A 57671-nucleotide genomic window follows, 5' to 3' on the forward strand; every position below is an offset into this window, starting at 1 on the left:
CTGCTAATTTTATTTTAAACAATAGTTGGTGTAAACCAAGGGATATTGTTAGATTGATTTTGTCTGCAAAAGCTTGTTTATGCAGTACAAATTCCTCATTTAATCAAACAACATTCGACATGTTACAAAAAAGATACTCAATAGAAAGTTTGAATGAAATTCGAGAAGAAATGAGAGCACTATATTCACCTGACCAAATCAATACTATAATTACATGCTTAACCGGATTTCGTGTTGCATTTTCAATGACCGATATTGCTGCAAGAGTATCGCAATACTTTAGAGGAAGTATATTAGAGGAAAACCTTAGTAATGTATTGATGGATCTATATCGTCTTGGACTTATTGGAAACTTTTCAAGAGCTTCAAAATCATACAGATGGCAACACAAAGGGGATGATGGATTAATTATATCTGACGAGTGGAGTATGATGGTACATTATGCTTTACAGAGTGCTTTATCTGTAAGTAATCGACATGATCGGGGAATTAACAAAGCTGTATATTATAATCTAAAAGCTGGGGATATTGTACAGATAATAGTAGAACGTATTGTCCCCGGTTATGTGCTTACTAATTTTGAAAAAGATGGTCATAAGTATTATGGTAGCATTCATATTAGCCAATTGTCTAATGAATATGTTGATGATATTTTTAATTTCATTAAAGAAGGAGAAACTTTATCCGCACAAGTTTTAAATTACGATGATTTACATAAAAAATGGAGGCTTACTCTCAAATATTAAATTGACTTTTATAATCAGAGGTGGATGTTAATGTCAGAATCGAAATCTAAAGATATCTTATCATTTGATGGGGCCCGTAAGAACGAGGAAAATTATATACCTCCAAAGCAAAGTGCTAATACTCTTTTCCGCTTTTTTAAAGAACCAGAATATCTCTTTGATTCACTTGAGAAAGAATCAATGATACCAAGATATTATCCAGAAACTGTTAATTACCTTGATATAGATATGCTACATGTTGCCTATCCTATGATTTGTTTCTGCGATATTAATTTACATAAAATCGATGATCACATGTTTTTTTATGGAGGATATGGACTTGCATTTTCAAAAAAATGGGGCATTCAAAAAGGAATTCAACCAATTCAATATATTAATCCACATTCTATATTACACAGTGATTTTTCCAATGCATTTAAGTCAGCAATAAAATGTGAGACAGAAGATTTTGCTCAAAATTATCTACTTACTCAAATGTTTTATTTCAAACCGATAGAGGGAACCATGGAGAGGGATGGTACTGAAAAGCCAAAGAATTTTACTGATGAATGTGAGTGGAGATTTATACCTAATGTGACAGTTGAAGAACTTCCGCAAGCTGTTTTAGAAACTGAGATATTTAGCTTACCTACCCTCAATAAAGCAATTAGTGTAAAAAAAAGTTGTTGGTTGGAGTTTGATTTAGAAGATATCAAATATATAATTATTCAAACAAATGAAGATTTTGTAAAATTAATTGAATTAATTGAAACTAAGCTTATGAACTCTGAAAAAAAAAGTAGATTGATTTCTAAGATTCTTGTATGGGAAAATGCAAAGGGGGATTTTTAATGTTTTCAAATTTCAAAGAAGCATTTATTAAAAAACCACAATATACTGTTCGCCCTCCACAAGCAGTGCTAGATGCAATTAGTGATGAATTACCTGAAGGATTTTCTTATATATATGTTGATGACGGTTTTTGCCGCCTCAATTGTGAAAATGGTTTTAATTTAAACTCAGGTAAAGTTATATTGCCATCTGAAGCACAGGTTTTATTTCAAAGTGATTTACTTTCAGAACCATCCAATCTACTGCGCTATTCTTATAACGCACAAATTAGTCTGCAGATTTCACCAGGTGATGATGGTTATTATATTGTCAATGGAAAAAAAATTAAAGCCACTGAATTTATCAAGGCTCCTATGAGAAATATTACGACTGGTGAGATTCGGTTTTTCCTTGAACCGCCTAAATTCCCAGGTCCTTTCCAACTGACTGTAAGTGGTGATGGGCATTTGATTACCCTTTTGGTTCAACGAAAACCAAATAACAGCATATATATACAAAAGTACGAATCAATTGATAATTCAGCATTGAAATTAAGTTGTCTACTGGATCTAGAGAAGGAAAAAGCTAGTTTTACAATAAATATTTCTATTGGAGATGAAAAATATGTTGAAAATGTAGTTGCCGCGAATTATATTTACAATGCATTTCTTAAGGGAAAAGGGTTTATTGGGGCTAGTAATATTGTATATTCTGATGAAAATAAACATAATTTAATATCTGAAGATACTATAAATTTTTGGGATCAACTTCTGAGTTTGGAAAAATTTCTTAATATAAAATTTGATGCTACATCTGAAATAACTATGAACGACGCTAATAAAATTACGGAATTATACCAATCCTTAATTATCAAAAAGCCCTTTAAAGTATTTCAAACTTTTAATACGGTTAGTGGTTCTGGAAGAATTGATCAATTAATAGAAGATGACCTTGTTGGAAAGCAATTGTTTTTTGAATTTACAGAAGAAGAGGAAACAGACTTACTTGGCGTACATTTAAAATACTGGGGGGTAATTGCTGTTTACGGAGCTACTGTCAAAGCCATTATATTTCCTTCAGAGACAGGAATTTATGAAGTTGAACTTTGCACAACAGAAGGTAAGAAAATGTACTCTTCGATAATGTACTTTATGGAAGAAAGCCAACTTATTAATTGTAGAAGTGAGAAAAACCATAAGGAGACTTTTGAAAAAGCTGAGGAACTGCAATATATTAAGCAATAAATAAGCAGAAGAAAAACCCCCAGAATGCTCCGAAATTTGAAATCGGCATAAGTGTAATATGAGTTGGAAAAGATTTGTAAAAGATAAGGTCGAAGGAAAGGTAAGGGAATTTTGGGAGGAATATTTATGAATATTTCACATGTATTAAATAAATATGGCGATTTTGAGATTGCCAATAAAGGTGTAATAAGTTTTACTGGAAAATTAGTTGAGCGTGATAGAAATATTGTTTTAGATTGTTACATTGAATGGGATTTGCTAGGGGAGCTTGATAAAATTTCTCCAATAACAATTAATGGTACTATAGATGGAGAAAAAATTACGTTAATTTCTGCATATTGCATAACAGGTAATAGCACTATGCTTGAAAAGAAGTGTACAGCTTATTTTTTACCTAACGAAATAATCGTTGGAGAATGCTATCAGAATGAAAATTTTAAAGTTAAACAAATGAAAGCCCAGTATACTGATTTGGAAAATTGGTTTATGAACTGTTGTTTTAAGCCAACATGTGGGCAAAATGCAGCTCTTGTAGAAACAGTTGAGTTAAACCACATTTCTGTGAGAGATAATTTATGCACTATAAATTTCAAGTTTGAGGTTATTCGAAAATATGAGACTGTAAAAAAGTTGGAATTAATTAATAAAATTACTGTTGAATTTATCTTTAGCGAATCAATGTCTTTATTAGCTGCTCGGGATAAAGTGTGTTCTTTGAAGAACCTTTTTCTATATTTTGCTGCAGAAAATATAGACTGCTACAATATCATGTTTAGTGATGAGAACGATACTGAATGTTTTTACCATTTGAATTTTAAGGATAAGGTGCAACGAAGTCAGGATCTACCTTTCCCAGTTACTTATTCAGATATAGAAGATCGTTTCCAAAATATTTGGACCAGTTGGATACGGTTTTCAGAGGAGCAAGAGCCACTAAATAATCTGTTTTTTGAAGTTATCAGTAATCATTCTCGCTGGGCCAATCAATTTCTAAATCTAATGCAAGCTTTAGAAACATATTCTTGCAGAGAACGAGAAAAAAACGCAAAGAAAATATATTCAGAATATAAAAAGATAGATCCTGAAGGAGAAAGAGCATTTGCACTAAAACACCGTATTATTGATTTGTTAAGGGAGGTACACGTAGTATTTTCTTTGGACAATGATGAAATAGATACTATTGCATTTTTGGTATCTAATACTCGGAATTATTACACACACTATAACAGAAATAAAAAAGATAAATCTTTATCAATTCAAGACCTTGGTCCCGTAAATCGTTTTTTACAAGCTGTTTTAATGGCAATAGTTCTTAAAAGAATAAATATATCAGAGACTTGTATTATTAAAGCGCGGGAAAGATGGTTTTGTGGAACAGTATTATCTGGTATAAAGGCATATTTAAAATAATGTATTGTGTTGAAGGATATTATAATGGCTTTAAAGGGCATACTCAATTCCGGGTGGTATAGCAGCCTTAACGAATTGGGGCTAATGGGATATTATCAAAAACTAGAATTAACTGTTTCCTTCGACCGGAATGGAGATTTCCAAACAACGGACAGATGAAGGACATTATATTTAATAAAAAAAACTTGATAATTTAATTGGCATGTGATATATTTGTAACATGATACAAATATATCACATAGGAGGCCATATATGATAAGAAAACCAATAACAGTAATACAAAAAGAATTGTTAACAGATGGTTTATCCAATGGAGCCCTACTATTTATGGGTTTTGTAAGCACTTTTTATAAGAAAACAATGTTGGGAACTGCCATAGCTGGAGGCTTGTTAATAATTATGATTATGAGTCTACTACTAAAGAAGGTTAAAAGTGATCCTTGGGATGAAATGACTATGGCATTTTATAATGAGGCCAGAAGAATTACATTAAATACGATATGCATAATTATAGCGATAGCTGGGTTACTTTTATTAATAATGAAAAAGGAAATTATTATATCTTCAAATTTAATCTTTGTTATATTGGGTTTTGTGGGATTATTCCAAACCATCACTTACATTTGGATTGAACATAAAAATTCTGTGATTTTGGAGGCATAATTTTATGTCTATATTAATAACCCATATTAAAAAAAATAGAGAGCTACTTAACTTAAGTCAAGCTGAACTTGCTTCAATTGTTGGTGTACGAAGAGAAACTATTATCCGATTAGAAAAAGGACTATATAATCCATCTTTGAAACTTGCTATGGATATTTCAAAAGTTTTTAATGTTCCAATTGAAACTTTATTTTTCTATGAAGAAGAAAACCTTATCTGATATAATAAAATTAAACCAATCTGGTATAATTTATAAAACAAAATCTTATAAAGAAAGCATCTTTCAGGGGTCACCTCAATATCCATTTATCTCAAAAGATGCTCTCTTTTTTGTTTTTTATAAATCCATCTTCTGATCACGAAAATAAAGAAATATTTTTAAAACAGTTTCTGAGCAATAACTTCCATTTGCTTTTTTTGCAATATAAAATCACTTAGCATTGAAAAAAAATCCTGTTGCTCTTGTGTTTCTGCATTTAACACTAAGTCTAGTGTCTCTTCAATGTCCATATCTTTACATAGTTCATATAATTTTATTGCTGCTTCTGTTTTAGACATAAGATACTCCCTCAATTCACTTGAATATATAAAAGTCATTAAATGCACACAGCTACATTTAGATTTATATTAAAAATCTTGAAATGTTCAGATAATACTGATATGATATTAAAAAACTAATAGAACATTTATACGATAAAATAAGCATTAACTCTCCCGACCAAAGAAGTTATTAATGCTTACTGATGGTGACTTATATATTTATCACTGATTTGCATCTTACCATAAAATGCGCAAAAAATCAAGTGACATACTCTGCAGATCTTACTGCTTACCGGCTATAAGTCTATATATTTCTATCATCATTTTTTGAAAATTCTCACTAAAGCTGAGGTAAAGAAATTATGAGTCGTATTACTCCTATTAATCCTATGGAAGGGTATCATTTTGCTATTTATAGGCACCGCCTAATTATACACGATGACCAGCTGATTACCAGACAATTTATTGTACTTAAAGATCCAGATAATATTATAATTGTTTTTACTACATTCCATAATCATATTAAATCAACCAGATGGATCAAATCAATATCCGATGACAGTAATAACCGGTTCTCATTTGTTATTGCCTTTTTGAATCATGTTTTAATTAAAAAATATACTGTAAATCGAATTGATTGTCTGACGCAGTTGACGGTACCAATGATTCAGGATTTTTTTACAAACTATAGCTTAAATAGTAGTCATAGTAAAAGTACTGTTGAACGTTGTGCAACGTCTATTATGGATTTTTTAACTAGTTATGTGAAAAGCTGCGAGAGTGAATGCAAATTGAAAGTATCTGATTTTACTAAGGAAGAACGTTATCAAACTCGTCATGGAGAAATGAAATACAGGCTTGTACCTGCTTTTGAGGTCTTATATAACCATAATTTTAAATCTATTTTTCGAGATATACCAGATGTTGTGTTACATATTTTTCTGGCTTATGCTGCACAACATTATAAAGACATATTTTTCTTAATGGTGCTGAGTGCTTTTGCTGGTTTACGGCCATCAGAAGCTTGTAATGTTCGCCAGGAATGCAGTCCACTTGGGAGTGGTCTTACAATAAGAAAAACCAATGGAAAAGTTACTCGTATTGTTATAGATCTGACAATAGAAAAGAATTTACGTTCAGATCTATTGCCGGTAGGACGAATTAAAAAGGAAAGAAAACAGCAAATTTATCCGAGATTTCTATCAGCATTTATGGATGCATATGAATTACACAAGCAATATTTATCTACATGTAAGTTTGAAACTGACTTTTGTCCAATGAGCGTTAATTACCAAGGAAAAGCAATGACATATGATAATTACAGAATAAAGTTCAGACAACTTTCACGCGATATCATACCTTTGCTTTTGCAATCGAATAATCAGGAAGTTATTGAATATGCCCATGATTTACAAGAACACAATATTGCTCCACATATCTTGAGACACTGGTTTACGGTAAAATTATGTACTTATGGAGAAGACGTAGCTGGCCTTCAGTTCTGGAGAGGTGATAAAAGCCCGGAGAGTGCACTGACATACTTACAAAACAAAGGGGAGTTACAGAAACAATTAAGGTATATTAATGATGAGCTTTTTGACTTCCTAAAATACAGTTCTGATAAAATGATACCAAAAGGGGATTTTAATTATGAATAGGAATATCAGCTTAAAATCCTATTTGTTAGAGCAAATGAATAGACGGAATATAGCAGAAGGTGATCAGCAAAATTTCTTACGAGATATCGTTGCGATTTTGATTGATAACGAGTGGTATGGAATAGAAATTAGCGTTTCTAATGTAGGAGATGAGACAGAACTTTTATTTTCTGATAATGATGTTTCCAAAATGGAGTCTAATATTCAATTTTTCTTGGAACATTGCAGAAAAACAATGCCAGAGAAAGTGGAAATAATATTACAGCTTTTAAAAGAAGAATACCCACTTACAGCAAATGTATTAACTTCATTTTACATAGAGTATGACCTTGATGAAAATGAACAGTACATGATTAATGATTTTTTACTATATATTTTGGAGAAAGATATCCATTTATATAATAACCAAGAAATAGAAAAACTTGTTCAAACAGTATGTGAAAAACTGCCACTTTATATTGGAAAGCAGCTGATCTATTTTTTGTCTTGGATACGTAAAATGCATAATACTAATTTTACTCTTGATTTCGAATTAGCGCGTAGAAGATTAAACGCAAATAAAACAAATGCATATGACAGCGATACAATTCTACAAATGGTCTATTATATATTTAATCCATCATATATTCAGGAAAATAATCTCTTTATCCATGCAGCTAGAACACCTGGAGTTGCTAACTGTTGGATATATTTAGCATTACATTGTATTAGTGCGTTACGAGATACCGATATAATCAGAATTCCTCACCCCAGGCTCCGGCAAACGCCAGATGAAATATTACAGTCTATCATTGATGATACATTCGATACAAAATCTGCAATGCTTGCAGTAAACAGCGTGTTATGGCAATTGAAAAGTCGCCCAATAACGCCTTCAAAAACTGCTTCCCATTCAAATATTTCTGATATCAAATTGATGATTCCAGAAAGCAGCATGGAGTTATTCGGAATGATGTTTATTATTTCTGAGTCTCATCACCAAAGGAAACAAAGTGAATCTGTATTTATTACACCGGTGAAGGATTATGAAGCAATTACCAGGTATTTAGGAGAGGATGTTGGAAACCTATTCTTGGAAAATGATTTCCGAGCTAGAAGTGCAAATAAAGCCTATATGCAGGCAATCGAATTATTAGGTGATACTATTTTAGAAGGAGAGACATCATATACTCAGCAACCACATGCAAAAGGCTATATGCTAGCAGCATTGGCACGCTCCCATAAAGGCTCTTATGGAGAATTCTGTAAGACTACGGAGATTTATTTAAAGGATGCAGCATTTTCCGGATATTCTGCGGAACAGATAGCTCAAGAACTCTTAGAAAGAGGAGTCTGTTCTTTTGTAGTATCCATGCTTCTTAACATTGTGACGGAAGGCAAATATAAAAAGCTGAATGTCTCTAAACAAACCCAGTTAATTAAAGAAGTTGGCTTATCAGTATGGGAATCGGATACCTTTGTTACGGCGTTGGACAGTTCTTTCGAATCTGCAAAAAGCATTGTCAGCAGAATACTTCCAATAGAATCACAAGAGAGAAGAGTTAACGAAATTCTAAATATTCTCCACAATATTGGTTCAGGAAGAGCAGCTTCAAAGTCTACCGACTTTTTGTGCTTAATGACTGCAATGAATAGGCAATGTCCATTCAAAGACTCAAAACAGTGTATTGGATGTCCATATGAAATCACAACCAAAGCATCTGTATTTACTTTAGTAAAAGAATTTCAACGACTACTGGCCTTACGGGATCAAGCAGTTAGTGAACATCTTAAACAAAAATATACCTTGCTAATAAAAGAAACGGTTGCTCCATCATTAAGTGAGATTTTTTCAATTATATCTGCTGAGTATAGCGACCAGGCATTAACAGAATATATTCAAATGATTAAGGAGATTTTAGATGAATTCCCTGGCTAATAAACAAAATGAAGCGCTATACGAACCTATACTTATTGAACAAGAGTTGGATTCTTCCAGTATACAGTCCGCTATGGATTTATTTGAAATTTATAAACAGAAAGGCGTTATATCTAATTGCCAATTTCAAGATGTAAGATGGCAGTTACATGATGAATATTCAAACGTAGGAATTCGTTTTAATTTCTCACAATTGTTTTATAAACGAAAATGGGAATCAATCTTTGGAATTACATTTGCTCAATTTATCCAATACCAAAAAACTTATATTATACTAACACTTGGAAAAAGAGTACTGATTACATTGCAAAACATAGTTAATGATATGAAAATGTTTTTAAAATATGTTTTTCGTGATGACCTTGATTCTTTTCCAAACTATAAATTGCCTTATCATATGACTGAATTTCTAAGCATGTTGCCATGTGTGGACCCGGATCGACGAGATGAAGTAATTGGTTATATTGAAGAACTTGTGGATATTAATTTCAAGGAATACTCAATAAACCGAAGAAGCTTATCTCAGTTCCAGAGCTACTTTAGATTTGATAAGTTATTAAATGAATATTGGGGTAAAAATATTAGTACAGAGGACCGTCTGTTTTTTTATCCTGTTTATCTGTGGTGGAAAATAACCGGAGTTATTCCCCTCAGACCCAGAGAATTTCTTTTAACACCACGAGCTTGTCTGATGACTGATGAAAATGGAAAGACTCAGATAAAGTTAAGACGAAATAAGTTAAAAGGTACCGGAGGAAAAGTTCATTATAACATCAACCAAGATTATGCGGAGGTGTTGTATACAATCCCTGATTCACTTAAGGAAGAAATTGTACGATATATTGACTTAACAGAAATATATGAAGCAAATGATCTCGATACATTATTTCGCACGGATCCACATTTTGCAAAATTCAGGCAACCTAAACATAAAAATAACCGCTTTTACACTTATACAAACTTAAGCTGTTGCTTACGTCTGTTTTATCTTGAAATATTATCAAAAATGCTGCACTTTCAGGTGATAAAAGGGAGTGATACAACTGAATACACTCTTGGAGATAATGACATTGAGTACATTTATCTTGGAGATACCCGGCATATTGCAATGATCAATATCATAGCGGAAGGTGGAACTCCTACTATGGCAATGCTTCTTGCTGGACATGCAAGTATTGATATCAGCTCACATTATTATGCCAATTTAAGTAATATGATTGAATGTCGTACTTATATGAAATATAAAACAATGCTGGAAGAAACCAGTGAGTACATCTTAGGTACTAATTATTATCCATCAGCAAAAATCGAACAAAGAAATACTTATGTTGAACTTGAAAATTCTGGACGATGTTATTCTATCGCCTTTGCTAATTCTTATATCTCTGATTGTAAAAAAGTAGTGGGGGACAATGGAGAAATTGGTTACTGTTTTAATTGCCCATATTATCGCAAAAATCAAATGTCATACTTTTTAGATAACGATGATATTTACAAATCTAAAATAGATAAAGAACTCCAATTTTTTATCAACAGCCTTGAAAAGTACCGGAAAAACATGGGTTATGAAGAAGATGTAAAATCGGCTTATATGCGATTAGAAGCAAGTTCTAATCAGTACGAATCTTATTATATGCAAAAATTGGTAAAAGGCTGGGAAGAGGAGAGGAGGAGTAACCATGGCGCGTCCAAAGAAAATCAATGAAAATATATTACCTATAATTGATGAATACTGGATTGAACGATGTGATAGAAATCCACAAAAGTTAAAATATGCAATGATAGCCTCTTATCTTGAAGAAAAAGGATTTTCAATAAAAGAATACGATCTTAGGCGTAACAAGGAAGTAGCCAACTATATCAAAGAATTAAAAGGGAGTAATCAAATCTCCCAATCTTTAGACAATAATACGATTGTATTTCAAAGTCTTGATATTAATGACTTCCTTAAAAGAAACAATGATATTTATAGTTTACGAAGTGCTTTAGCAGAAAGAGATGTTTATTACTCTGATATTTGTGATTATGCAGTTGATAATATAAAAAAGGCTCAATCTGCCACTAAAGAATTAAAGAAATCAAGAGAAGTAAACAGTAAAAACGAGAAGAAGATTGAACAACTACATAATACTCAAAATGAATTACTTGAAGAAAATCAGAAGCTTAAAAAGAAACTGGAAACAATGCTCAATGTATTGAAAGTACATGTATATCCGGAAATTGCGAATGAACTATTACGTAAAAACAAATTATTAGATGGAGGGGATCAGATTATATCTCCGGAAGGATTCAAAAATGTTATTCAAGATCAAGATTCTATACTTCTGGCCATAAAGAAGAAAGAAGAAAATAAAACCAATTTTTCTGTATTAAACGACTTGTTTGACAAAATTTAGGAGTAGTACAAAATGAAACTAAAGGAAATAAGCAAAATTGCATATAATCAATGGCATTTTGAGAGAAACAAAAGACTAGATCCAGAAACAATATCATCTACCTCACGTGAGATAGTTTATTGGCAATGCAAAAAAGAAAACAAGCATGTCTGGGCATCATATGTATACGCAAAGGTAGATAATGATATCGAATGTCCACTCTGTATTAACACTGAGGTTCATACTAGTGGTCCTGAATTATTAAGCGTAGAAAGACAGTTCAATGGTTCTCGCAAGAATATTTATTATATTTTAAACACCTGGCATTGCAAAAATTGCAAAAATGTTTGGCAAACCGAAAGTGGAGATACTATTCCTACAAATACATACTGCACTAATTGTTTTGGTGAAGAAACGCTCGAGAACAGTTTTGCTGAAGAATATCCAGAATTAGCTGAAGAATGGGCAATAGATAATATCCTTCCAGCAACAGAAGTATTATCTTATCTTCCTCTAGCGGTTAAATGGAAATGTAAAATTTGCAATAATATCTGGAATTCAAAGGTAGAAGAGCGAAGATTCGGCTTGAAATCATGTCCTTATTGCGCTAAGAAACTTCCATTACCAGGAATAGATTCATTTATGGCGCTATATCCAGATATTGCAGAAGAATGGGCATATGAAGCAAATGAAATGAGGCATCCAGATGCCATATTTCCGGACAATCGCTTAACGCCTATAGTATGGAGATGTAAGAAATGTCTCACTTTACATGTTGCTTCTGTATATAATAAGATTCACGGAACAAGTGGTTGTAAAAATTGTACCAGTGAGCAACCAATATCTGCAGAACGTTATATGTTTTTAAAAAGCGAATTTCATAGTAGCAGTGGAGATATCAAAGATTTTGATCTTATGATACCGGATTATACGGCTCCATTAAAATGGCTATGTAAAGAATGTAATGAAATATTTATATTATCAATGAAAGAACGTTATTATGAAGCAAGAGATTGTGCCTGTGTTGAAGGAAGAAAGGCGATTCCTGGAAAAACTTCATTTAAAGCTTTATATCCTGAAATGGCTGTAGAATCTTCGGAAGTAAATGAAGTAGATCTCGATAATATTCTTCCAACATATAGTCTACCTATTACATGGGATTGTACAAAGTGCGCTTTGACTTGGAAAAGTTCTGTAAAAGATAGAGTAGAAGGGAATGCTATTTGCCCCTATTGTAGTGGCAAGAAAGCCATTCCGGGCAAAACCTCATTTAAAGCACTGTATCCTGAAATGGCTACAGAATATTCTTTAAATAATGAAGTGAGTTCAGATAATATTCTTCCAACATATAGTCTACCTATTACATGGGATTGTACAAAATGCACTTTGACTTGGAAAAGTTCTGTAAAAGATAGAGTAGAAGGGAATGCTATTTGCCCCTATTGTAGTGGTAAGAAAGCCATTCCGGGTAAAACTTCATTTAAAGCACTGTATCCTGATATAGCTACAGAATATTCTTCAATTAATGAAGTGAGTTCAGATAATATTTTTCCAACATATAGTCTACCTATTACATGGGATTGTACAAAATGCACTTTGACTTGGAAAAGTTCTGTAAAAGATAGAGTAGAAGGGAATGCTATTTGCCCCTATTGTAGTGGTAAGAAAGCCATTCCGGGTAAAACTTCATTTAAAGCACTGTATCCTGATATAGCTACAGAATATTCTTCAATTAATGAAGTGAGTTCAGATAATATTTTTCCAACATATAGTCTACCTATTACATGGGATTGTACAAAATGCACTTTGACTTGGAAAAGTTCTGTAAAAGATAGAGTAGAAGGGAATGCTATTTGCCCCTATTGTAGTGGTAAGAAAGCCATTCCGGGTAAAACTTCATTTAAAGCACTGTATCCTGATATAGCTACAGAATATTCTTCAATTAATGAAGTGAGTTCAGATAATATTTTTCCAACATATACACCACTAGTTAAATGGGATTGCCCAGTATGTAGTATGATTTGGAAGGGATCCGTGAAAGATAGAGTTAACGAAGAGGTAGACTGTCCTTATTGTAATGGAAGAGAAGCCATACCGGGGAAAACGTCTTTCAAAGCATTACATTCTGATATGATGAAGGAATGGAATTTAGGTAATTGGCTCTTTATTGATCCAGATGAAATTATAGAGAATTATTCGGGAAGTGTTTGGTGGACTTGTTCCGAGTGTAGAAATTCTTATGCTATAAGTCCAAAGAAAAAGTTATTTTATCAAAAGAGGAAAAAGAAGACTTGTCCTTATTGTAAAGGATTGCGCAGAAAAATGCATCATTTTTTATAAATATCATTGGACTAGAATAATACCAATATGATATACTTATGAATAGTATCTAATGGAAAAACGACAAAACCCCTATGATTTTAGTTTTTCGGTTTTCCAGGAAAAATGTTGAAAAACGACAAAACAGTAGTAAAATTTTTTTTCGGTTATTTTCATGACAAAGCAGCAGTAAATTTTTTGGTTATCAGCTTTGTGCTGGTGAAAGGCATACTTCCAACTATTCGCGAAAGTCTAGTTTAACGCATAGTTATGGGTGTTTAATACATCTTTATGATTCATTCGTAATTTTATTATTTTTTGTTTGTTCTTTTAATGTCTGCTATTGATAATATTTTTACTACTCAACTATTCAATGCACTTCTATATAATACCTCACTTAATTAATCCCATATATATTTTCATATTATACATCCTATAATACACTATATAAATACTTATCTTATACATTATTTAAATTATATGATATAATATTAATTAACCACTTATTTACAAGAATAAATCTCTTAATTTCACGGAGTATTCTTTCTAACAAACTTAAATTTAAATACATAATGAAATGAGGTAAAAATGTGAGCGCCCCACTATCCTATCATCAGCAAAAAGACATCGAAAATGTGAAGCATCTTCGTGAGCTAATCAAAGAGCTTCCCCGCTTCTGTGGAGACTTTTTTCGTGGTATAGAGCCGCGTACGTCCTCCCGGACGAGAATCGCATACGCCTACGATTTAAAGGTATTTTTTGATTTCCTTAAAAAAGAAAATCCGTCACTTTTCAAGTCTGACATTCAAAATATTACTTTGGACCATCTTGATAATCTTAAAGTGGTAGATATTGAAGAATATATGGAATATCTTAAATATCGTTTTAACGATAAAAACCAGGAAATAACCAATAAAGAAAGAGGAATAATGAGAAAAGTCTCATCATTAAAAAGCTTCTATAATTATTATTACCGAAATGAACGTATTCAAAACAATCCGGCTGCTTTAGTACAACTACCTAAACTACACGAAAAAGATATTATCCGGCTAGATGTTGATGAGGTTGCTCTTCTACTTGATGAAGTGGAAAATGGAGAAGCCCTGACAGAGAAGCAGAAATCCTATCATGCCAAAACAAAAATCAGAGATCTTGCTTTGTTAACGCTGCTACTGGGTACCGGAATTCGTGTATCCGAATGCGTTGGTCTTGATATAGACGATATTGATTTTAAAAATGGGGGCATACGAATTGTTAGAAAAGGCGGAAAAGAAGTCATGGTCTATTTCGGTACTGAGGTAGAGGATGCTCTTTATGAATATCTCATAGAACGTAACAAGATTATTGCTGAGGAAGGCCATGAAAAAGCACTCTTCCTTTCCCTCCAAAAAAAGCGCATCGCCGTTCGAAGTGTCGAGAATCTGGTGAAAAAATATTCTAAATCGGTGACTCCTCTAAAAAAAATTACACCTCATAAACTTCGAAGCACCTATGGAACCAGTCTTTATAAAGAAACTGGTGATATTTATCTTGTGGCGGATGTTCTTGGCCATTCAGACGTTAATACAACAAAAAAGCATTATGCCGCATTGGAGGATGAGCGTCGAAGAAGTGCAAGAAATAAAGTGAAATTAAGGGAGTCAATAGATAAATAACAAATGAAAATATCATAAAAAATTGCATATAGTACTGAAACATCCTATTATTGCAATTTTAAATATCTCATCAGTCCATTAAAGTCTTTATTTATTATAACAAACATAAATAGAGATGTATAGAACTATAGGTGATATAAATGTAAGCAAAGCATTTTAAGAGGAGTGATCTGCATTAGACCACTCCTCTTCCATTCTATCAGAAACAAATTTATATCAGCAACTCTCTTCGATGACCTACAGCTGGCATACTTTATGAGGATTTAAAATATTCTTTGGATCAAATGCCAGTTTAATCCCCCTCATAATTTCAACCGTAGCCGGATCCAGCGCTTTCATAAGATAAGACTTTTTCGCATAACCAATGCCGTGTTCCCCGGATACCTGACCACTTAGTTCTCTGGCTTTCCCATAAATCTTATCCATGGCTGCCTTCACTTTCTCTTCCCATTCTTCTTCACTTAGTTCATCCTTTAAGATATAAGCATGGAGATTGCCATCTCCTGCGTGGCCAAAGCTTTTAATTCGGATATTGACTTCTTTGTATAATCCGTGGATATATTCCACCATTTCATTCACGGAACTTCTGGGGACTACGACATCGACTTCATCCATAAAGGAGGTCGAACCTTTGATGGCTTCCAGAAAAGCACCTCTGGCTTTCCATATGGAATCTTCTCTTTCTGTGGTGTCAGACACTAAAATATCAATGGCTCCCTGCTCTATACAGATTTGGGCTACGTTTTCATAGTCTTTTTCTATTTCTTCCGTTGAATTGCCATCAAATTTAAGCAGCAGATAGGCATCTGCACTGTTATCAGGAAACTTTTTGCCCAGGTATTTTTCAGCATCCATAATAACTTCTCTCTGCATAAATTCAATCGCAGTTGGGATGGCTTTGGATTTGATAATTAAAGGCACGGTACCAATTGCCTGTTCCAGAGATGGAAATGGAATCAACAAACTGATTGCTTTCTTTGGCAGAGGAAGAATCTTTAAGGTTGCCTTGGTAATAATACCAAGAGTTCCTTCTGAACCTACCATCAGATCCTTCATGGCATATCCGGTACTGTTCTTTACTACCTTACCTCCAAATTCCACGATTTTGCCATTGGGCAGCACAACTTCCAGCCCTCTTACATAATCTCTGGTCACACCGTATTTAACCGCTCTCATACCACCGGCATTGGTACTGATATTTCCTCCGATGGTGGCAGATTTTTCACCTGGGTCAGGAGGATAAAATAAACCTCTCTCCTCTACATAAGCGGCCAGCTCCATAAGCAAAACTCCCGGTTCAACTGTGATGGTAAGATTATCCTCATCGAGTTCCAGAAAGTGGTTCATTAAGCTGGTATCCAGCATGATACCATGTTCAATTGCTACAGAGGCTCCTACCAGACCTGTGCCAGAACCTCTGGGAGTAACAGGTATTGTGTTCTCATAGGCATATTTCAAAATAGATGATACTTCTTCCGGAGATTTAACCTTTACCACTAAATCCGGATAACTGATCGTATCGCTTAGCTCATCATGGCTGTATTCTTCGTTAATATTTTCACCCATAAGAATTCTCTCATTATCCTTGATGATACTTTGTATGTAATTAATATCTTCTAATTCCAACTTTTTATAATTCATTATAATAACCCTACCTTTCTCATAGCTTTAAAATCTTAAGCCACAGGTACAATTTTGTATATCGCCTTTCATGTTTCACGCTAATGTTATTCTGGATTGAACAATTCTTAAGCGCTAATGAACTTACCAGCCTTGATCTGGCTGATGATTTCAGGAAGGATTTCGTATAAATCTCCAACCAGGCAATAATGAGCTGTTTTAAAAATGGGAGCATTCTCATCTTTGTTAATGGCAATGATATGATCGGCATTATTCATACCTGCCGTAAACTGGACGGAACCGGATACCCCACAGGTAATAATCAGCTTCGGTCTTACGGTACGGCCGCTTAAGCCTACCTGACATTTGGCTTCCAGCCACCCTGCTTCCATGACCGGACGTGTACAGGCAAGCTGACCCCCCAGTATATCCGCAAGCTCTCTTAGCATTTCAAGGTCCTCTTCTTTTTTAACACCCCTGCCGGCGACTACCAGCACATCGGCGGCTTCGATAAACTGTTCTTTTTCCTTTGCAATGATATCTAATACAGTTACCTTACTGCCCAGTTCCTTTGAATCAATCACGCAGTTAATAATCTCACCGTATGCCTCCTCTTTTCTTTCAGGTGCATCCATAACCTTATAGCGTACAGTAGCCATCTGAGGTCTGTGATTAGGCGTTAATATCTGAGCCATAATGTTTCCGCCGAAAGCAGGTCTTATTTGAACAAGATCTGTGTTTTCATTTATGTCCAGAATCGTACAGTCAGCAGTTAATCCCGTTTTTAATCTGGCTGCCAGCCTTGGCGCCAACTGTCTGCCTACCGGAGTTGCTCCTATTAAGATAGCAGTAGGCTTTATATGTTCAACAAAATCCTCAAATGCTCTGGTATATGGCTCCATCTTGAAGCGGTCCAACTCTTCCTTATCATAAACGAATACTTTATCCACTTCATAATGCAGCAGTTCCTCACACTGTTTCTGTATATGATGTCCCATCATTATGGCATATACCGGGTGATTGATTTTAGCTGCCAGTTCCTTTGCTTTTCCAATCAGCTCATAGGTTACGGGGTGTATTGCTCCATCAATATGATCTACATAAACAGCAATTCCCTTCCATTGATCCTTGTCGATGGATTCAACAGCTTCCTCTACATATTCAACGGCACCTGCCGGGCCTTTTTTTACACAGAGCTTACACATTTTACAAGCTGCGTTGATTTGAATCATGTTGTCTTTCTCTTCAATAGCACCAAAGGGGCAGATACTGATCAGCTCCTGTTTGTTTCCTACCTTTTCCTGGTTTACGATTAACTTAGCCATATCTATCCTCCTTAGGCAAATTTTAATTCCTTTAATTTATGTAATAACTGTTCAGCCAGCTCTTTACCATCTCCATTCCACACTTCTCTGTGGTTATTTACCTGGGGCGGAAATATTTTCTGCACTTGTGTGGGAGAACCATTTAAGCCATAGTTTTTCTCTTCCTTATCCTCCATGTCGGCAAGGGTAATAACTTTTATTTCCCTGTCCTTTGTCTCCTGCTTTCTGATATAAGAAGGAAGCCTTGGGATAAATATATCCTTATCCACCGCCAGCAGGCAGGGATATTGTATTTCTGCTACTTCTATGTCATCCGTCATATCCATTTCCACCACTAATGAGCTTTCTTTTTGTTCAACGATCCGGGAAACATTGGACAGACTGGGAATGCCCAGCCATTCTGCCACTTCTGGTCCTACCTGAGCGGTATCTCCATCCGTAGTCTGTTTTCCGCAGAGAATCAGGTCAAATTCTCCACTTTGTTTAATTCCCTGGGAAAGAGTATAGCTGGTTGCCAGTACATCGGCTCCACCAAACTTACGGTCGGATATCAATACTCCGTTATCTGCTCCCATGGCAAAGGCTTCTTTGATGATTCCAACTGCCTGCCCTGGTCCCATGGTAATTACCGTTATACTGCCAGCGGTTTTCTCACGGATTCGAAGCGCAGCTTCTAATGCATACAGATCATAAGGATTCATCTTGGATTCTACTCCATTTCGTTTTAACACGCCGGTAACCGGATCCACTTCCACCTTATTGCTGTCTGGTACCTGCTTAATACATACTAAAATATTCATTTAGAACTCCTTTCTTTCCCCTTTAAGGATTGCTGTGAAGCAATGGTAATATTATATTGGCAGGACATTATGCCAACATTCTTGAACCTGCATATGTAATAACCCCGACTATAATTATAAAAATAACAAAACACTTGATGGTTCCCTTTAATAACATATTTTCCTCGCCCTCAAGACTTACAGCCGCCACTGCAATCGCGATACTCTGAGGTGAAATCATCTTGGCAATTACCGCACCGGCTGTATTAGACGCTGTAATCCAGGCCTGGTTAAGCCCCAATGCTGCAGACGTTTCTGCCTGTAATCCCCCAAATAATACACTGGCAGAGGTTCCGCTCCCGGTCACAAAGGTTCCGATGGCACCTAGGAAAGGTGCAAAAAAGGGATAGAAGGAACCCGTATAAGTTACAAATACCAGTGAGATGGAGGCAATCATACCGCTGTATCCCATCAATTTTGCTGTTGCCATAATGGCAATAATGGTGATGACCGTCTTCATCATCTGAAGAATCGTCTTTTTAAGGATTACAATCAATTCTTTCATGTTCAGACCTTGAATGTTACCTCCGATAAAGGCGGATAATAGAATCCAAAAACCAGGAGTAGCAAGCCAGGAAAAGGTAAATGGGGACCCTCCTCTCCCCTGATAAATACTCACTGAAGTTTTTACAGATTCCAGCGTTCTATTGAAGGGACCTGCCAATTTAGATGTTACTAGGAGAAATACAAAAATCAGGATGAAGGGACTCCAGGCAATCAGAGCTTGATTCACTGTTATTTTGACTTCCTCTCTGCCATCCAGACGGTATTTTTCTTCCACCTCGCCTTTGCCAATGATACGAGCGGCTAAAACCGTGGCAGCCATGGAACAAACCGATCCAATTACGACTGGAAGCTCCGCTCCTAAATATCTTGCCACCAAATATTCAGGAATCAAAAAGGAAATTCCTGAAATGAATGTGATTAAAGTGATTCCTTTTAAAGAGTTCTTTGATTTTCCTGTAAGAAACACTAATACAAACGGTGTTAAGATGATCAGCAGGGCTAACAAAATTACGGTATTGGTGGAAAGATCAATAACATGAATACCTGTTATTTTAGCCAGTGTTGTGGTTGGAATACCAATGGAGCCAAAGGCGGTGGGTGTTGCATTCGCAATCAGGCAGACGATTGCTGCAAATGCTGGAGGAAAGCCAAGACCCACTAACATACTGGCCGGAATAGCAACCGCTGTTCCAAAGCCCGCCATTCCTTCCATAAAACCGCCAAAGCCCCATGCTATAATAAGTACTAGCACCCTTTTGTCTTGCGTTACATTTGCCAGCATTTTTTTAATTACTTCCATTTTTCCGGTAGAAACACAGATGTTGTAAGTAAATACCGCGGCAATTATAACAATGATAATTGGCCATAAAGCAAGTGCGGCCCCTTCCGCAACTGCACCCAGGCTGTCAATCAAAGGCATCTTCCATACAAACACGGAAAGTACGTATGCAATTGCCAAAGCAATGACACATGCTTTAAATCCTGGGATTTTAATAGCTGTCAGAGCAATGATCAGCCAGATAATAGGTAACAATGCCAAAACAAATTCGAAAATTTTCTCCATAGCTTCTCCATTCTGTGGTCTTTTGGGAGCAGCAAAGAATTCTGCCGATTCTCAATGCTCCTGAAATAAAATTTTCAATTGGTAGTACCAATTATCGTAAAAAAATAGATGCTGCAAAACAGATTTGTCTTACTACACCTATTAGCTACCACCCCATAAAATTGGTAGTACCACTTTGCAATTTAATTATAATGACGTATGTTATATAAGTCAACATACGTCATTTTTTTAACAAGTATTTTGTTGATTTTCACTAATTATCGTGCTTTTTGAGCATTGTCAACTCTTTTTCCTTGATTTTTTGGTCAATAATACTAAAATGTTTGTTAATTGATTCATAAGCAAGATTTTTGTCCCTTTTAATTAAACTTTCTAACATTCCATTATGGGCTTGTATCAGAATTTTTCTGCTGTCTTCCTGGCTTAAGATCTCTCTTCGCAGATCTACAATAAATTTATCCAGTATTTCTGATAGAGCCTGAAGGATATTGATAATCAGAGTGTTCTTAGAGGCCAGGGCTATATTATAGTGCATCTTCTTGTCCAATACCACATTATTCGCCTCACTCTCCCTCTCCAACTGAGATACGATCTTTACCAGGGTTTGGATTTCCTCATCGGTGATATGATCGATTGCCAGCATCAGCGCCTCCATTTCAAGCGCTCTCCTAAGTTCACTGACCTGTCTGTAATCGATCTGATTCAGCAGAAACAACATGGACAGTGATTCTACCAGATTATTCTCAAAGTTACCTGTAAGAAAATTGCCTGCACCCTGTTGACTAGAGATTACCCCCATAATATCAAGCGTACGAATCGCTTCTCTCACAGAATTGCGGCTGATCCCCAGTATCTCTGACAATTCTCTTTCCGCAGGCAGCTTTCCTCCTATATTTAACTCACCATTGCGTATTTGTTTTTTAATATAATCTATCACTTTCATGTATGACTTATTCTCTGTTCTATCCTCTTCCATAAATACCTCCTTGTGTTTCTAACATCCAATTTTAATCAAAGCAATTTGCCTTTTTACTATTTATAATTAAAACATATCCGGTTAGTTATTGTTCTTTGTAGACGATATAACCTCTGGCTGTCTATAATTCTATCATAATTTATTTTATTTTCAACTATATGCGGTTCTTTTGAATGGTCTTCTACCAGATATGGATATATTAGAAACACAGAGAAAGGTTTCATTATATTGGAGTTTATGACAGAATGCACTATCAAATATTTATAGTAAGCGTTTGTAAAAGAATTATCCTGATTACGTAGACAAACCGGCAATAGGAGGCGAATCCTATTGCCGGTTCATTATACTGATTTTTCAGTTTGTAACTTAATTTGTTAACCATGTTTCCTTAACAAGAGATATCAAGTAATGAAACATATTGCTGTCCGCCATGCATATCCCTCTCATCGCGGCTTCCCTCAATTGGTACCCGGGGGAGGCTGATCTTTGCCACCTGAATATGTTCCAGACAGAAGATCTGTAGTTCCTCCGACTTCACCTGAAATGATTTGGCAATAAACTCCCGCTCTCTTTCAAATGCAGCAGTAACGCTTTTTGTATCTTCAACATTATTGCAAAAAGCATCAATGGTAAGCCAAAAAGGACCTGCATTTTTGCTGCGAATGTATTTAACAGTCTTTTCAATCGTACTCATCATGCACCTCCCAAATTAGATATTCTCATAAGAAAAGCGAACCAACTCCAACGGATCCTTAACGGATACTGTATGGTACAATTTGAACTCATAAATTGCACCTCGTTCCATCTCCGCAGGTGAAAAAATAAAAGCATAAGAAGGCATTTGTTTTCCTTCAAACATATTGTAATGAAGCAGTAACGGATTAAATGCTTTGGTAATTTGAGTTGCCATCTCCTGGGTATCAGCGGTCACTGTCAGCATCATAAGTACCTCATTCGGAACATAACCTTCGGGTACCTCCATTCCCGAAACGCCGTTATATCCATAAGGACGCAGCCAGAAATGATAGCTGTCACTTGAAATACCTGCCTTTTCCAGCTTTTCTATACCGGCTCTGGATACTGCATCCACCCATTTCATAGGGTCCTGCATTACCTTTCTGTCACGAATGCCTGCCATGCTGACCGTCTGATATCCTACAGGACCAGAACCTTCTAACTTCAAGGTATAGGGAAAATACTCGATGGTTGTACCCTCTACCCGTACTTCTGTTTCAGACAATTCTGTATAGGTGGAATTTGAAGTATCAATTTGAATTCCCGGCTCTGTTAATTGAATCGGATTGGAATTTTCATAAATCAGATGTGCAGATACAGAATAGGCAGAAACCGTACTGCCTGGCTGCACTGCTTTAATTGTAAAGCCTTTTTCATCTACTTCCATAAATACTCCGCCCTGCAGACCAGCACTGGTACAAACGCCTCCGCACTCAACGGTTTTTGCTGCGTGCCAGCAAGATGCAGGATCACAGCCTTTCATCAGAGGGTATGCTGCGATTACGGCGGTATCGGTTGACCGGCCTCCAATGATGATTTCTGCACCATTCTTAAAAGCCTCCTCATACGCCTCCGCACCAAGCAGCGCTACAATGGTGCTGCACTCATCAAACGTCTTCTCTGAGATTTCAGGCGCTCCATGTAATGCATTTATCATTCCATCACAGTATTTCTGTTTTATTACGTTAGAATCCTGCTGGGAATAAATTTTGGCAATTTTTTTGTGGATTCCAGCTTCCTCACATATTTCCCTGATTAATTCGCAGGCAGTATCAACCCCCTCATCTGAACCGCAGGTTCCTGCAGAACCAATGGTCATGGGAATTCCCAGCTTGTGAGCACCTAATACCATGCGCTTTAAGTCTCGTTTTACGTCACCGATAGAATATTTACCGTGACCAGATCCTAAATAATAAGGCCCTGAATCCGTGGAACCTGCATCACTGGAAATGATGTCCGGCTTCATGGCCAGACCTGCTTCAAATGCTTCTTCCGTACAATTTAAACCAACTGCACCGTATGGAACAAATACTTTTACATTTGCCATTGCTATACCCTCCTGTAAATCCGAAAATATCACTGGACTTTTTCGTAATTCCTATGATTCATACAGTGATTACGATTCATCTTGACTTCATTATAAACACAGATTAAAATAATGTAAAATACCAATACTAACATTCATACATAACATTGATGTTATACTTTTACTTGCAAACTGCGTGGAGATACAACCATGATAAACGAAAAACAGATTTATTATCTACTGACCGTAGCCGAGGAACGTAATATAACCGCGGCTGCTCAAAAGCTATACATTTCTCAACCTGCACTGAGCCGCCTTATTCTTGATCTGGAGCATACTCTTGGCACCTCATTGTTTATCCGTAATCGGGGTAATCTAAAGCCTACAAAAGCTGGAGAGGTCTATTTACGTGGCTGTAAGGAGGTGCTGGCAATTTCCAGATCTGTTACAAAAGAAATTTCTGATTTAAACAACAGCCTAAGCGGGCGGATTACGTTAGGCCTTACTTCTCTGACCGGGGAATTTATATTTCCAGCTATTTTAGATACCTTCGAGCAGAAATTTCCCAAGGTTGAGTTATTGCTGATTGAGGAACGTATGAGCGCTCTTTTAGAAACAGTTAAAAGCGGAAAAACTGATATGGCTTTTGTCTATCAGACGGATGATCCAGAACTGGAATATCGTCTATTTCTGGAGAATCCTATTTACCTACAAGTTCCGCCGTACTTTTTGGAAACAAAAACCTTATGGATACCAGGGAGTCAAAATCCTTCCATATTGCCAGAATCACTTTCCGGTCAACCTATGATTCTCCTAAAAAAAGGCCGGAGCATGCGTGAAGTGGCAGATCGTTTTTTGATGCAATATCAAATTACTCCTGGTAAGGTTATAGAGACTGAGAATATTCATCTTGCCAGCAGTTTAGTAAGATTGAATAAGGGATTCACCTTTGTTCCCAGCATTGCCATGCATCATTTTTCCAGAAGTAATAACACCAATTACTACTGCCAGATTAAAGATTATCCTATGAAACGCAGCTTATATTGCTGTTATAGAAAACACGGATATTTAACTGCTGGAGAACAATTTTTAATCAATATGATACCAGAAATACTTGGTCATTCGTGATCAAGTTTTCCCCTTTAGAATTTCTTCCATAATTCTTAAGCTATCATTTTGGTGAAAAAGGATTGAAATATATATTTTTATCCAATATAATAGCTATAATAAAAATAAGCATTAGCGTCCTAACTCAAAAGGTTTCGCGCTGATGCTTATTAAATATCTGCCTTTCTGCAGATAATAGTAACAAGCAGAATATTTACATCAGGAAAGGAATTTGAAATGCAGGAATGGATAATTAATACGATGGATCAATACGGATACTTGGGGATAGCATTGCTGATAGCAATAGAAAACGTTTTTCCTCCCATCCCATCTGAATTGATCCTGACATTTGGCGGTTTTATGACAACTTATACATCCATGAATCGATGGATCGTTGTGCTGTTTGCTACCTTGGGTTCTGTCATTGGCGCATGTATCCTTTACGGGGTAGGTCTTTTACTTCCCGTAGAAAAGCTGGAGCTACTGGTAGACAGGTGGGGACATATCCTTGGACTAAAAAGATCTGATATTAAGCGAGCAGAAGGCTGGTTTGAGAAAAAGGGAACCTCAACGATCTTCTTTTGCCGTTTCATCCCTCTTATCCGCAGCCTGATTTCCATACCAGCAGGTATGGCCAAAATGCATATGGGGAAATTTCTCCTCTATACCACCATTGGTACCTTCATATGGAACATTGTGCTCGTGTTCCTGGGAGCATTCGCAGGGTCGAAATGGAACACCATTGTACATTACATGGATCTGTATTCCAATATTTCCGTCGCTATTATGGCGGTCATCGCAGTCGGTGTCCTTATCTGGTTTGTAAAGAAACGAAAAAAGTCCATATAAAACGAAGGCAGAGACTTTATTTATGTCTCTGCCTTCGTTTTATATATCCGTATCTTTTTTATTTAAAAATATGAATGCTACCCTCTTTATCCAGCTTAACCAGAATGGTGGCTATGATCGGCAACATAAACAGTCCCAAAATTCCCATCAGCTGTGCTCCTACGAACATTAATATAAGAGTTACAATGGGGTGAAGTCCTATCTGCTGTCCTATGATTTTGGGTTCCAGTATCTGTCGAACTACTGTAATAAAGATGTATAAAACAATCATTCCAATTCCTACCTTGGTATCCCCCATGGAAAAGGCAATGATTGACCAGGGAATCAAAACAGCTCCAGTCCCCAAAATAGGAAGAACATCTATGATTGCAACAAGCAGTCCAATCAGAAATGGAGTAGGAATGCCTATAATAGAAAAGCCAAGAGATAATTCTATAAAAGTGATGGAAATAATCAAGGCATAGGCACGAATGAATTTACCTAATGATCCAATGACATTATCTTTTAAATTCAGCATAATATTTCTGCGCTTGTCTCCAAATTGACGTAACACAAAATTTCCAATCTTGTAATAATCAATGGTGAAAAAGAAGGACGATACAATTGTAAAAATAACCTTTATTAACAAGGTTGGAACCTGACCAGCCAAACCAGTGACCGTTGTCACTACCTTTGAGGATATATTGGAAAGATAGGTGAATATTGATTGTCCAATGTTATTAATAAACTCATCCAAATACACCTTAATGACAGGAAACCTGTTAGACATCTGATCCGTAAAAGCAGAAAGAGCTGGTTGAAGAGTTTCCTTGTAAAGCGAAGGCAGGTTATTAAATAATGAACTGATGAACTGGAAGAACCTGGCACCAATGAGGCTAATGACCAAGAATAAGCAGGCATAAAATAAAATCAGAATTATGATTGAGGAAAAGGTCCGCTTGATACCTAACTTCTTTGTCAGTAAATCAATGGGCTTTCGAAACGTCATGGAGATAATTAATCCAATAACAAAGGGCATTAAAAGTGGAAAAACATATTTAACGCCTGCATATACCATGATTAATAAAATAAATGCAAATACACAGTGAATAATAAAAGCTTTCTGTTTTTCTAAACTCATGAATTACAATACCTTTCTGATGGTCGCATGTAAATATGGTACCTATAATTACCAAATTCCTTGGTTGTATTATAACGTTTATACGGGCGGTGTCAAGCACTACGGCTAATCTTTGTCCGAAATTGTTGAAAAACAGGGGCTACCGAAGGGTATGCATATAATCTTCTGCCTTATTCCAATTCACTACAAAGGAAGTCCCTTTATGGCAGAAAACAGAACAGGATGGGTTCTTAACATCTGCATCCGCGTTGTAATGATAAGAGGCCACCACTTCGTCCTGATTATGACATATGTCATAATGAGAAAAATTCATAGAGATTCCTGCCCGTCCTCCTGTCATCATAAGCAGCTCTTCTCCATAATTCATAAAGGAAGAAACAGGGCCGGTTCCTGTAACAACACATCTACCGCTTCCATCCATGACCGGAGCCTCATACACTCCGTAGCGTCTTGTAATGTCATTTAAGAGCTTTCCAGCCAGGGTGTCGGGAATGGACAGGCTAAACCTGTAATAAGGCTCTAAAAGGAGGTTATCCGCCTTCATCAGCCCCTGCCGGATTGCCCGATATACTGCCTCGCGGAAATCACCGCCTTCTGTATGCTTTATATGAGAAATACCATCAATCAAAACAATCTTAACATCTGTCAGGGAAGAACCGGTTAAGATTCCTTTATGAACAGTCTCAAATACATGGGTACGTATCAGATTCTGATAATTAATCCCAAGCCTGTCAACATGACATTCGCTCTCAAACGTAATGCCCTCCCCTCTGGGCGCCGGCTCTATTCTAAGGGCTACTTCAGCATAATGTCTAAGAGGTTCAAAATGACCATAGCCATATACTGGTTCTTTCACCGTTTCCATGTATACAACCTCCGGATTCCCAAAGGTTACTGGAACCTGATATTTTCTTAAAACCGTTTCTTCTAAGACTTCCAGTTGGATTCTCCCCATAACATTAACCTTAAGCTGCTGTAAGGATTCTTCCCACTCCGCTTTCAGAGATGGATCCTCTTCTTCTAACATATGGAAGATACGTAAAACCGTCTGATCAGGAATGTCCGGTGGATACTGTACTCTGGCCTGAAGGGCTGGATAAAGGTAAGGGTTTTCTCTCGTCTGGCAGGCGCCAAGTCCCTGACCAGCAACGGTACTTATTAATCCGGTTACAGCAACTACATCGCCAGCAGTTGCTTCCGTAGCTGTAGTGAATTTCTCCCCCCGAAACAATCTGATCTGATGTATCTTCTCAGTCTCAGAAACAATATCACGTACCTTTACACTTCCACTTAATACTTTAAGATAAGTCATACGCTCCTGTTGTTCATCATAACGAATCTTAAACACTCTTCCTCTGAAAACGTCAGAGGTCTCGTAACTAGTCTGAGCAAGCTCATAAAATGCGGTAAGGAACTCATAAAGCCCAGCCCCTTTTAATGCACTTCCCCCAAAGCAGGGAAATAAGCGGCGTTTCTTAATCTGTGTTAACAATGAGGGCTTCATATCTTCATAAGACATGGTTCCTTCCAGCCACTCATCGACAAGACCTTCATCCAGTTCAGAAACATTATCTATGAGATCGTCCGTAAAGGTACCTTCCATTCCATTCTTAAAGTTCATGTCCTGGAAATCCAAAATGCGGTCTGATAGCTGGTTTTTAAGTTCTTTTACAATAAGCTCGTAAGAGGCTGTGGGGATATCCAGTTTATTGATAAACAGAAATACAGGAATCTGATATCGTTCCAGCAGCTTCCAAATTGTCTCTGTATGACCCTGTACCCCATCGGAACCATTCACTACAAGGATAGCATAGTCCATAATTTCTAATGTTCTCTCCATCTCAGCTGAAAAATCAACGTGCCCGGGAGTATCTACCAGATAATAAGTATTATCGTTGTGTGTATAGCACGCCATATCAGAAAAAATCGTAATCCCTCTTGTTTTCTCTATCTCATCATGGTCCAGACAGGCCGTCTGAGAATCTACCCGCCCCAAAGTCCTGATCACCTTTTCCTGATATAAAATCTGTTCAGAAAATGTAGTTTTACCAGCATCCACATGAGCCAGAATACCAAATGTGATTTTCATATAGGTTCTAATCCTTTAGTCATTAAAATTGCGCCAATTTACTAATAATAGAGGACGCTTTCTTTATTCTAAATTATTATTCCCATAAAATCAACGCAATTTAAATCTCCTATCCTCTCATAGGAATGAAAAATCAGGGGGTCTCCTCAGAGGTACAGTACATAACGGTCAAATAGTGCCCGCTGTGTATGATATCTTCCTTTAACCCATTCATGTTCTTCAATTCTTTTACATACTGAGCCACTGTCATTCCGCTGTTTTCACTATATTTTCCTGCAATGCTCCAAAGACTGTCTCCCTGCTGGATCTCAATGCTGGTGTAGTACTTGTCTATAGCTGCCTGTTCAAGGGCCTGTGCAGAATCAAGTCCCGGAAAGAAACCAAAGATACGGAATCCAAGAAATGAGAAAAATAACAGCACAATTATTTGTTTCATCATACGGATGCCTCCTAAAAATAATCAGAACTCACGTTCTGTTTTGATAAGGCAATCATATCACTCCAAACATATGTTTGTCAATTCGTTTTGGCTTTTTTCGAACAAAGGTTTGCATTTTTTTCGAACATATGTTACTATAGGTTTAATGATAAAGATTTGAGGAGGCTGTGCGATGGCTCAGGAGAAGATCACACCCAAGCAACAGGAAATTTTGGAATATATAAAAGAGACGATATTAAAGAAGGGTTATCCCCCCGCAGTGAGGGAGATATGTGAAGCGGTTCATTTAAAATCAACCTCTTCCGTTCATTCACACCTGGAGACTTTGGAAGAAAAGGGCTACATACGAAGAGACCCGACCAAACCCAGAACCATTGAGATCATTGATGATTGTTTTAATCTGACCCGCAGAGAAGTGGTGAATGTACCTGTTCTTGGAACAGTAGCAGCCGGTCAGCCATTATATGCTGAGGAAAATATTGAGAATTACTATCCTATTCCTTCCGATTTACTTCCCAATGGGGAAACCTTTATGCTTAAGGTACGGGGAAACAGCATGATTAATGCTGGTATACTGGAAGGGGATCAAATTATTGTTGAGCATTGTCCTACTGCTGTTAATGGAGAGATTGTTGTTGCATTGGTAGATGATTCTGCTACAGTAAAACGTTTTTTCAAGGAAGATGGCCATTACCGCCTTCAGCCAGAGAACGATTCCATGGATCCGATTATTGTAGATCAAGTAGAGATTCTTGGAAAAGTAATTGGTCTGTTTCGTCTGGGAATTCATTAAAAGACGGTTTAACACCAGTAGAGATTATAATAGCCCAGCACTAGTTAACATAATTATTTTATGTCAACTAGTGCTGGGCTATTTCTTAATCCATTTAAAGGACTGCAACAAAAAACGGCTAACAGGTCCTGTTAAGCCGTTTTCTACTCTCATCGTATTATGATAAAGTATCTACATCAATGGTTTTTCCGTCTCTCCAGATTCTTTCCAGATCATAGAATAAACGGTTGTCACGATCAAATACATGAACGATAATATCGCCGTAATCCATGAGGATCCAATTGGCAGAGCGATATCCCTCCATCTGCTTGCAGACATAACCCTTTTTACCCAGTTCTTCTTCCACATTATCAACCATGGCCTGAACCTGGCTTGAATTTGTACCGCTGGCAATAATAAAATAATCTGCCATGACCGATACGTTACGGATATCAATGATAGTAATATCCTCACCCTTCTTATCAGACAACGCATTGTATGCGGTTTTTACCATTTCAACTGACTGATTCATCACAACTCTCCCTTCTTCATTTCATGGATCTTCTTATAATAATCATATGCCTGTACCGACATGGAATCCACAAAATAGCCTTTTCCCTCCAGATATTCCAGAGTGCCTTTCAGGATGATATAAACGCATTCATCCAAATCTATAAAAGCAACAGACCTTACGATAGGCAGATCTGCCGCCTTATCTCGTCTTGGTTCTATATAATCCGCTGTAAATACGATTTTTTCCAGTAAAGACATATCCGGCCTTCCGGTCGTATGCCACCGTATGGCATCTAAGACTTCCTTATCCTCAATGCCATATTTATGCTCTGCGAGCCATGCACCGTATTTCGCATGGAGCACGACTGGAGCCTTTAATTCATCCGATGTTAAAAAGATATTCTGTTTCTCACATTTTTTAATGATATTTCCGTCACCGTAATATTTCGCGCAGTCATGCAGCAGACCTGCTAATTCAGACTGCTCTAAATCAGCACCATACCTCATCGCCAGCGCTGTACAGATAAATGAAACGCTGATTGTATGCTCATACCTCTGAGGGCTAAGTTTTTCCTTTAAGTCATCTCTAAGATTTAAGATTATCTCTTTCATGCTTCTATCTCCTGATAAAGACCATGATCCTGAATATACTTATTAACCACCTCTGGCACATAAGGATCTATGGATTCCCCATTTGACACCATGTTCCGAAGCTCTGCAGAAGAGATATCCATTTCCTTGCAGTGCAGCATTCGAATATCTGCATCATACTTTCGGCAAAGATAATCAATCTGTTCATCCAAAGATCTTTCCTTAACCTCATATTCCCGAGGAGCAGCCAGTATTACTGCCAGCTTTAACACCAGCTCCGGTTCATACCATTTCTCAATCTCATAAAGGGAATCAGCCCCAACAATAAAATAATAGGTATGCTCCGGATATGCCTCTAAAAGTAATTTTAAGGTCTGCGCTGTATAGGTATTCCCTTCTCGTACAACTTCAAAATCAGAACACGAAAATCCTGGGTGATACTTTACCGCAGCAGCCGTCATGGCAAGGCGGTGTTTTGGTTCCGTTACCTGACGCCTTTTTTTGTGAGGCGGATGCCCGGACGGCATAAACCAGACTTCATCTAGACGGTATTCATCATACGCCTGTTCCCCAAGCATAAGATGACCATTATGAATCGGATCAAATGTTCCGCCCATAATTCCTATTTTCCCCATAATCTTCGACTCCCTCACTGGAACGTGATGCAGTTTTATTTGGGAAGTGCTATTTTTCGCTTTGCTTCCTCTTTTGCCTGCTTATAAAGGACAATGCGTCTTCCAATTACCTGTACGACCTCGGAATGGGTACGCTCAGAAAGAACCTGAGCAATGCTTGAACCGTCATCCAGGCAATTCTTTAATACTGTAATTTTAATCAGCTCCCTGGCTTCCAGCGCCTCTGCGATTGCATTGGTCAGTTCTGGAGTCAAGCTTGATTTTCCAATCTGGAAAATCGGATCTATATTCATCGCCAATCCTTTTAAATAGGATCTCTGCTTACTTGTCATATTATTCTCCTTACTTACTTGTAATAGTCAAATTCCAGACCATACATACGAACAGTATCACCCTCTTGAATTCCAGCCTGCTCAAGATCTTCTAAAATTCCATTTTCCTTTAAGAAGTTCTGGAAGAATCGGAAGCCTTTTTCTGTCTCTAAATTGGTATAACCCAGCATCTTATCAATTCTTGGGCCTTCCACCACATAAACACCATTCTCATCCACTTCAACCGTATAAGGAAGCTGCTTAATGGTCAGTCCCTTTAAGTCAAATTCTTTTTCGAAAACAATCGGACTTAAGTTCACAGTCTGTATAAGTTCATAAATGGCATATAACAGTTCTTTGACTCCCTTACCGCTTACGGCTGATATGGGGTATACTTTAACACCCTTAGGTTCAAACTCAGCTTTAAGCTTTGCTACAGGATCCTCACCATCATCATAAATAGCATCTGTTTTATTGGCTGCAATGATCTGAGGCCGTTCCAAAAGCTCTGAATTGTATGCGCCTAATTCCTTATTAATGGCATGGATGTCCGCAATGGGATCTCTTCCTTCTGTAGAAGCAGCATCCACTACATGAACAAGAACTCTGGTGCGTTCTATATGACGAAGGAAATCATGTCCAAGACCAACGCCCTCGGAGGCTCCTTCAATGAGTCCAGGAATATCGGCCATTACAAAGCCCTTTCCTCCATCAATATCTACAACTCCAAGATGAGGATTTAAGGTTGTAAAATGGTAATTAGCGATCTTAGGCTTGGCATTGCTCACTCTGGATAATAGAGTAGACTTTCCAACGTTAGGGAAACCAACCAGTCCTACATCTGCGATTACCTTAAGTTCCAGCTGTACCCAAAGCTCCTGAAACGCCTGTCCCGGCTGAGCATACTTTGGTGCCTGCATGGTGGGAGTCGCAAAATTCATATTGCCCTTGCCGCCTCTGCCGCCTTTTAAAATCACTTCTCTGCGGTTTTCACCGGACATATCTGCAATTACTTTACCAGACTCAAATTCCTTAATAACAGTTCCTTCCGGAACTTTTATGATAAGGCTTTCCCCGTCTTTTCCGTGGCATCTGCGTTTTCCACCAGATTCCCCGTCTTTTGCTGCATATTTTTGGACTTGGCGGAAATCACTTAATGTATTAAGGCCATCATCCACTACAAATATAATGTCACCGCCCCGGCCGCCATCACCACCGTCAGGTCCACCGCAAGGAACGTAAAGTTCTCTACGGAAACTGACATGGCCATCGCCGCCTTTACCGGATCTGATATATATTTTTGCTCTATCGGCAAACATTCATTCACCTGTTCCCTTTCTGCTTTATTTAAAATCTAAGTTCTACCCCCTTCTAAAGAGGATAAGACTTAAACTGAACATTAGCATCAAACATACTGCCTGTCCTTTCTGACAGACAGAAAATACAGATAAGTAAAAGCATTATCTGTATCGCAAAAAACGGCTCCATACGTCAAGGTATGAAGCCGGTCCAATTATTCATTAATTGCTTTTGGATAAACAGAAACCTGCTTTTTGTCTCTGCCTTTTCTTTCAAATCTAACAACGCCATCCACTAAAGCGAATAATGTATCATCACCGCCGCGGCCTACGTTGATGCCTGGGTGGATATGTGTTCCACGCTGTCTGTAAAGAATATTGCCAGCTAATACGAACTGACCATCAGCTCTCTTGGCACCTAATCTCTTAGACTCGGAATCTCTGCCGTTCTTGGTAGAACCAACACCCTTTTTATGAGCGAACAATTGAAGGTTCATCTTTAACATAACTTACACCTCCTTAAAACAAATTTTGATATATGGTTCTCCATATTCCTCCTCAATATCCTGTAATCCGAATACGAGAGAGTTTATAAGGAGCTGCGACTCTGAACTGATATCTGAGGTAAACCGAAAACGAAAAGTACCTGACTCTTCCTCCTGATCTACTTCAAAAGAATCCTCTGTAAATTGCTCTACACTGTTGGACATATTAATCGTAAGAGCCGATACCGCAGCACAGACAAGTTCTTGCCCCTCCTGAGGATCGTCTTTCAGACCTGCATGTCCCAACATCTGAATTCCAGTATAATGCTGTTCTGAATCAACAAATACGGTTACACTTACCATAATTAAGCATTGATCTTTTCGATCTTAACCTGTGTATAAGACTGTCTATGACCATTTTTCTTATGGTATCCAGTTTTTCTCTTATACTTGTAAACAATAACCTTTTTAGCTTTGCCTTCCTTCACAACTGTACCTGTTACGGTAGCACCTGCTACGGTTGGGCTGCCAACGGATAATTCACCATTGTTTACTACAAGAACCTGGTCAAATGTGACAGCTTCGCCAGCGTCAACACCAAGCTTTTCTACCTTAATGATATCGCCTTCCGCTACTTTGTACTGCTTTCCACCTGTTGCAATAATCGCGTACATATGGCACCTCCTATTATCATTACTCGCCAACTTCGGTGTTCCATAAAACATGGAAGCTTACTAACCTCATTGTGCGGCATACTTAATTAATATAGCATTCTATAATACTTCTGTCAATATTATTTCTTGACTTTTCTAATTTTTATGCGTGTATAGAAAGAAATGGCTCTTTTCTTGAGGAAATGTGTCTTACCCTTGTCTTTCCGTGAAACCCTTAGTATAATGAAATGTGTTTTAAATATGACTAAGGAGTTTTGTAATGAAAACAGATAAGTACAATCACATCTTTCTACGTTGCTGTTATGGGTATGCAGTCAGCGGGATGGCAGTTCTTGTTATTGGTGCCATATTGCCATCGATTATTACAGAAGCAGGAATCAGTTTTCTGGCGGCTGGAAGCCTTTTGTCAGGAATGGCAATCGGAAATTTAAGCGCCAGTTTTTTATTTCCGGTGCTGGTATCCTGGCTGGGAAGAAAACGGGCGATCTTTTTTATCACTCTTTGCGCGCCAGTTTGTCTTTTTATATTAAGTATTCTCCCACCATTTCCAATTATGTACGGTGTTATGCTGATTTACGGTTTGGTTCGTGGCAGTATAACGATTTTAAATAATTCTGCTGTCAACGATATCTATGGAAGTAAAGCGACTGGAAAACTGAATCTTCTTCACTGTTTTTTTGCAGTGGGAGCATTCCTGGCACCATTTCTTACTGCTGTTTTAATGAAGCTGGGATTTAACTGGCGACATGTTCTCTACTTAATACTCATTCTCACAGCAGCGACTGCGGCACTTTATGGTACCATGGATGATACTCTTTTAAATGAGACTTCTAATCGCATAAATAAAGATAAAGGTAAGAAGGATTCTCAGGATAGGTCATTCTTAAAGTCATATTCCTTTTATGGAATCGCGTTTATCCTGTTTTTTTATCTGGGACTTGAAAATTGCATCAATGGTTGGTTTGTTACTTACCTACAAAATACAAATGTTATGAGTGCAACTTATGCCACAGCTCTTGTGTCCTTTACCTGGTTAGTTATTATGGCTGGACGCTTAATCTGCGCTGCGCTTTCAAAGAAACTGGATAAGAGCACCATTATACTGATTCTCTCATTGGGAAGTGCCGCCTGTTTCTTCCTATTGATATCTACGAAAAACCTGACTCTGATTACAGCGGCATTGCTGGGCCTTGGATTCTTTTTATCTGGAATTTATCCTACCTGCATTGCAAATGCCGGCCCAATGATTAAGGGCTCCACCCTTGGGATGTCTGTCTTAACTGCAATTTCAGCCATGGGCGGTATCATTACGCCTCAGATCATCGGTGGTATTGCTGACCGTATCGGTATAGTAGGTTCCATTGGGGTATTGAATATTAATGTATTTATGGTGATTTTCTTATCCTTTCTTAATTTCAGAAATCATCATAAAAAGAAATAAGAGCCTTACGATTAAAAATGAGGATAAGCTGGTATGAAACCTGCTTATCCTCATTTTTATGACAGCTGTGCAATCTGCTCGTGAAGAGGCTTGCGGATTTTTTTTCTTGTGACCTCTACCAAATTTAACTTTGTTATTTCAACTACCGTTGTCTTAACCGGGTCCTTAGAAAGAATCTCATGTAAGCGGTTCACCAACAGCATTCTATCTTCTTCCAATTCCATATCAATGAAATCAATGATTATGATTCCAGATAGATTTCTAAGCCTGAGCTGATGACCAATTTCCAGGGCTGATTCTAAATTAATCTTCATAATGGTGTCGCGAAGTGCCTTTTTACCAGCATACTTACCGGTATTCACATCAATGACCGTAAGAGCTTCTGTAGGTTCAATAACCAGATATCCCCCTGACTTTAACCAGACCTTTTTCCCCAGGGCTTCATCCATTGATTTCTCAATCCGGTACAGCTTATAAAGGGGGAGTAACGGGTCTTCATAAGAAACCAGAAGGGGTAAATCCTCCGGTTGATTCTCACTTAAATAATTTTTTAAGGCTTCATAGATATCAGTCTGATCCGTAATTACAGCTTCAAGAGATGACTTAAGGCTATCTCTGATGCCAGAAAGATAAGATGGAGCACCACTATATAACAGACTGTAGCTGGTTCTGTATTTTGCATCCTCTAAAAGCTTCTTTAAGCTACTATGAAGGGACTGAAATTCGTTCTTAAGCTCTTCTTCCAAGGCTCCAAAGGCATTGGTCCTCACAATGATTCCGAAGTCTTCTTCCTTTAAAGTTTCAAGATAAGACTTCATATTAAGTTTCCACGTCTGATCAGTAATTTTAGAAGAAAATCCAATTTGCTTTTTACCAGTTGTAAGAACAAAATACCGTCCGGTAAGATTAATATTTCCGGTCAAAACAGGTGCCTTTGATTTAACGGCATCCCGTTCTACCTGAACGATAATATCATCTCCCTGTTTCAGCCTTCCATCCCACGCCCGGCCATCGGCATAATGTACCATTCCTTCATTTAAAGATAGATACCCCATCTGACCATTGCCAATATCGACGAAGGCTGCGTTAATATTCTTTACCAGCTTATTAACCTTTCCAATGTAAACATTGCCCAAAGAAAACCCTTGCTGCTCCGGTTCCACGTTAATCTGAAGTACTTCCTTACCAGAATGAAGGAGGGTTACAATCCCTCCATTCCATCTGGTAATAATCAGCTTATTCACAGGCTGCTCCCATCAGGCCAAGCGGCACCAGGTTCGGGTTTTCGTCGTCTCCTGTATTGCCGTATACTTCCTCTCTTTGAATATGAAATGCAAATTCAGGAAGTGTAAGGCCAAGGAACTGATAATAGGCCTCCATAACAAGCTCTGGCTTTAAATTATCTGCACTACCGGAAGATACCTTCATAAAAATACGCTCTCCATCTACAGAAAGCTCATAAATTCCAGCCTTAATATCTACTTCCTTTTCCCCTTTTTTTGTTTTTTTGGTTATAAGGATCTCAGATTGCTTCATAAATTCAGAAAGCCCCTGAAAGAAGCCTTCTAAATCAGCCGGTTCCTTTCCTTCCCTGAAGGTAAGGGTGTAATCAGCTGCAGCAACCAATGACATTGCATTTTTGGCACGTTCGTCCAGTACGTGGCAGTCTGTAACTGAAATACCCTCTACCATCACTGCATTTAACTGATCCATCATGGTCTTTGTATCTGTCATGGAATTTACTTCGATGTCCATATACTCTCCATTGCTTGTAAGCCCTACGCCTAAAGGCGCTGCAAATGACATGACCTGGTGAGGACTGAAGCCTTCACTGTATTTAATATCGATTTCTGCCCTTCTAATTGCTTTCTGGAAATAACGCATAATATCCAAATGCCCGATGAATTTCACTGGGCCGTGCTTTATAAACTTAATTCTTACCTTCATAGCAGATTCCTCCTTTGAAACTCATGGCTCCACAGCCCGTACATTGCTGACGGCAGTTTGGAGTTACTTTTTCGCCGATGGCATTCTGCCACTCTCTCTTTAAAAACTCTTTCGTTACGCCTGCATTAATGAAATCCCATGGAAATACTTCATCAAGATCACGTTCTCTTATGGTATAAAAGTCGGGATCAATGCCACAGGTCTCAAATGCCTTCATCCAGATATCATTTTTAAAATGCTCTGACCAGGAATCATAAATTGCCCCGTTTTTGTAGACCTCCTCAATGAGAGCCGATATCTTTCTGTCGCCTCTTGCAAGAACACCTTCTAAAACGGTTAAATCTGCCTCATGGTAATTGTATTTTAAGCTCTTTCGGTTCAACATTTCACGGAATTTGTCTTTCACGATGTAAGCTCTCTCTAAAAACTCTTCCTTGGTGCACATTTTTGCCCATTGGAATGGGGTAAATGGCTTTGGAACAAAAAAGGAGGAGCTTGCCACGACCTGTACTTTTCCGTTTCGTTGATCTTTTGGAATCTCGTAATAAGCTTCTGCAACCTTTTCAGAAAGCTCCGCAATTCCTTCCATGTCCTCTACAGTCTCTGTTGGCAGACCAAGCATAAAATAAAGCTTGACCCGGTTCCAGCCTCCGCGGAATGCGTCACTGGCTCCCTTTAATATGATTTCCTCTGAAAGTCCTTTGTTAATAACATCACGAAGTCTCTGGGAACCTGCTTCGGGTGCAAAGGTCAGACTGCTCTTTTTAATATCCTGAACTTTACTCATTACATCCAGGGAGAATGCATCAATACGAAGGGATGGAAGGGAAATATTTACCCCTTTTCCCTTAAATTCATCAATCAGAAAATTCACGATTCCTTCTAACTGAGAATAATCACTGGAGCTTAAAGAGCTTAAGGATATCTCTTCATGTCCGGTGCTTTTTAAAAGCTTATGGGCGTAATCTTTCAAATAATCAAGACTGTGTTCTCTGGAAGGACGGTATACATTGCCGGCCTGGCAGAAACGGCATCCACGAATACAGCCTCTTTGTATCTCTAAAACAACCCGGTCCTGGGTGGCTTTGATAAATGGTACCACAGGCTTTTCAATAAAATAAGCATCATCCATGTTGGTGACAATCTGCTTGGTCACCATTTCCTTTGCATGAGGATTGTTGGGTTTCATGCTTTCGATGGTTCCGTCTTCTTTATAAGTAACATCATAAAAGGCAGGAACGTAAATTCCTTCGATTTCTGCAGCCATCTGAAGGAATTCCTTACGGGTTCCGCCATTTTTCTTATTTTCCTTATAGCGGTCCATTAATTCAAAGTAGACTGTTTCTCCTTCTCCGATATAAAACAAATCAAAGAATGGAGCCAGAGGCTCTGGATTATAGGCGCATGGTCCGCCACCGATCAGGATAGGGTCTTCCTCTGTCCTGTCCTCGGCATGGAACGGAATCTTGCCTAAGTCGAGAATCTGCAAGATATTAGTATAGCACATCTCATATTGCAAGGTGATTCCGATAAAGTCAAATTCTTTAATAGGGTCCTGTGATTCCAGCGCAAAAAGAGGGATGTTTTCTTCCCTCATAATCTTGTCCAAATCGGTCCATGGAGAATAGATGCGTTCACAGTAAATATCATCTCTGCGGTTAAACATATCGTATAAAATCTGCATTCCAAGATGGGACATACCAATCTCATATACGTCGGGGAAACACATGGCAAAGCGGATATCCACTTCGTTCGGATCCTTCCTGGCCATATTTACCTCGTTACCGATATAACGGGCAGGTTTTTCAATTTTCATTAAAATTTCATCACTTAAAGCTAATTTTCTCATGCCTATTCCTTTTTTACATGTGAATCAATCACATTTTATAATTGATTGTGTTGCATAAAATATTGAAGGTGATTTATGCAATGCATTCTCTGATAGCCATTTGCTTCCATAAATAGCATTCAACACTACGCATAATTATATAGGATTTTTCTGCATTAGGCAACATGATTTAAAAATTGGCAATTAAGCAAATGGACTTTCATAAATTTGCTGTTTTGACACTAAAGAGCGGTATAATCTATTATTCTCCATTAGCTCTCTATGGTATCCGATTCCAGCGGTTTTTCCATCCTTTAAAATAATGATTTGGTCTGAGTTTTCAATAGTTGATAAACGGTGAGCGATTATTATTGTTGTTCGTCCTTTCATCAGCTTGTTTAAAGAGTTCTGAACCAGGAATTCGGAAGTACTGTCAAGATGGGATGTGGCCTCGTCTAAGAGAAGGATTTCTGGTTTTCTTATGAGCGCCCTGGCTATTACAATTCTTTGCCGCTGTCCTCCTGACAGGTTTGTTCCCCGTTCCCCTACTTTTGTATGTATTCCTTTTGGAAGCTTTTCGATAAATTCAAGCAATCCAACATCCAATAAGGCTTTTGTAAGCTCTTCATTGTCATAGTCTTCAATTCCATAAGTTAGATTATCATGAATAGTCCCTTGCATTAATGGGGCCTCTTGAGAGACATATGCGATCTTATTTCTCCACTCATAAAGATCATAGTCCTGAATAGGCACACCCCCATAACAGATATTCCCGGAGGAGGGAAGATAAAACCTTTCTAATAAAAGAAAAAAAGTAGTCTTTCCCACACCACTTTCACCAATAATTGCAGTAACTGATCCTTTTTGAATCCTAAAATCAACAGATTGAAGTATCATTCTGTTATTTTGATACCCAAAGTTCAAACCCTGCACTTCTATATCCTGAGGCGGTAAAAGGCTTGCTGACAGTTTTCCTGAAATCCCAGGTTCTTCTTCCTCTGCAAAAAGCTGGTTAATCCTTCCGGCTGATACAATAAATTTAAGAAGCTTTGCAGAGAAGCTTCCAAAGATAGTGACTGGGCCAGTCAATTCAAAAAGATAGAATATGACAGCCACAAACTGACCGGCTGATAAGCTTCCTTGAGAAACTCTAATACTGCAGTACCCAAAGATAACCAAGAACAATAGCATAAGTAAGATGTTTGCGCAAGGCTGAATCAAGGCAAATATTTTGTTCTCCATACTGCTGAGGCGGAATAAATTTCTGATAATTTTTTGGCCCTGAATACTTTCATACTCCTCTGCCTGGCTGGATTTAATCGTTCTGATTTCATAGAGAACCTGATTAATCCTATTCTGAAATTCTTCCGTTTCTCTTTGTATGGATTGAGATATATCATATTCTCGTCGGGCAATAAAGGAAATCAATAAAAGCGTCGCAGGAATTGCGAAAATAATTAACAATGATATCTTCCAATCAATAATAAAAATAATTGCTCCAATAATCACAAGGTAAATGCTTCCTGAAATAACGGAAAATGTCTCAGTAGTAAAAAAATCTTTAATAACTATAGCATCATTCGTTAACCGGCTCATGGTTTCACCATTGCTGACAGAATCATAAAAGGAAATCGGAAGCCGTAATATTTTTTCCCAGATTTTAAGCCGCAGATTTTTTAACAGACCCGCGGCCAGATTGGAAAGCATGAGATAGTGAAAAGATGAGATAAGCAGTTTTATAAATAATATCATAAGAACAGGCAAATACTTGAATATGCTCAAATGAACTTCCATAAGAGGGTTGTCAATTATATCCATGACAGCTACTGGTGTTACAACAGTAGCCACAATTTCAAACAAGGCAGCAAGGATGGCGAATATGACAAGTTTTCTGGATGGTAAGAAGTATCTGATACTCTTAATTGCCATAACGCCTTCCCTAAATCTGATCCAATATTCTTTCAACTGCTACCTCCTTGTATAAACCTGCCTCTGATAAGCTCGTCACTCATCAAATAAATAATGTTCAATTTCTTCCGCTGGCATTCCGATTTTCTCCAGTTGATTCCATAGATCCTCATAACCAGTTAAGGAATAAGTCTTCCACAGCTTTGCGACCAAGGCTGTAATAATATAGTTTGCAACGCTGGAACCAAGAGAAACATTTCCTATCAACCTGTCAGAATCATCATCATAATCAATCCATTCTGGAGTTGCCTTTACTATATTAAAAGTTCTGTCCAATAATATCATATTATAAATAGAAGTAATTCCGATACCTAAAACATTAGAAAAAGAAAATGGATAGCATTCCTTTGTCGTTTCAATATCCCGGGGAGCTATGATAATACAACCTTTTGATACCGCATAGTCACACGCATTCTGCAAATCATCTTTAAAATCCTGTGATAAGGTTGCACCGCCAATGGAAATAACATTTGCACCAGAATCAGCTGCTAAATATATGCCTTTAATCATATTTTCACATCTGCAGTCTCTGCCTGAGAGAGCTCTTACAATAAAAAATTCCGCATCAGGATATATGCTTTCTATGATTCTTACTGCCAGGTTTCCATGTTCTTCATTGGAATAAAAATCATTATCTGTTTTTACACTCCCATTTTCATAAAAAACATGAACTCCACCTATAAGATTTACTTTTCTATTCTGACTTATTCCAGTATCTATAATAGCCACTTTCGTTTGTTTATTTCTTCCCGGGCCATCCTTATTGACCTGATTCAGAAGAAGACAATTTTTTAAGAGTTCTGCTTTACTGCAAACTTCTACTTCATGAAACCTTTTGATTTTATTGATCTGTTCCTTGGTAATTCGGCAGAATATTACACTGTATTCATCTAATGTAATATTTAATTTACCAAGACAGTCAAACTCGGAATAGATATCTGTATCCGCTGGTTCTACTCCTTTCAGACGAATGGTATGGGTATCCCCATTGTAATACATTCCCTGCAAATAATGTTCGACAAAGTCCTGATAAAATAAATGAATTAACTTATCACGATCTGTCTGGGAATCCCTATTAGATCCAGGCGCAGGCAATATAGTGAAAAATTTATCAATATACTTATAAACAGAATTGTATCTAGTCTCCGCTATAAGTAAAATTTCTTGGTCTGGAGATTCAAAGCAGGAATTTAAATATAAAAAAGCCTGTTCAATAAAGAAAAACATCCTTTTGCTTCCCCGAAATTCATCTGAAATAATCAGAATATCAATATGTACCAGCCAGTCACCAGCCCGTTTCACTCTCTTCCATGTAATCAGTCCTTCTATTTTGTCATCTATAAGCAATACTGCAAGTAAAGAGTTTTTACGAAATAATCTGCTGAATAAATTAAATGTCTGGTTATGATTGTCAAGATGCCGGCGCATGAAATAATAAATAGATTTGGTTTGCTCATTCCATAAGATAAATTCATCCCGATCAAACTCCATAATCTCCACACGCATATTTTCAGATTGCTTCGATATGGTTATCATATATTGACCATGCCTATTTCGTATTCTCTTATTAGCATCCGATATATGGATTCCTTATAATCATCGTTACAGGCAGGAGCACAATAATCCCCTTTTAATGTTTTGTTATAAACACGGCACCCTCCCATACATAGACCACTGACATCGCAGCCCTTACAGAATTCAAACTTGTCCAGGTGGTAGAGATTTCTGGTATTTAATGTCCGCTTTTTGATTACCTCATGCCCGTCTGTGAGAACATTTCCAAGAATTTCTGAGGTAGGTATTCCGCACAAATAGCAGCTGCCATCAGGTGATACGGTTATCTGCTTTCCGATTCCGCATATTTCCCGGAAGGTAATAGGCATAGGCGCAGAATCACAGAGATGATTTTTAATAAGCTGGGTATGTACGTCAAATAATAGTTTTTCAAAATCCGTGTAACTACAGATAAGGCCCTGTTCAGCCAGATCCTTTCCTCTGCCAACAGCTCTGGCGATGGAAAAAGAAAAATGATTTCTATTATTTATTAAGGAGCGGTTTTCGATTAAAAAGGGAATGAAGTTCTCCCTTATGTCTTTTTCATTAATCCTTGTAACTGTGGTATGCATATTAAGGCTGATTCCCTTTTTATTGAGATAATACAAAGTGTTCATAACCTTTTTAAAATTGCCCTTACCTCGAACTTTATCAAAAATTTCTTCTGTAAAGCCATCAAGACTAATCTGAAAATCATTTACATTTTCCAATAAAAAGTTGATTTTAGCCTCATCTTTATCAATCCAGTCACTGAATAAAAATCCATTTGTTAAAAGAGTTATTCCTGCTGTATTAGGCTTAATATAACGGACAAAATCCGTTAATAATTCTGCATTTAACAGCGGTTCGCCACCGGATATTGCCACCTTAGGCTTATGCGGGAAAATATTGAGAAGCTCATCAAAAACCCTGCAGAATGTATTGGTATCTGCGCTCGTCATATCAGGGAAATCAGTAGCAAAACAATGAACGCACTCTGCGTTGCATTTATATGTCATATCAAATTTAATATCAAGGATTTCATCAGCAGTGTCAAAGGGCTCAGTATGTTTATTAGCATGTACAATATCACCAAGAAGTTTTTGATATTTCTGACGAATTTCTTCTTCCGTACAATCAATGAATTGGCTGCTGTAATGTTCAAAGGCTTCACCAATACTCATACCGTCATATAGCTTTTGAAAGCAATCCATTCCTTCATCATCCGTAACAAAATAATTCTTGAATTCAGGAAAAAGAACCAAATTAAAATGATCAATTTTTATAGAACTGTATCTACTGGTAAAATGAATTTGATTATTATATTCTAATAACATATATAGTTTCCTTTCTACAGCAAGCTGCGGCCAATGCATTGAGTATCAAAACATAGCCGCAGCGATATAAGTAATCTAATTCCTGTTAAATGCCTCAGGAATTATTAACAGGTACAATTGCTTTTACCATTGGACCCCCACAAGAAGCCGCCGGGACGGTTGCAATTGGTGCTGCTTTTACTGTTGACCTGAAGCTTAACACGGTTGTCCTCAGGAATGGTAAAACCTTGTTTTACATTAGATTGCTCATGGTTTTTGTTCATATTCACACCACCCTTTCAAAGTTAAATAGTATGTATATATGTTCTCATTCAATCAGATTCACAGTTTTCTATATTCTGATAACACATGTATCTTCCTTTGTACACAAGCTGAGATTATGCGTCAATTGCCATAGCAAAGTCACAGCTGACTTAACAATATCTTTCCTGTTGGGCCAATCAAATAATAATTAACAGGTACATTGGCTCTGACCATTACCTCCCCATAAGAATCCACCAGGACGGTTACAGTTGGTACTGCTTTTACTGTTGACCTGAAGACGAACACGGCGATCCTCAGGAATGATAAAACCTTGCTTTACATTTGTTTGTACTTGATTTTTGTTCATATTTCCACCACCTTTCAATAATAAATGTTGTTTATATTAAACATCTGAAATAAATGTTTAATATCAATATTTTGCAATCTAAATGGATAATAAGCTGAGTTTTGATTATGCTCTATCATATACTGTCGCGAAGCATTGACGAATTATTATCATTATATAATATAAAAGATATTTGAAATGCAATCAATATTTTGGGATATTTGATATATTTCCGGGATATTATGTAATGACTACTTTAAATTAAAGTTAAAAAATAATGACATTAGAAATAAGCCCTTTATTTTAAAAGGCTTATTCCTATCATTTCTCATTTTTGTTTGTATACTAAGCACAAAATGAATCTAATAAGAAAAATTCATAAAAGATACGTTAAATGAACTATAGAAATGTGATAGACGGGTAATAATTTAATTTCACTTTTTATGAGGTAGGAATTAATATTTTAATGCAGAAGAAGCTTTCTAGTTCGTAGATATCAATATGTCCATGGTATTTATTGATAATATCATTTATCTGTTGATATCCATATCCATGATCTTTCTTTTGATATTTAGTGGTAATGAGATCAGAATTCACTTCTAATATAGAGGTTTCAATTGTGTTTTTTATAAAATAGGTCTGATAGCCAGCATGATTAAATATCTCAATATGAATCTGTTTTTTTTCTTGCCCTTCTACTGCTTCTATTGCGTTATCAAGAACATTACATAGTAATATACATAAATCAAATTCTTCTAAGCAAGGTTTCTTTAAATCTTCTATCTGAGCAAAAATCTTTATATTTTTTTTATACGCCTGATTGAGTTTATGATTAATGATAAAATTGAGAGAGTTATCGGTAAGCTTTATAAAATTAAAATTTAAACCCGCATTGTTTATTAATTCTACAATATACTCTTTTGCCTTATCATAATTTTTATTATCTAAATTATAAGCAATATAAGTTAAATGGTTTTTAATATCATGATTAATTCGGGCCATTCTGTCAACTTGTTGATTATTTCCTATTAAGTACCGCTCATCTTCATATATCTGCATAAGGAGATTTTTTACATGAGAGAGTCTGCTTTTACTGTTCATTTTAGCATACATATAAAAGAATATAACCTGACTGACCACAATTCCAATAATAAGGAGTAAGAAACCATATGGTTCCTCTAAAATATTATTATTGATTGCATATAAGATAACAACTATAAAAGCAATATTATAAATCGAGTTACTTATCATTGGCTGAATGTTATCATTTTCAGACGTAATATTTCTCTCTTCTAAAAAAATATAAAATCTAATAATTCCCCATTGATAGCTTTTTAAGATCAGACATAGTAAAACAGCAAATACATGAGGAATCTTGAAAAAACCAAGACTTTTATTCATAAGTAACAGAAACAAAACGGAGACCATGGAGTTTGATAGCATTAATGTTCCATAATAAAGAATGCAGGACCAAAGAAGACCAAATTTTGTTCTACCTTCAAATTTCAATATAATCATTAAAAGATAAGAAACAAAAATATTTCCTATGACAGCCAGAACATGAACATTTCTGTCAGAATACCAAATGTTCATGTTCAATATTGGAAACAACATTAAAAATTGAGGCTTGTCATTCCATTTATATCCATTATATCGCAGTAAAAAGAAAACCGCGAGTAAAGAATCAAATATAATAAGGCTGAATTGAAATATACTCATGATTGATTTTATCGTAAACTCCTTTTATATTCAGAAATTAAATTGTTTCTACGATTTCTGCTAAGCGGAAGAGAAATTATATTATCATTAAAACTAATTTCTACGGCAGACCCCCTGATAAGATAGATATATTTCAAATTAACCAAAAATCCGCTATGTATTCGAACGAATGTTTTGCCTTCCAATTGTTTTTCAATGAGTTTTAAAGTAGATCTAAATACAAATGAATCTCCATTTAAGACTATTTTTACATTATTATGCAATGATTCGAAATAGATAATATCATGAATCTTCACTTCCTTGTGCGTAACCAGATTAATTGGCACGTTAAAAATATCCAAATTATTCTTTATTATAGATACAGCGCTGCTCAATGCTTCATTTAATTCATTCATATGAGATTTTCTGATAAATCTGAATGGCTGGAGTTTAAATGATTCATATACATACATGTCCATGTTTGTAATGAATAAGACCAGCAACTGATGATTATATATTCTTACTTCCTTAACTACATCTAACCCTTTTATATCAGGCATCTCAATGTCTATCAAAAGCAAATCAATAGGAGTATCCTTTGCCATACTAATAACATGTCTTGGGTCGGTAAATTCATAGCAAGTATATTGAATCAGTGGATCAAGAATGGTACATAACCTTTCTTTAATTAATTTAACAGCGCTTGCCTCATCATCACAAACAACGATATGTATTTTCATATTCATTCCCCTTTATTATAATGAGTGTATATTATGATAATGCAATATTACTTTCATTTTGTATTTAACATTAAATATATTATAATACTATTTTTAATCAAAATAAAGTTTTATTGAGCTAATGACAGTTATATGCAAAATAATATTATTTTCAACATTCAATTCGATATATTCCAACATATTTCGCAATATTAACATAAAATCACTCCCTTGCTAACTTATAAGATTGATTCCACAAATAAATTCTATTTCTGAAAAAACAAAAAACCGTCAAGATAATCTTGACGGCGATTTATATATTTCATATGCAAATAATAGATTTATTAAAGCTTTATTTAATAAAATACTTGTAAAAGAGCTAATTCATCTTAAGGTGAAAGTCAAGAGCCCCATCCTCTAATTCTAATGCAAAGCCTTCTACTCCAAACACCTGGTGTACCCTTTTCTTTTGAAGGACCTCTGACGGCCTGCCTCCGCAAACAACGTTTCCCTGCTTCATTAAATACAGTGTATCGCAATAATGCGCAGCCAGCCTTAAATCGTGTAAGACAATAAGAATGGTCTTTTTACTCTGCTTTAAGATATCTAAAATATAAAGCTGATGTTTGATATCCAGGTGATTTGTTGGTTCATCAAGAATAATCGTATCCACACCCTGAGCAAATGCCCTTGCAATGAAGACCAATTTCCGCTCTCCACCAGATAAATTCTGAATATTCCGGTCCCTTAGGTGTACAATGCCTAACTGCTCCAGTGCATTCATAACGAGAGCTCTTTCCGCCCGTTTATTCAATCTCCCACGGATAGGAACGGCCATGGATACGATTTCATATGCGGTAAAATCAAACATACAGCTGTTTTCCTGACCCACGTAAGCGAAACGCTGGGCCAGCTGCTTGTTGTTTAATCCTGTCAGGGAAGAACCCTCTAATAAAATATCTCCAGCTTTCATGGAATGAAGACCCAGAGTTGTTTTTATGAGAGTTGACTTCCCACAGCCATTTGGGCCTACAATTCCCGTTATATTACCGCTTTCAGCAGTCAGATTTACTCCATATAATATCCTGGTCCTCCCTATAGACACATAAACATCTTGATATTCTATCTTCATAATACTCCTTTTCTTCCTTTACGCTCTAACTCCGTAATGTTTCCGGATCATAAGAAAAAGGAAAAATGGCGCTCCAACAAAAGCAGTTATAATTCCTATCGGAAGTTCTGCCGCCCGGAATGCGCTGCGGGCCAGGCTGTCTGCCCACATCAGATAAATGGCTCCTGACAATGCACTGAGTGGAATCACAAGTTTATTATTGCTGGAGCGAATCATCAGACGAACCACATGTGGAACCACCAGACCCACAAAGCCAATGATGCCGGTAACAGAAACCAGGGATGCAACGATTACCGAGCAGACAATAAACATACCAGCCCTAACATGCTTTACTGACAGACCAAGAGCTGCCGCATCCTCATCCCCCATCATCATCAGATTTAAATTCCCTGACTGAAGGATACAAACGATGAGACCAAGAAAAACGCCAAGAGCTGGAATGGTCAGTGTAGACCACTGAGCAGCTGCCAGGCTTCCCATCTGCCAGTTATACACAGCTGCAATGCTTTCAGAGCTTTTTGCAATAAATATCAAAAAACCTGTGACAGCACTCATTACTGCATTGATTGCAGTTCCGGAAAGCAATAAGGTAACCGGATGAAGCTTACCGCCTCCAGCAAATTTCGCCATGAAGTACACCAGAGCAGAGGATATCAGGGCGCCAGCCATAGCCATGATTGTAGTCTGATACTGGCCTCCGAAGAATGGAATCGGAAGAAGCAGCGCGCAGGCTGCCCCCGAAGATGCTCCTGAGGAGATGCCAAGAATATATGGGTCTGCAATGGGATTTAAAACCAGAGCCTGCATCACTGCACCGCATAATCCAAGACCGGCACCGCATAAGATACCAAACAATACTCTGGGAAGCCGGATATTCCAGATGATCTGATAATCCGCCCTCCCCCATAAGCCCTCTTTTAATTCCCGACCTCCATGTAAGACCTGGTCATTTAAGATTCCGTAGACCACAGACATGGAAATATCTGTGGAGCCTTTGGATATCACAAACAGGAGAGAAAGCAGCAAGACTGCAATCAGTACAGGAAACAGTATGATTCCTCTTAAATTCTTACCGTTTTCCTGTCTCATTGTTTAAATTTCTCCGGATAGAAGAACTCTGCAAAGCTTTTGCACGCGCTGGCTGACCGGATATTCTGCATAACCGTTACCAGAGGAACCGTTAAGTAAGCCTTATTTTTAACAGCTGTAACATCAGCAAGTGCTGGATTATTATTCATAAAATCCATTTTTTCCTCCATGGTCTGCTGGCCGTAATCATTAAAGATAATAATATCAGGATTTGTTTTCACAAGCGTTTCCACGCTGGTGTTGAACCAACGGGAGTCAGCCATATTTCTGGTTGCGTTAATGCCACCTGCCAGTTCAATTAAGTTGCTTTGCAAGCCAGCTGATGTAGTATATATTTCATTTCCCTTAAAGCTGTCCATGACAAAGACCTTTACTTTGTCCGTTTCCTCAATATCAGAGACAGCGGACTGTATATCGGTGATTTCCTTTTTCATCTTATCAATCAAAGCCGAAGCCCTGTCTTCTACCTTAAATATTTTACCAAGGTTTTCAATGTCGGTATAAACATCCTCTATGGTTTCGTCTTTTACAAGGGTGCCGGTAATGGTATAGCAGTTCACGCCTTTGTTGCCGAACATATCGTAGGTTCCCCATTTGCTTTCCTGAAAGGAACTGATTTGTCCAATTACAAGGTCTGCTTCCAGAGCCACAGCGTTCTCATGTGAGACCTCTATTTCAGGTATGGGGGCAAACTCATCCGCCAGCTCCGGCAGAGGGGTTTCTGCCTTACTGGCTGGTACATTTCTTCCTGCTATATAATCTTTTAATCCAAGCATTACCATGTTTTCAGCACTGTATAAATTACAGCAAAGTACTTTCTGGGGCATGGAGGTAAAGGTAATAGTCCTTTCACCATTTTGAATTACTACTACGCCATACGCTTCCTTTTGCTGACCAGCTGTTTCTGCTATGGAACCTGATGTTTCGGCCTGTTTACTGCCTGATGGTGCTGCTGTAGAACACCCTGTCACAGAAAGGACTATGGCGGCTGCAAGTGCAATTAATCTTTTTTTCATCTTTTGTCTCCTCAACCTCTGTTATTTTCTGATTTCATAATTTTCATAGAACTCCGCCTTGATGGTTCCTGCTAAGAACAAGGAGATCACAAAAGAAAAACCCCTGATATCTGCCTTTACGCAAATACTAGGGGTATTTTACCATGAACAACAAACCGCCATCAGGTACACCAATAATGTCCTGTCTGTAACTGACACGATTTTTATAAAGCTGTTCCCATCGTCATCCGCGAGGAAATCACAATAAAATACGGCAGTTCTTCTGACTTAAGCGTTCCGAATCTTTCTTCAGCGGTTTTTTTACCTTCCCAAGATTGCTCTCAGTGGTTGAATGATTCACAAAAAACCTACGCTATCACAGCAGCGGGACTATGCAGGAATCTCACCTGACTTCTCTATTAATCGGCAGAGGGCCGAACCGTATTTCTTCCTATGTAATTTGAAACTCATAGGTATAATATCTTACTTCTACCATAAAGTCAAGACAATCTAATACTTTCCATATGCAGTATCACCGTCTTCATAGAGGTGGCTTTCCGGCTCATGGGTTTCACTCATTCCCTTATTGGTGTTTAAGGAAAGCTTAAATTTAGACAGCTCTCCCCGAAGAATCTGAGCCTGGGCAGTGAGCTCCTCGCTGGAAGCTGAGCTTTCTTCTGCCGTTGCAGCATTATTTTGAACCACAGAGGATACCTGAGATAAGCCCTGATTGATTTGAACGATGGCATTGGTCTGATCCTGTGAATCTGCTTCAATTTCTTTGATTGCCTCATCCACCATAGCCGCTTTTTCCGCAACATCATTTAATAGCTCGAGGGTCTGACTTGCTATTTTTTCTCCCTCTGCAACCTTCCTATTAGACTGTTGAATCAGCTCTGCCGTCTGCTTTGCTGCTTCTGCAGACTTAGCTGCCAGATTTCTCACCTCGTCGGCAACCACTGCAAAGCCTTTTCCCGCTTCCCCTGCCCTTGCTGCTTCTACCGCTGCATTGAGAGCCAGAATGTTTGTCTGGAAGGCAATGTCTTCCACCAGCTTTGTTACCTTGGAAATTTCCTCGGAAGATTGGATGATCTCCTTCATTGCAGCATTCAAGTTCTTCATATGATCGTTGCTTTCATATACACCCTCTCCTGCCTGAGCCACATATTCCGTTGCTTTACGAACAGAGACTGTATTCTTTTCTGCTTTTTCTGTTACGCTCTGAATCGCCGCCGTTAATTCTTCCACAGTGGCAGCCTGCTCTGTAGCCCCGGATGCAAGTGCCTGGGAAGCATCTGCCACCTGACCGGCACCGGAACTCACCTGATCCGCTGATGTTGATATAACCAGCATGGTAGAATTAAGTGCCTCTGTGGTTTTTAAAAGGGACTGCTTGATTACTGCAAAATCACCCATATAGTCGAGATCAATGGAAATACACATATCCCCTCTGGAAAGGCGGGACAATTTATCAATAATGTCCTCAATATATGTAGTGAGTCTGGCATTTGTCTCCCGAATGTTCAACGCCATCCGGCCCAGCTCGTCGTCGCTTTCGTATTGAACCTGTTTATGAAGATTGCCTTTTGCCATTTCTTTGTAGACCTCTTGGATTTCAGTCACAGGAATCAGGATTGCACGGACCAGCACATATATAACACCAATGGTTGCTGCTATGGCGCTGAGTAAAACAATCGCAAGTATGATCCAGGCATTGGATACAATGGTTTTAGCTGTCTTACTCTGAAGGGCTTCCTTCTGATCTCCTACTGCATTCATATCATCCATGATCTTTGCAATCTTATTAAACGTAGGTACAAATTCATTTTGGAACAGCTCATAGGCGGCTTTGGTATCTTTTTTTGAAGGATCCTTAATCATGTCAATGATCTTCATTCTTGCTGCCTCTGCCTCAGTTACATACTGCGTGATCTGCGCAATATTCTCATCGTTGGCTTTGCTTCGCTGATGGGAGGCAAAATACTCCATATTGGTTTTAAACCCATCTACGCTCTCATTGGATAAGTCAAGGGAAGCCTGATAATCTTTCCCGGCAGACTTATCTAAAATCGCCATTAAAAGGTAACGCTGTACAGAGTACATATCAACCTGTGCTGACAGATTGCGGCTGGTCAGGGGATAGGTGAATCTGGAGTACATCTCCACCTGCTTTCCGATGCTGGAAATACTTTTTGCTGAGGTGCCCAGAGATAAGAGCAGGATAACAAACAAAATACCAAATCCCACTGCAAGCTTCCATTTCACCGGCAATCGTTTCATATACACCTTAGCCGCCTTTTTTTCATTCATAATGATACCTCCCATTTGTAAATTATAATGAAACCGTCTCTTTCCTTCCGTAGTAACAACTGGGATCCTGCCATTTTATCAGGTTATTCCTGCTCATTGTCTTTAGTAAAAAAGTAAACGATTTACTTTCAGATTTCAAAAGTAAATGATTATGATAATTCGCGGATCACCATTGGTGCCGCTGTTAAAAACCAGACCGTATACAGATGAGGGCTTGTCACAAGGCTTTTTGACAGCTCATCTACATCTACCCACGCCACATCCATAATTTCCTTTGGATCGGGGGATACCTTGCCTTCGTATTCCCCTAAGAATACATGATCATATTCGTATTCATAGAGATTCTGTTCAAACTGGTGATAATAAATAAACTGACCGATTTCCTTACAGGGACATACGGCTCCCACTTCCTCATTAAGACGCCTTCTAACAGCGTCATCAAGAGCTTCCCCATATCGGGGATGAGAGCAGCATGCATTGGTCCACAGCCCGCCGGAATGATACTTATTCCTGGCACGCTGCTGAAGAAGCAGCTTCCCATCCCGATATAAGAATACAGAAAATGCTCTGTGGAGGAGTCCTTCCTTATGACATATTTCCTTTGTAGCCTTACCAACCGGCTGATCCAGAACATCAACGCATATTAGCTCATCCATATTAACTCCAATCCATTTATAGATATTTTTGAAGAAACACATCTACGCCTTCATCCACATTGGTGCATATCAGCTCAATTTCCTCAGGAGTTGCATTTTCCACATGGATTCCCAGGCTGACAGATACCGGCTCCCCGGATGCGATGCAGATCTTTTTTGCGATTCTCTGAGCGAGCTCCGCATCCTTATGCCCTGGAACGGTAATGGTCCAGAGATCACATTTTGATAAGGTTCTGCCATGCATCTCAATTCCAGGGGAAGCCAGGGCGACCCCTCCCAGATGTGGTTTATCCCCACCTCTTACAAACACAGCAAGTCCGGCCCCATTGGTATCATGGACACTAATATTCACAATGTATTTTCCATTTCCATAGGTTTCAGTTATCATAGTCATACTGCCTTTCTTTATACGATGGTCTTAATGTATTCCGTTCCAGGGAATAAAGCTTTTATGATTGATACCAAACTGCATCAGCGTTTTTCCTATTACATGATTGATCTGGTCATCAAGGGATTGCGGGTTATTGTAAAATGTCAGCATTGGGGGCATAATGGTACAGCCTAAATCAGCTGCTGACTGCATATTGCGAAGATGCAGCTTGCTTAAAGGCATTTCTCTGGTACAAAGTATAACCTTTCTGTTCTCCTTGATACAAACATCCGCAGCACGAATCAGTAAATTGTCCGTATATCCGCTTACAATACCCGCCAGAGTTTTCATACTGCAGGGCATAACGATCATGCCGTCGGTTTGGTAGGAGCCGCTGGAAATGGCGGCTGCCAGATTATGTACATCATAATACTGATCTGCATTGTCTAGCAGAAGCTGAAATGGCAGATCTGTTTCCAGCTCCCAATTTAATTTTGCATAATCGGATACCACAAGGTGTGTTTCACAGCCCTCCACTTCCTTTAAGGCTTTTAGCAGATAATAACTCATGATAACACCGGTAGCACCAGATACTCCAATAATGATTCGCATGGATACAACCTCATTCCTATTTTTTCTTATACAAGGCCAAGTACGGTAAACCACATCACTGCAAAGATAACTGTGAGAAATACGGGAATCAGCAACGGAATTCCCATTTTCATGACTTCCTTTTGGGTATACATTCCGTTTTCTTCCCCTTGTCCCACCAGGATATTAAGATGATGGAACGGCATGATGTAGTGAGTATAGACTGCCAGGTAGATAATGGCCGCAATCACGAAAGGATCAATTCCCAGTGCATTGGTACATACGAGAATAGCCGGAACAGCCACCCCCATTGCCGCAATGACCGAGCCGATGAACATGTGAATTACAATTGCAATCCCACCAATCAATACTGCCAGTATAAAGATGTTCTCCGGCAGCTTGTCAGGCAGCAAGGTAACCGCCAGCCAGTCGTTAAGACCAGTCGCTGCCCCAACCTTTCCGATTGCCATTGCAGCTGTTAAGAATACAAGAACATGAACTGGTACATCTCCCCATTCCTTTGGCGTGAGTACATTGCCAATGACAGGAAGGGAAAGACACATGGCAACAGCCAGAGTTACCCAGCCGATATCCAGCCCAGTGATGCCGTTGGTAACCCATAAGGCAATGGCTATGAGAATCCACACCAATGTCCGTATCTCTTTCTCGCTGATCCTGCCAAGATCGGTCTTGGCTTTCCGTACTTCCTCAAAATCCATGGTGACTTCCCTGGTCGGTTTAAACAGAACAAGAATCAGAAAAAGATTCATTAAACTTAAAAAAACAGCAGGAGGACCAATGATCACAAGCCAGGTGATAAAATTAATATTGCTGGAGGTAGAATAGCTGACCACCAACGGATTTATAATGGAATCACCAGTCATAAAGATCAAAGATACTGGTACAGACGCCGCAAAAACAGTAAAGCCTACTTTAACAGCATCCTCCTTTGGCATCTTTGCAGCCTTTATAATTACTGTCATCACCGACATAATCAGAAAGGCTCTGGACCATGGGTTTGGAATCAGGAGGGATAAAATAAGTGTGAGTACGAAGATTCCAATAATAATACTTCTCCATGATCTAACAAATTTTAAGATGTACATATAAGAGATGCGCTCGCCCAAACCAGATTTTTTTACCGCATTGGCTATCATATAGGCACCGATTACCAGCCAAAGGGTCGAGCCGGTCCAGCTTGCAAAAATAACCTTTGTATCCGCCAGCTTTAAGAGGCATAAACAAACAACATAGAATCCCCCTACATATCCGGACTGGGCCACCTGCGTGGCCCACCAGACAACGGTCATAAGCGTTAATCCAAGAAAAATACGACCTTCCCTTGCCAGTCCCTCTAAAGGTAGAAATAAGACGATGGCAAGAACGAGGATACCGCCGAAAAAACCAAGGATCTGTTTATTCCATTTCATAGCAAACACTCCTTTCTATTCTAAGGCATTGCATAAAGATATTCCCTGTTCGTTTACTTATCCAGGGGCGGAATCGGTGGAATCATAGGCAGATGGTCAATCTGCTCTTTCGTCAATTTAAATTTTTCGTGTACAACCGGAGTCTCTGTGGACCGCCAGGAATAAAAACAATCCATACATTCATAAACCTCCCACACATTCCCTACGGGTGAGGTTGCAATTATTTCGATTTTATTGCCGTCACAGCGTGGACATTTCATAGTTCTTTGCTCCTTCCATTATGGTCTTACATCTTTGCCATCAGTTCGCGAATCAAGGTCTCATATTTTTCATAACCCACAGGAGGCTCCAAAAGCTCTACTTCACGTGGATTGGGTTCCGGATCCTTTGGTGTGGTAGCATCGATAATCAGCTTGGAATGCATACCTGCCGGGAAGGAAGATGGATCAAGAGGCATTCCAGGACAGTTAGGTATGACTACCACATCCTTATCCGGACGTACTCTTGTTGTCATGGCCCACATTACCTGGGGCAGATTAAAGGGATCCACAAATTCATCTACGATGATGATGATCTTACTGTAAGAGCCTCCATGGGGTGTAGAAAGCAGACGGAAGGCGACCTCCTTGCCAAAGCCTCCGAAACGTACCTTGGTAGAGATGATACAGCCAATTCCATGGGTGTACATGGCGTTAACGGCCTGGACTTCTGGGAAATCCCGCTTGATCTGCTGGTATAGGGGAACCGATGTGTTAAGAGCCATAAGGTAATCAATCTCCGTCCAGGGAATACCCAGATACAGATTTTCAAAAATGGGATTGGTCCGGTGAGTTACATGGGTAATGGTAATCACACACTGACGGCGGGAACCGGAATAAGAGCCTGGAAATTCACCAAAAGGTCCTTCGACTTCCCGAACTCGCGGTTCGATATAGCCTTCCAGTACCACCTCTGATCCGGCGGGAACGTATAGATTATCATAAAGATCTGATTTTACAATTTGAGTGGGAACCCCATCTTGAAGTGCGCCGACAAATTCATACTCATTTTGTGTATACATGACTGGTGTTGAAGCCATATAGGTCACAAGAGGACTGTTGCCTACGGTAATACAGATAGGAACTCTCTCATTCTTTCGTTCGGCTGCCTCCAGCTGTATGGCAATATCATGAAAAGCAAGAGCCTGAATTCCCACACGGTTTTTTCCTTTGACCTGGATGCGGTAAGTACCTACGTTCAGTTTGTCAAAATTATCCGGCTCATTGGGATCAGCAGTAATGATGGAAGCTTTTGAGAGGAAGAAACCGCTGTCCTGTTCATTGATCCGGTATAGGGGAAGTATTTCAAAAAGATTGATATCCTCTGGATTATCAATGGTATTCTCCTTGCAGGGCGCCTTATCCCGGTCCAGAATCTCAGGCTTTACAGGAAAGCTCTCCCATCTGC

General features: G+C 38.0%; 55 protein-coding genes and 1 riboswitch (2 of these 56 only partly in view). Of the genes, 16 read left to right on the forward strand and 39 right to left on the reverse strand.

Going from position 1 to position 57671, the window contains the following annotated elements; translation table 11 throughout:
* From OW255_RS10865 to OW255_RS10890, 6 genes are all read left to right on the forward strand, one after another.
* Positions 1-746, forward strand: partial view of a P-loop ATPase, Sll1717 family gene (locus tag OW255_RS10865; RefSeq protein ID WP_268114111.1) — the 3' end only. It extends 1093 nt beyond the left edge of the window; the window shows 746 of its 1839 coding nt (coding positions 1094-1839); its start codon lies beyond the left edge, outside the window; the stop codon is at positions 744-746.
* A 30-nt stretch (positions 747-776) separates the two neighbouring features.
* Positions 777-1577 (forward strand): abortive infection system antitoxin AbiGi family protein, encoded by an 801-nt coding sequence (locus OW255_RS10870; RefSeq protein ID WP_268114112.1) that lies wholly within the window; start codon positions 777-779, stop codon positions 1575-1577.
* Positions 1577-2800, forward strand: a complete 1224-nt coding sequence (locus OW255_RS10875) for an abortive infection system toxin AbiGii family protein (RefSeq protein WP_268114113.1) — start codon at positions 1577-1579, stop codon at positions 2798-2800. The genes OW255_RS10870 and OW255_RS10875 overlap by 1 nt, the downstream gene beginning before the upstream one ends.
* A 126-nt stretch (positions 2801-2926) precedes the next feature.
* A complete protein-coding gene (locus tag OW255_RS10880) occupies positions 2927-4210 on the forward strand; it encodes a HEPN domain-containing protein (RefSeq protein WP_268114114.1) in 1284 nt (427 codons plus the stop codon).
* Between the two features lie 252 nt (positions 4211-4462).
* A complete protein-coding gene (locus OW255_RS10885; RefSeq protein ID WP_268114115.1) occupies positions 4463-4873 on the forward strand; it encodes a DUF2178 domain-containing protein in 411 nt (136 codons plus the stop codon).
* 4 nt (positions 4874-4877) lie between these two features.
* The gene (locus tag OW255_RS10890) at positions 4878-5093 is read left to right on the forward strand and encodes a helix-turn-helix transcriptional regulator (RefSeq protein ID WP_268114116.1); all 216 of its coding nucleotides are present in this window, start codon (positions 4878-4880) and stop codon (positions 5091-5093) included.
* 158 nt (positions 5094-5251) lie between these two features.
* On the opposite strand, the gene OW255_RS10895 is transcribed toward OW255_RS10890, so the two are convergent.
* A complete protein-coding gene (locus OW255_RS10895) occupies positions 5252-5431 on the reverse strand; it encodes a hypothetical protein (RefSeq protein ID WP_268114117.1) in 180 nt (59 codons plus the stop codon).
* Positions 5432-5775: 344 nt separating this feature from the next.
* Between OW255_RS10895 and OW255_RS10900 the strand changes: the two genes are divergently transcribed.
* From OW255_RS10900 to OW255_RS10925, 6 genes are all read left to right on the forward strand, one after another.
* The gene (locus OW255_RS10900) at positions 5776-7071 is read left to right on the forward strand and encodes a hypothetical protein (protein ID WP_268114118.1); all 1296 of its coding nucleotides are present in this window, start codon (positions 5776-5778) and stop codon (positions 7069-7071) included.
* Positions 7064-8989, forward strand: a complete 1926-nt coding sequence (locus OW255_RS10905; protein ID WP_268114119.1) for a peptide deformylase — start codon at positions 7064-7066, stop codon at positions 8987-8989. The genes OW255_RS10900 and OW255_RS10905 overlap by 8 nt, the downstream gene beginning before the upstream one ends.
* A complete protein-coding gene (locus OW255_RS10910) occupies positions 8973-10694 on the forward strand; it encodes a hypothetical protein (RefSeq protein WP_268114120.1) in 1722 nt (573 codons plus the stop codon). The genes OW255_RS10905 and OW255_RS10910 overlap by 17 nt, the downstream gene beginning before the upstream one ends.
* Positions 10669-11385, forward strand: a complete 717-nt coding sequence (locus tag OW255_RS10915) for a hypothetical protein (protein WP_268114121.1) — start codon at positions 10669-10671, stop codon at positions 11383-11385. Before OW255_RS10910 ends, OW255_RS10915 begins: the two co-directional genes overlap by 26 nt.
* A gap of 12 nt (positions 11386-11397) precedes the next feature.
* Positions 11398-13704 (forward strand): zinc-ribbon domain-containing protein, encoded by a 2307-nt coding sequence (locus tag OW255_RS10920; RefSeq protein ID WP_268114122.1) that lies wholly within the window; start codon positions 11398-11400, stop codon positions 13702-13704.
* A 569-nt stretch (positions 13705-14273) separates the two neighbouring features.
* The gene (locus tag OW255_RS10925; RefSeq protein WP_268114123.1) at positions 14274-15338 is read left to right on the forward strand and encodes a tyrosine-type recombinase/integrase; all 1065 of its coding nucleotides are present in this window, start codon (positions 14274-14276) and stop codon (positions 15336-15338) included.
* 237 nt (positions 15339-15575) lie between these two features.
* Here OW255_RS10925 and OW255_RS10930 read toward each other — a convergent pair whose 3' ends face one another.
* The 7 genes from OW255_RS10930 to OW255_RS10960 all read right to left on the reverse strand — a co-directional run bounded on the left by OW255_RS10930 (position 15576) and on the right by OW255_RS10960 (position 23730).
* Positions 15576-16979, reverse strand: a complete 1404-nt coding sequence (locus OW255_RS10930; protein ID WP_268114124.1) for an FAD-binding oxidoreductase — start codon at positions 16977-16979, stop codon at positions 15576-15578.
* A gap of 107 nt (positions 16980-17086) precedes the next feature.
* Complete coding sequence (locus OW255_RS10935; RefSeq protein WP_268114125.1) at positions 17087-18283, reverse strand: electron transfer flavoprotein subunit alpha; 1197 nt, start codon at positions 18281-18283, stop codon at positions 17087-17089.
* An 11-nt stretch (positions 18284-18294) separates the two neighbouring features.
* On the reverse strand, positions 18295-19083 hold the full coding sequence (locus tag OW255_RS10940) for an electron transfer flavoprotein subunit beta/FixA family protein (protein ID WP_268114126.1): 789 nt from the start codon (positions 19081-19083) through the stop codon (positions 18295-18297).
* A 67-nt stretch (positions 19084-19150) separates the two neighbouring features.
* Positions 19151-20692 carry an L-lactate permease gene (locus tag OW255_RS10945; protein ID WP_024835891.1) on the reverse strand — a complete coding sequence of 514 codons (1542 nt, stop codon included), beginning with the start codon at positions 20690-20692 and terminating at the stop codon, positions 19151-19153.
* Positions 20693-20945: 253 nt separating this feature from the next.
* Complete coding sequence (locus OW255_RS10950; RefSeq protein WP_024835890.1) at positions 20946-21668, reverse strand: FadR/GntR family transcriptional regulator; 723 nt, start codon at positions 21666-21668, stop codon at positions 20946-20948.
* Positions 21669-22056: 388 nt separating this feature from the next.
* Entirely contained in the window at positions 22057-22362 is a 306-nt protein-coding gene (locus tag OW255_RS10955) for a DUF4387 family protein (RefSeq protein ID WP_268114127.1), read from the reverse strand.
* Between the two features lie 15 nt (positions 22363-22377).
* Positions 22378-23730 (reverse strand): acyclic terpene utilization AtuA family protein, encoded by a 1353-nt coding sequence (locus tag OW255_RS10960; RefSeq protein WP_268114128.1) that lies wholly within the window; start codon positions 23728-23730, stop codon positions 22378-22380.
* A gap of 189 nt (positions 23731-23919) precedes the next feature.
* Between OW255_RS10960 and OW255_RS10965 the strand changes: the two genes are divergently transcribed.
* Complete coding sequence (locus OW255_RS10965) at positions 23920-24837, forward strand: LysR family transcriptional regulator (protein ID WP_268114129.1); 918 nt, start codon at positions 23920-23922, stop codon at positions 24835-24837.
* A gap of 216 nt (positions 24838-25053) precedes the next feature.
* Positions 25054-25665, forward strand: a complete 612-nt coding sequence (locus OW255_RS10970) for a DedA family protein (RefSeq protein WP_024835886.1) — start codon at positions 25054-25056, stop codon at positions 25663-25665.
* A gap of 58 nt (positions 25666-25723) precedes the next feature.
* On the opposite strand, the gene ytvI is transcribed toward OW255_RS10970, so the two are convergent.
* The 3 genes from ytvI to OW255_RS10985 form a co-directional block, all read right to left on the reverse strand.
* Positions 25724-26785, reverse strand: a complete 1062-nt coding sequence (gene ytvI, locus OW255_RS10975; protein WP_024835885.1) for a sporulation integral membrane protein YtvI — start codon at positions 26783-26785, stop codon at positions 25724-25726.
* A gap of 139 nt (positions 26786-26924) precedes the next feature.
* Positions 26925-28874 carry a GTP-binding protein gene (locus tag OW255_RS10980; protein WP_024835884.1) on the reverse strand — a complete coding sequence of 650 codons (1950 nt, stop codon included), beginning with the start codon at positions 28872-28874 and terminating at the stop codon, positions 26925-26927.
* A 133-nt stretch (positions 28875-29007) separates the two neighbouring features.
* The gene (locus tag OW255_RS10985) at positions 29008-29313 is read right to left on the reverse strand and encodes a LysM peptidoglycan-binding domain-containing protein (protein WP_024835883.1); all 306 of its coding nucleotides are present in this window, start codon (positions 29311-29313) and stop codon (positions 29008-29010) included.
* Between the two features lie 172 nt (positions 29314-29485).
* Between OW255_RS10985 and lexA the strand changes: the two genes are divergently transcribed.
* Complete coding sequence (gene lexA, locus OW255_RS10990; RefSeq protein ID WP_024835882.1) at positions 29486-30106, forward strand: transcriptional repressor LexA; 621 nt, start codon at positions 29486-29488, stop codon at positions 30104-30106.
* Positions 30107-30263: 157 nt separating this feature from the next.
* On the opposite strand, the gene rsfS is transcribed toward lexA, so the two are convergent.
* From rsfS to rplU, 8 genes are all read right to left on the reverse strand, one after another.
* Positions 30264-30617 (reverse strand): ribosome silencing factor, encoded by a 354-nt coding sequence (gene rsfS, locus OW255_RS10995; RefSeq protein ID WP_024835881.1) that lies wholly within the window; start codon positions 30615-30617, stop codon positions 30264-30266.
* Positions 30617-31210, reverse strand: a complete 594-nt coding sequence (gene yqeK / locus OW255_RS11000) for a bis(5'-nucleosyl)-tetraphosphatase (symmetrical) YqeK (RefSeq protein ID WP_268114130.1) — start codon at positions 31208-31210, stop codon at positions 30617-30619. Before yqeK ends, rsfS begins: the two co-directional genes overlap by 1 nt.
* Complete coding sequence (gene nadD, locus OW255_RS11005; protein ID WP_268114131.1) at positions 31207-31824, reverse strand: nicotinate-nucleotide adenylyltransferase; 618 nt, start codon at positions 31822-31824, stop codon at positions 31207-31209. The genes yqeK and nadD overlap by 4 nt, the downstream gene beginning before the upstream one ends.
* 35 nt (positions 31825-31859) lie before the next feature.
* On the reverse strand, positions 31860-32156 hold the full coding sequence (gene yhbY / locus OW255_RS11010) for a ribosome assembly RNA-binding protein YhbY (RefSeq protein ID WP_024835878.1): 297 nt from the start codon (positions 32154-32156) through the stop codon (positions 31860-31862).
* A gap of 14 nt (positions 32157-32170) precedes the next feature.
* A complete protein-coding gene (gene obgE / locus OW255_RS11015) occupies positions 32171-33454 on the reverse strand; it encodes a GTPase ObgE (RefSeq protein WP_024835877.1) in 1284 nt (427 codons plus the stop codon).
* Positions 33455-33648: 194 nt separating this feature from the next.
* Entirely contained in the window at positions 33649-33939 is a 291-nt protein-coding gene (gene rpmA, locus OW255_RS11020; protein WP_024835876.1) for a 50S ribosomal protein L27, read from the reverse strand.
* A gap of 3 nt (positions 33940-33942) precedes the next feature.
* Positions 33943-34281, reverse strand: a complete 339-nt coding sequence (locus OW255_RS11025) for a ribosomal-processing cysteine protease Prp (protein ID WP_026891346.1) — start codon at positions 34279-34281, stop codon at positions 33943-33945.
* Between the two features lie 2 nt (positions 34282-34283).
* On the reverse strand, positions 34284-34592 hold the full coding sequence (gene rplU, locus OW255_RS11030) for a 50S ribosomal protein L21 (RefSeq protein WP_024835874.1): 309 nt from the start codon (positions 34590-34592) through the stop codon (positions 34284-34286).
* Positions 34593-34851: 259 nt separating this feature from the next.
* Here rplU and OW255_RS11035 point away from each other — a divergent pair, with 259 nt between their 5' ends.
* On the forward strand, positions 34852-36033 hold the full coding sequence (locus OW255_RS11035) for an MFS transporter (protein ID WP_268114132.1): 1182 nt from the start codon (positions 34852-34854) through the stop codon (positions 36031-36033).
* 56 nt (positions 36034-36089) lie between these two features.
* Here OW255_RS11035 and OW255_RS11040 read toward each other — a convergent pair whose 3' ends face one another.
* From OW255_RS11040 to OW255_RS11135, 20 genes are all read right to left on the reverse strand, one after another.
* Positions 36090-37277 (reverse strand): ribonuclease E/G, encoded by a 1188-nt coding sequence (locus tag OW255_RS11040; protein ID WP_268114133.1) that lies wholly within the window; start codon positions 37275-37277, stop codon positions 36090-36092.
* Positions 37270-37980: a TIGR03936 family radical SAM-associated protein gene (locus OW255_RS11045; RefSeq protein ID WP_268114134.1), complete on the reverse strand. Its 711-nt coding sequence runs from the start codon at positions 37978-37980 to the stop codon at positions 37270-37272. Before OW255_RS11045 ends, OW255_RS11040 begins: the two co-directional genes overlap by 8 nt.
* On the reverse strand, positions 37964-39829 hold the full coding sequence (locus OW255_RS11050; RefSeq protein WP_024835870.1) for a TIGR03960 family B12-binding radical SAM protein: 1866 nt from the start codon (positions 39827-39829) through the stop codon (positions 37964-37966). Before OW255_RS11050 ends, OW255_RS11045 begins: the two co-directional genes overlap by 17 nt.
* 183 nt (positions 39830-40012) lie before the next feature.
* Complete coding sequence (locus OW255_RS11055) at positions 40013-41773, reverse strand: ABC transporter ATP-binding protein (protein ID WP_268114135.1); 1761 nt, start codon at positions 41771-41773, stop codon at positions 40013-40015.
* A gap of 39 nt (positions 41774-41812) precedes the next feature.
* On the reverse strand, positions 41813-43267 hold the full coding sequence (locus tag OW255_RS11060; protein WP_268114136.1) for a S8 family serine peptidase: 1455 nt from the start codon (positions 43265-43267) through the stop codon (positions 41813-41815).
* A gap of 41 nt (positions 43268-43308) precedes the next feature.
* A complete protein-coding gene (locus OW255_RS11065) occupies positions 43309-44646 on the reverse strand; it encodes a radical SAM/SPASM domain-containing protein (RefSeq protein ID WP_024835867.1) in 1338 nt (445 codons plus the stop codon).
* A gap of 104 nt (positions 44647-44750) precedes the next feature.
* On the reverse strand, positions 44751-44909 hold the full coding sequence (locus OW255_RS11070) for a hypothetical protein (RefSeq protein ID WP_155857720.1): 159 nt from the start codon (positions 44907-44909) through the stop codon (positions 44751-44753).
* 188 nt (positions 44910-45097) lie between these two features.
* On the reverse strand, positions 45098-45256 hold the full coding sequence (locus tag OW255_RS11075) for a hypothetical protein (RefSeq protein ID WP_155857719.1): 159 nt from the start codon (positions 45254-45256) through the stop codon (positions 45098-45100).
* A gap of 420 nt (positions 45257-45676) precedes the next feature.
* On the reverse strand, positions 45677-46954 hold the full coding sequence (locus OW255_RS11080; protein ID WP_268114137.1) for a sensor histidine kinase: 1278 nt from the start codon (positions 46952-46954) through the stop codon (positions 45677-45679).
* Positions 46955-46962: 8 nt separating this feature from the next.
* Positions 46963-47673, reverse strand: coding sequence for a LytR/AlgR family response regulator transcription factor (locus OW255_RS11085; protein ID WP_024835865.1), 711 nt, complete (start codon positions 47671-47673; stop codon positions 46963-46965).
* A 358-nt stretch (positions 47674-48031) separates the two neighbouring features.
* Positions 48032-48784 (reverse strand): ABC transporter ATP-binding protein, encoded by a 753-nt coding sequence (locus OW255_RS11090; RefSeq protein ID WP_024835864.1) that lies wholly within the window; start codon positions 48782-48784, stop codon positions 48032-48034.
* Positions 48785-48802: 18 nt separating this feature from the next.
* Positions 48803-49873, reverse strand: a complete 1071-nt coding sequence (locus OW255_RS11095) for a FecCD family ABC transporter permease (RefSeq protein WP_268114138.1) — start codon at positions 49871-49873, stop codon at positions 48803-48805.
* Positions 49870-50889, reverse strand: a complete 1020-nt coding sequence (locus tag OW255_RS11100; protein WP_268114139.1) for an ABC transporter substrate-binding protein — start codon at positions 50887-50889, stop codon at positions 49870-49872. Before OW255_RS11100 ends, OW255_RS11095 begins: the two co-directional genes overlap by 4 nt.
* 235 nt (positions 50890-51124) lie before the next feature.
* A riboswitch (cobalamin riboswitch) is annotated at positions 51125-51327 on the reverse strand.
* 51 nt (positions 51328-51378) lie between these two features.
* The gene (locus OW255_RS11105) at positions 51379-53178 is read right to left on the reverse strand and encodes a methyl-accepting chemotaxis protein (protein WP_024835861.1); all 1800 of its coding nucleotides are present in this window, start codon (positions 53176-53178) and stop codon (positions 51379-51381) included.
* Positions 53179-53327: 149 nt separating this feature from the next.
* On the reverse strand, positions 53328-53834 hold the full coding sequence (gene idi, locus OW255_RS11110) for an isopentenyl-diphosphate Delta-isomerase (protein ID WP_024835860.1): 507 nt from the start codon (positions 53832-53834) through the stop codon (positions 53328-53330).
* Between the two features lie 16 nt (positions 53835-53850).
* Positions 53851-54228 carry a prenylated flavin chaperone LpdD gene (gene lpdD, locus OW255_RS11115; RefSeq protein ID WP_024835859.1) on the reverse strand — a complete coding sequence of 126 codons (378 nt, stop codon included), beginning with the start codon at positions 54226-54228 and terminating at the stop codon, positions 53851-53853.
* A gap of 24 nt (positions 54229-54252) precedes the next feature.
* The gene (locus tag OW255_RS11120; protein WP_024835858.1) at positions 54253-54816 is read right to left on the reverse strand and encodes a UbiX family flavin prenyltransferase; all 564 of its coding nucleotides are present in this window, start codon (positions 54814-54816) and stop codon (positions 54253-54255) included.
* A 26-nt stretch (positions 54817-54842) separates the two neighbouring features.
* Entirely contained in the window at positions 54843-56225 is a 1383-nt protein-coding gene (locus OW255_RS11125; RefSeq protein WP_024835857.1) for an SLC13 family permease, read from the reverse strand.
* 53 nt (positions 56226-56278) lie between these two features.
* Positions 56279-56485 carry a non-oxidative hydroxyarylic acid decarboxylases subunit D gene (locus OW255_RS11130; protein WP_024835856.1) on the reverse strand — a complete coding sequence of 69 codons (207 nt, stop codon included), beginning with the start codon at positions 56483-56485 and terminating at the stop codon, positions 56279-56281.
* A gap of 26 nt (positions 56486-56511) precedes the next feature.
* Positions 56512-57671, reverse strand: partial view of a non-oxidative hydroxyarylic acid decarboxylases subunit C gene (locus OW255_RS11135; protein WP_024835855.1) — the 3' portion only. Its footprint extends 280 nt past the window's final position; only the last 1160 of its 1440 coding nucleotides appear in the window; the start codon falls outside the window, past its right edge; it ends in the stop codon at positions 56512-56514.

This window comes from Lacrimispora xylanolytica (genome assembly GCF_026723765.1).
GTDB classification, from domain to species: Bacteria; Bacillota; Clostridia; order Lachnospirales; family Lachnospiraceae; genus Lacrimispora; species Lacrimispora xylanolytica.

Bases quoted from the DNA above. Each gene is read 5' to 3' on its own strand.
- OW255_RS10870 (WP_268114112.1), top strand. From the start codon at position 777: ATGTCAGAATCGAAATCTAAAGATATCTTATCATTTGATGGGGCCCGT.
- OW255_RS10875 (WP_268114113.1), top strand. From the start codon at position 1,577: ATGTTTTCAAATTTCAAAGAAGCATTTATTAAAAAACCACAATATACT.
- OW255_RS10880 (WP_268114114.1), top strand. From the start codon at position 2,927: ATGAATATTTCACATGTATTAAATAAATATGGCGATTTTGAGATTGCC.
- OW255_RS10885 (WP_268114115.1), top strand. From the start codon at position 4,463: ATGATAAGAAAACCAATAACAGTAATACAAAAAGAATTGTTAACAGAT.
- OW255_RS10890 (WP_268114116.1), top strand. From the start codon at position 4,878: ATGTCTATATTAATAACCCATATTAAAAAAAATAGAGAGCTACTTAAC.
- OW255_RS10895 (WP_268114117.1), bottom strand. From the start codon at position 5,431: ATGTCTAAAACAGAAGCAGCAATAAAATTATATGAACTATGTAAAGAT.
- OW255_RS10900 (WP_268114118.1), top strand. From the start codon at position 5,776: ATGAGTCGTATTACTCCTATTAATCCTATGGAAGGGTATCATTTTGCT.
- OW255_RS10905 (WP_268114119.1), top strand. From the start codon at position 7,064: ATGAATAGGAATATCAGCTTAAAATCCTATTTGTTAGAGCAAATGAAT.
- OW255_RS10910 (WP_268114120.1), top strand. From the start codon at position 8,973: ATGAATTCCCTGGCTAATAAACAAAATGAAGCGCTATACGAACCTATA.
- OW255_RS10915 (WP_268114121.1), top strand. From the start codon at position 10,669: ATGGCGCGTCCAAAGAAAATCAATGAAAATATATTACCTATAATTGAT.
- OW255_RS10920 (WP_268114122.1), top strand. From the start codon at position 11,398: ATGAAACTAAAGGAAATAAGCAAAATTGCATATAATCAATGGCATTTT.
- OW255_RS10930 (WP_268114124.1), bottom strand. From the start codon at position 16,979: ATGAATTATAAAAAGTTGGAATTAGAAGATATTAATTACATACAAAGT.
- OW255_RS10935 (WP_268114125.1), bottom strand. From the start codon at position 18,283: ATGGCTAAGTTAATCGTAAACCAGGAAAAGGTAGGAAACAAACAGGAG.
- OW255_RS10940 (WP_268114126.1), bottom strand. From the start codon at position 19,083: ATGAATATTTTAGTATGTATTAAGCAGGTACCAGACAGCAATAAGGTG.
- OW255_RS10945 (WP_024835891.1), bottom strand. From the start codon at position 20,692: ATGGAGAAAATTTTCGAATTTGTTTTGGCATTGTTACCTATTATCTGG.
- OW255_RS10950 (WP_024835890.1), bottom strand. From the start codon at position 21,668: ATGGAAGAGGATAGAACAGAGAATAAGTCATACATGAAAGTGATAGAT.
- OW255_RS10955 (WP_268114127.1), bottom strand. From the start codon at position 22,362: ATGAGTACGATTGAAAAGACTGTTAAATACATTCGCAGCAAAAATGCA.
- OW255_RS10960 (WP_268114128.1), bottom strand. From the start codon at position 23,730: ATGGCAAATGTAAAAGTATTTGTTCCATACGGTGCAGTTGGTTTAAAT.
- OW255_RS10965 (WP_268114129.1), top strand. From the start codon at position 23,920: ATGATAAACGAAAAACAGATTTATTATCTACTGACCGTAGCCGAGGAA.
- OW255_RS10970 (WP_024835886.1), top strand. From the start codon at position 25,054: ATGCAGGAATGGATAATTAATACGATGGATCAATACGGATACTTGGGG.
- ytvI (WP_024835885.1), bottom strand. From the start codon at position 26,785: ATGAGTTTAGAAAAACAGAAAGCTTTTATTATTCACTGTGTATTTGCA.
- OW255_RS10980 (WP_024835884.1), bottom strand. From the start codon at position 28,874: ATGAAAATCACATTTGGTATTCTGGCTCATGTGGATGCTGGTAAAACT.
- OW255_RS10985 (WP_024835883.1), bottom strand. From the start codon at position 29,313: ATGATGAAACAAATAATTGTGCTGTTATTTTTCTCATTTCTTGGATTC.
- lexA (WP_024835882.1), top strand. From the start codon at position 29,486: ATGGCTCAGGAGAAGATCACACCCAAGCAACAGGAAATTTTGGAATAT.
- rsfS (WP_024835881.1), bottom strand. From the start codon at position 30,617: ATGAATCAGTCAGTTGAAATGGTAAAAACCGCATACAATGCGTTGTCT.
- yqeK (WP_268114130.1), bottom strand. From the start codon at position 31,210: ATGAAAGAGATAATCTTAAATCTTAGAGATGACTTAAAGGAAAAACTT.
- nadD (WP_268114131.1), bottom strand. From the start codon at position 31,824: ATGGGGAAAATAGGAATTATGGGCGGAACATTTGATCCGATTCATAAT.
- yhbY (WP_024835878.1), bottom strand. From the start codon at position 32,156: ATGACAAGTAAGCAGAGATCCTATTTAAAAGGATTGGCGATGAATATA.
- obgE (WP_024835877.1), bottom strand. From the start codon at position 33,454: ATGTTTGCCGATAGAGCAAAAATATATATCAGATCCGGTAAAGGCGGC.
- rpmA (WP_024835876.1), bottom strand. From the start codon at position 33,939: ATGTTAAAGATGAACCTTCAATTGTTCGCTCATAAAAAGGGTGTTGGT.
- OW255_RS11025 (WP_026891346.1), bottom strand. From the start codon at position 34,281: ATGGTAAGTGTAACCGTATTTGTTGATTCAGAACAGCATTATACTGGA.
- rplU (WP_024835874.1), bottom strand. From the start codon at position 34,592: ATGTACGCGATTATTGCAACAGGTGGAAAGCAGTACAAAGTAGCGGAA.
- OW255_RS11035 (WP_268114132.1), top strand. From the start codon at position 34,852: ATGAAAACAGATAAGTACAATCACATCTTTCTACGTTGCTGTTATGGG.
- OW255_RS11045 (WP_268114134.1), bottom strand. From the start codon at position 37,980: ATGAAGGTAAGAATTAAGTTTATAAAGCACGGCCCAGTGAAATTCATC.
- OW255_RS11050 (WP_024835870.1), bottom strand. From the start codon at position 39,829: ATGAGAAAATTAGCTTTAAGTGATGAAATTTTAATGAAAATTGAAAAA.
- OW255_RS11060 (WP_268114136.1), bottom strand. From the start codon at position 43,267: ATGGAGTTTGATCGGGATGAATTTATCTTATGGAATGAGCAAACCAAA.
- OW255_RS11065 (WP_024835867.1), bottom strand. From the start codon at position 44,646: ATGTTATTAGAATATAATAATCAAATTCATTTTACCAGTAGATACAGT.
- OW255_RS11070 (WP_155857720.1), bottom strand. From the start codon at position 44,909: ATGAACAAAAACCATGAGCAATCTAATGTAAAACAAGGTTTTACCATT.
- OW255_RS11075 (WP_155857719.1), bottom strand. From the start codon at position 45,256: ATGAACAAAAATCAAGTACAAACAAATGTAAAGCAAGGTTTTATCATT.
- OW255_RS11080 (WP_268114137.1), bottom strand. From the start codon at position 46,954: ATGAGTATATTTCAATTCAGCCTTATTATATTTGATTCTTTACTCGCG.
- OW255_RS11085 (WP_024835865.1), bottom strand. From the start codon at position 47,673: ATGAAAATACATATCGTTGTTTGTGATGATGAGGCAAGCGCTGTTAAA.
- OW255_RS11090 (WP_024835864.1), bottom strand. From the start codon at position 48,784: ATGAAGATAGAATATCAAGATGTTTATGTGTCTATAGGGAGGACCAGG.
- OW255_RS11095 (WP_268114138.1), bottom strand. From the start codon at position 49,873: ATGAGACAGGAAAACGGTAAGAATTTAAGAGGAATCATACTGTTTCCT.
- OW255_RS11100 (WP_268114139.1), bottom strand. From the start codon at position 50,889: ATGAAAAAAAGATTAATTGCACTTGCAGCCGCCATAGTCCTTTCTGTG.
- OW255_RS11105 (WP_024835861.1), bottom strand. From the start codon at position 53,178: ATGAATGAAAAAAAGGCGGCTAAGGTGTATATGAAACGATTGCCGGTG.
- idi (WP_024835860.1), bottom strand. From the start codon at position 53,834: ATGGATGAGCTAATATGCGTTGATGTTCTGGATCAGCCGGTTGGTAAG.
- lpdD (WP_024835859.1), bottom strand. From the start codon at position 54,228: ATGACTATGATAACTGAAACCTATGGAAATGGAAAATACATTGTGAAT.
- OW255_RS11120 (WP_024835858.1), bottom strand. From the start codon at position 54,816: ATGCGAATCATTATTGGAGTATCTGGTGCTACCGGTGTTATCATGAGT.
- OW255_RS11125 (WP_024835857.1), bottom strand. From the start codon at position 56,225: ATGAAATGGAATAAACAGATCCTTGGTTTTTTCGGCGGTATCCTCGTT.
- OW255_RS11130 (WP_024835856.1), bottom strand. From the start codon at position 56,485: ATGAAATGTCCACGCTGTGACGGCAATAAAATCGAAATAATTGCAACC.